Source organism: Oceanobacillus aidingensis, assembly GCF_042654105.1.
Classification (GTDB): Bacteria; Bacillota; Bacilli; order Bacillales; family Amphibacillaceae; genus Oceanobacillus; species Oceanobacillus oncorhynchi.
This window is the reverse complement of the sequence record NZ_JBHSFT010000011.1, coordinates 1-57,671: the sequence shown is the minus strand read 5'-3', so window position 1 is coordinate 57,671 and position 57,671 is coordinate 1. Positions and strand designations below refer to the sequence as shown.

General features: G+C 41.6%; 46 protein-coding genes and 1 pseudogene. 14 read left to right on the top strand and 33 right to left on the bottom strand.

Features of this window, described 5'->3' with window-relative positions:
• Positions 1-15: 15 nt before the first annotated feature.
• From yhbH to ACFO3P_RS08205, 3 genes are all read right to left on the bottom strand, one after another.
• Positions 16-1,182, bottom strand: a complete 1,167-nt coding sequence (yhbH, locus tag ACFO3P_RS08215) for a sporulation protein YhbH (protein WP_139089015.1) — start codon at positions 1,180-1,182, stop codon at positions 16-18.
• A 239-nt stretch (positions 1,183-1,421) separates the two neighbouring features.
• Entirely contained in the window at positions 1,422-3,317 is a 1,896-nt protein-coding gene (locus ACFO3P_RS08210; protein ID WP_042529987.1) for a PrkA family serine protein kinase, read from the bottom strand.
• Between the two features lie 153 nt (positions 3,318-3,470).
• A complete protein-coding gene (locus tag ACFO3P_RS08205; RefSeq protein WP_042529985.1) occupies positions 3,471-3,911 on the bottom strand; it encodes a hypothetical protein in 441 nt (146 codons plus the stop codon).
• A gap of 556 nt (positions 3,912-4,467) precedes the next feature.
• On the opposite strand from ACFO3P_RS08205, the gene ACFO3P_RS08200 reads away from it, so the two are divergent.
• Positions 4,468-5,268, top strand: a complete 801-nt coding sequence (locus ACFO3P_RS08200) for a Cof-type HAD-IIB family hydrolase (protein ID WP_042529983.1) — start codon at positions 4,468-4,470, stop codon at positions 5,266-5,268.
• A 419-nt stretch (positions 5,269-5,687) separates the two neighbouring features.
• Positions 5,688-7,739 (top strand): catalase, encoded by a 2,052-nt coding sequence (locus tag ACFO3P_RS08195; protein ID WP_042529981.1) that lies wholly within the window; start codon positions 5,688-5,690, stop codon positions 7,737-7,739.
• Positions 7,740-7,813: 74 nt separating this feature from the next.
• On the opposite strand, the gene ACFO3P_RS08190 is transcribed toward ACFO3P_RS08195, so the two are convergent.
• The 16 genes and pseudogenes from ACFO3P_RS08190 to ACFO3P_RS08115 all read right to left on the bottom strand — a co-directional run bounded on the left by ACFO3P_RS08190 (position 7,814) and on the right by ACFO3P_RS08115 (position 23,981).
• Complete coding sequence (locus ACFO3P_RS08190) at positions 7,814-8,644, bottom strand: aldo/keto reductase (RefSeq protein WP_042529979.1); 831 nt, start codon at positions 8,642-8,644, stop codon at positions 7,814-7,816.
• Positions 8,645-8,760: 116 nt separating this feature from the next.
• A complete protein-coding gene (locus ACFO3P_RS08185; RefSeq protein WP_042529977.1) occupies positions 8,761-9,705 on the bottom strand; it encodes an MBL fold metallo-hydrolase in 945 nt (314 codons plus the stop codon).
• 30 nt (positions 9,706-9,735) lie between these two features.
• Positions 9,736-10,512, bottom strand: coding sequence for an enoyl-CoA hydratase/isomerase family protein (locus tag ACFO3P_RS08180; RefSeq protein ID WP_042529975.1), 777 nt, complete (start codon positions 10,510-10,512; stop codon positions 9,736-9,738).
• 21 nt (positions 10,513-10,533) lie between these two features.
• Positions 10,534-11,490 (bottom strand): NAD(P)H-dependent flavin oxidoreductase, encoded by a 957-nt coding sequence (locus tag ACFO3P_RS08175; protein WP_042529973.1) that lies wholly within the window; start codon positions 11,488-11,490, stop codon positions 10,534-10,536.
• Between the two features lie 70 nt (positions 11,491-11,560).
• Positions 11,561-13,183, bottom strand: a complete 1,623-nt coding sequence (locus ACFO3P_RS08170) for a long-chain fatty acid--CoA ligase (RefSeq protein WP_289585275.1) — start codon at positions 13,181-13,183, stop codon at positions 11,561-11,563.
• 14 nt (positions 13,184-13,197) lie between these two features.
• On the bottom strand, positions 13,198-14,355 hold the full coding sequence (locus ACFO3P_RS08165) for a thiolase family protein (RefSeq protein WP_042529969.1): 1,158 nt from the start codon (positions 14,353-14,355) through the stop codon (positions 13,198-13,200).
• A 241-nt stretch (positions 14,356-14,596) separates the two neighbouring features.
• Positions 14,597-16,015 (bottom strand): hypothetical protein, encoded by a 1,419-nt coding sequence (locus tag ACFO3P_RS08160; RefSeq protein WP_256705033.1) that lies wholly within the window; start codon positions 16,013-16,015, stop codon positions 14,597-14,599.
• 82 nt (positions 16,016-16,097) lie between these two features.
• The gene (locus ACFO3P_RS08155; protein ID WP_042529965.1) at positions 16,098-17,057 is read right to left on the bottom strand and encodes a 5-oxoprolinase subunit C family protein; all 960 of its coding nucleotides are present in this window, start codon (positions 17,055-17,057) and stop codon (positions 16,098-16,100) included.
• Positions 17,054-17,203: a hypothetical protein gene (locus ACFO3P_RS08150; protein ID WP_175297004.1), complete on the bottom strand. Its 150-nt coding sequence runs from the start codon at positions 17,201-17,203 to the stop codon at positions 17,054-17,056. The genes ACFO3P_RS08155 and ACFO3P_RS08150 overlap by 4 nt, the downstream gene beginning before the upstream one ends.
• A complete protein-coding gene (gene pxpB, locus ACFO3P_RS08145; protein ID WP_289585276.1) occupies positions 17,200-17,931 on the bottom strand; it encodes a 5-oxoprolinase subunit PxpB in 732 nt (243 codons plus the stop codon). Before pxpB ends, ACFO3P_RS08150 begins: the two co-directional genes overlap by 4 nt.
• Before the next feature lie 166 nt (positions 17,932-18,097).
• A pseudogene (locus ACFO3P_RS08140) lies at positions 18,098-18,988 on the bottom strand (family 1 glycosylhydrolase); the annotation flags it as partial.
• Positions 18,948-19,097, bottom strand: coding sequence for a family 1 glycosylhydrolase (locus ACFO3P_RS08135; RefSeq protein ID WP_379542355.1), 150 nt, complete (start codon positions 19,095-19,097; stop codon positions 18,948-18,950). The pseudogene ACFO3P_RS08140 and the gene ACFO3P_RS08135, both read right to left, overlap by 41 nt.
• A gap of 36 nt (positions 19,098-19,133) precedes the next feature.
• Positions 19,134-19,934, bottom strand: a complete 801-nt coding sequence (locus tag ACFO3P_RS08130) for a histidine phosphatase family protein (protein WP_379542359.1) — start codon at positions 19,932-19,934, stop codon at positions 19,134-19,136.
• Between the two features lie 1,174 nt (positions 19,935-21,108).
• Positions 21,109-21,927: a purine-nucleoside phosphorylase gene (locus ACFO3P_RS08125; protein ID WP_289585277.1), complete on the bottom strand. Its 819-nt coding sequence runs from the start codon at positions 21,925-21,927 to the stop codon at positions 21,109-21,111.
• Positions 21,928-22,181: 254 nt separating this feature from the next.
• Complete coding sequence (locus ACFO3P_RS08120; protein ID WP_289585278.1) at positions 22,182-23,345, bottom strand: toxic anion resistance protein; 1,164 nt, start codon at positions 23,343-23,345, stop codon at positions 22,182-22,184.
• Positions 23,346-23,357: 12 nt separating this feature from the next.
• Entirely contained in the window at positions 23,358-23,981 is a 624-nt protein-coding gene (locus tag ACFO3P_RS08115; protein WP_193065495.1) for a 5-bromo-4-chloroindolyl phosphate hydrolysis family protein, read from the bottom strand.
• 307 nt (positions 23,982-24,288) lie between these two features.
• Between ACFO3P_RS08115 and coaW the strand changes: the two genes are divergently transcribed.
• The 3 genes from coaW to ACFO3P_RS08100 are packed head-to-tail and all read left to right on the top strand — an operon-like array spanning position 24,289 to position 26,531.
• Entirely contained in the window at positions 24,289-25,080 is a 792-nt protein-coding gene (gene coaW, locus ACFO3P_RS08110; protein ID WP_193065494.1) for a type II pantothenate kinase, read from the top strand.
• A 30-nt stretch (positions 25,081-25,110) separates the two neighbouring features.
• The gene (locus tag ACFO3P_RS08105; protein ID WP_289585279.1) at positions 25,111-26,250 is read left to right on the top strand and encodes an MBL fold metallo-hydrolase; all 1,140 of its coding nucleotides are present in this window, start codon (positions 25,111-25,113) and stop codon (positions 26,248-26,250) included.
• Between the two features lie 14 nt (positions 26,251-26,264).
• The gene (locus ACFO3P_RS08100; protein ID WP_289585280.1) at positions 26,265-26,531 is read left to right on the top strand and encodes a DUF3006 domain-containing protein; all 267 of its coding nucleotides are present in this window, start codon (positions 26,265-26,267) and stop codon (positions 26,529-26,531) included.
• Positions 26,532-26,740: 209 nt separating this feature from the next.
• Here ACFO3P_RS08100 and pdxT read toward each other — a convergent pair whose 3' ends face one another.
• Both pdxT and pdxS read right to left on the bottom strand, forming a co-directional pair.
• Positions 26,741-27,343 carry a pyridoxal 5'-phosphate synthase glutaminase subunit PdxT gene (gene pdxT, locus ACFO3P_RS08095; RefSeq protein ID WP_042529944.1) on the bottom strand — a complete coding sequence of 201 codons (603 nt, stop codon included), beginning with the start codon at positions 27,341-27,343 and terminating at the stop codon, positions 26,741-26,743.
• A 22-nt stretch (positions 27,344-27,365) separates the two neighbouring features.
• Positions 27,366-28,256 carry a pyridoxal 5'-phosphate synthase lyase subunit PdxS gene (gene pdxS / locus ACFO3P_RS08090; RefSeq protein WP_193065493.1) on the bottom strand — a complete coding sequence of 297 codons (891 nt, stop codon included), beginning with the start codon at positions 28,254-28,256 and terminating at the stop codon, positions 27,366-27,368.
• A gap of 116 nt (positions 28,257-28,372) precedes the next feature.
• Here pdxS and pdxR point away from each other — a divergent pair, with 116 nt between their 5' ends.
• Positions 28,373-29,770, top strand: coding sequence for a MocR-like pyridoxine biosynthesis transcription factor PdxR (gene pdxR, locus ACFO3P_RS08085; protein WP_289585281.1), 1,398 nt, complete (start codon positions 28,373-28,375; stop codon positions 29,768-29,770).
• Between the two features lie 385 nt (positions 29,771-30,155).
• Positions 30,156-31,571, top strand: a complete 1,416-nt coding sequence (locus ACFO3P_RS08080) for an alanine/glycine:cation symporter family protein (protein WP_193065491.1) — start codon at positions 30,156-30,158, stop codon at positions 31,569-31,571.
• A gap of 1,318 nt (positions 31,572-32,889) precedes the next feature.
• On the opposite strand, the gene purU is transcribed toward ACFO3P_RS08080, so the two are convergent.
• Positions 32,890-33,789 carry a formyltetrahydrofolate deformylase gene (gene purU, locus ACFO3P_RS08075; RefSeq protein WP_374705730.1) on the bottom strand — a complete coding sequence of 300 codons (900 nt, stop codon included), beginning with the start codon at positions 33,787-33,789 and terminating at the stop codon, positions 32,890-32,892.
• Positions 33,790-33,906: 117 nt separating this feature from the next.
• Positions 33,907-35,802 (bottom strand): TcaA NTF2-like domain-containing protein, encoded by a 1,896-nt coding sequence (locus ACFO3P_RS08070; protein WP_042529934.1) that lies wholly within the window; start codon positions 35,800-35,802, stop codon positions 33,907-33,909.
• Positions 35,803-36,191: 389 nt separating this feature from the next.
• Between ACFO3P_RS08070 and ACFO3P_RS08065 the strand changes: the two genes are divergently transcribed.
• A complete protein-coding gene (locus ACFO3P_RS08065; protein ID WP_175297003.1) occupies positions 36,192-36,563 on the top strand; it encodes an Hsp20/alpha crystallin family protein in 372 nt (123 codons plus the stop codon).
• Positions 36,564-36,733: 170 nt separating this feature from the next.
• Here the strand turns inward: ACFO3P_RS08065 and ACFO3P_RS08060 are convergent, their stop codons facing one another.
• Positions 36,734-37,696, bottom strand: coding sequence for a Gfo/Idh/MocA family protein (locus ACFO3P_RS08060; protein ID WP_042529929.1), 963 nt, complete (start codon positions 37,694-37,696; stop codon positions 36,734-36,736).
• Positions 37,697-38,145: 449 nt separating this feature from the next.
• Positions 38,146-38,430: a hypothetical protein gene (locus ACFO3P_RS08055; protein ID WP_042529927.1), complete on the bottom strand. Its 285-nt coding sequence runs from the start codon at positions 38,428-38,430 to the stop codon at positions 38,146-38,148.
• 174 nt (positions 38,431-38,604) lie between these two features.
• Between ACFO3P_RS08055 and ppx the strand changes: the two genes are divergently transcribed.
• From ppx to ACFO3P_RS08035, 4 genes are all read left to right on the top strand, one after another.
• Positions 38,605-40,131, top strand: a complete 1,527-nt coding sequence (gene ppx, locus ACFO3P_RS08050; RefSeq protein WP_042529924.1) for an exopolyphosphatase — start codon at positions 38,605-38,607, stop codon at positions 40,129-40,131.
• A gap of 230 nt (positions 40,132-40,361) precedes the next feature.
• The gene (locus tag ACFO3P_RS08045) at positions 40,362-42,437 is read left to right on the top strand and encodes an RNA degradosome polyphosphate kinase (RefSeq protein ID WP_042529922.1); all 2,076 of its coding nucleotides are present in this window, start codon (positions 40,362-40,364) and stop codon (positions 42,435-42,437) included.
• A gap of 200 nt (positions 42,438-42,637) precedes the next feature.
• Positions 42,638-43,744: an o-succinylbenzoate synthase gene (gene menC / locus ACFO3P_RS08040; protein WP_289585282.1), complete on the top strand. Its 1,107-nt coding sequence runs from the start codon at positions 42,638-42,640 to the stop codon at positions 43,742-43,744.
• A gap of 961 nt (positions 43,745-44,705) precedes the next feature.
• Positions 44,706-46,100 (top strand): L-cystine transporter, encoded by a 1,395-nt coding sequence (locus tag ACFO3P_RS08035; RefSeq protein ID WP_193064853.1) that lies wholly within the window; start codon positions 44,706-44,708, stop codon positions 46,098-46,100.
• 59 nt (positions 46,101-46,159) lie between these two features.
• Here ACFO3P_RS08035 and ACFO3P_RS08030 read toward each other — a convergent pair whose 3' ends face one another.
• From ACFO3P_RS08030 to ACFO3P_RS08015, 4 genes are all read right to left on the bottom strand, one after another.
• Positions 46,160-46,285, bottom strand: coding sequence for an SDR family oxidoreductase (locus ACFO3P_RS08030; protein WP_289585286.1), 126 nt, complete (start codon positions 46,283-46,285; stop codon positions 46,160-46,162).
• 8 nt (positions 46,286-46,293) lie between these two features.
• Entirely contained in the window at positions 46,294-46,923 is a 630-nt protein-coding gene (locus ACFO3P_RS08025) for an SDR family NAD(P)-dependent oxidoreductase (protein WP_379542352.1), read from the bottom strand.
• A 98-nt stretch (positions 46,924-47,021) separates the two neighbouring features.
• Positions 47,022-47,384, bottom strand: a complete 363-nt coding sequence (locus ACFO3P_RS08020) for a fluoride efflux transporter FluC (RefSeq protein ID WP_042529914.1) — start codon at positions 47,382-47,384, stop codon at positions 47,022-47,024.
• A 24-nt stretch (positions 47,385-47,408) separates the two neighbouring features.
• Positions 47,409-47,780 (bottom strand): fluoride efflux transporter FluC, encoded by a 372-nt coding sequence (locus ACFO3P_RS08015; protein WP_042529911.1) that lies wholly within the window; start codon positions 47,778-47,780, stop codon positions 47,409-47,411.
• A gap of 189 nt (positions 47,781-47,969) precedes the next feature.
• On the opposite strand from ACFO3P_RS08015, the gene ACFO3P_RS08010 reads away from it, so the two are divergent.
• A complete protein-coding gene (locus ACFO3P_RS08010) occupies positions 47,970-48,698 on the top strand; it encodes a DUF3784 domain-containing protein (RefSeq protein ID WP_042529909.1) in 729 nt (242 codons plus the stop codon).
• A gap of 40 nt (positions 48,699-48,738) precedes the next feature.
• On the opposite strand, the gene ACFO3P_RS08005 is transcribed toward ACFO3P_RS08010, so the two are convergent.
• The 3 genes from ACFO3P_RS08005 to ACFO3P_RS07995 form a co-directional block, all read right to left on the bottom strand.
• Positions 48,739-49,632: a 3-hydroxyacyl-CoA dehydrogenase gene (locus tag ACFO3P_RS08005; protein WP_042529907.1), complete on the bottom strand. Its 894-nt coding sequence runs from the start codon at positions 49,630-49,632 to the stop codon at positions 48,739-48,741.
• Between the two features lie 178 nt (positions 49,633-49,810).
• Positions 49,811-53,353, bottom strand: coding sequence for a cell envelope integrity protein TolA (locus ACFO3P_RS08000; RefSeq protein WP_379542351.1), 3,543 nt, complete (start codon positions 53,351-53,353; stop codon positions 49,811-49,813).
• Positions 53,354-53,621: 268 nt separating this feature from the next.
• Positions 53,622-53,798: a YjfB family protein gene (locus ACFO3P_RS07995; protein WP_077601790.1), complete on the bottom strand. Its 177-nt coding sequence runs from the start codon at positions 53,796-53,798 to the stop codon at positions 53,622-53,624.
• A 444-nt stretch (positions 53,799-54,242) separates the two neighbouring features.
• On the opposite strand from ACFO3P_RS07995, the gene ACFO3P_RS07990 reads away from it, so the two are divergent.
• A complete protein-coding gene (locus tag ACFO3P_RS07990) occupies positions 54,243-55,388 on the top strand; it encodes a diguanylate cyclase (protein WP_052484905.1) in 1,146 nt (381 codons plus the stop codon).
• Between the two features lie 47 nt (positions 55,389-55,435).
• On the opposite strand, the gene ACFO3P_RS07985 is transcribed toward ACFO3P_RS07990, so the two are convergent.
• Positions 55,436-57,451: a putative bifunctional diguanylate cyclase/phosphodiesterase gene (locus ACFO3P_RS07985; RefSeq protein WP_289585285.1), complete on the bottom strand. Its 2,016-nt coding sequence runs from the start codon at positions 57,449-57,451 to the stop codon at positions 55,436-55,438.
• Positions 57,452-57,671: the final 220 nt, after the last annotated feature.

Here is a 57,671-nt window from a genome sequence, read left to right as displayed (position 1 = left end):
TGTTCGTTTTATTTTCTATATGCGTGCTGCTGTCTTTTGAAAAAAGCTTTTCATCGCATGATAGACATCCGCTTTTTCTTTTAATACATAGTGCTTAAACTTCGGATGGTCAATCGTTTTATAAGCATTCATCAACGTAGAATAGCGGTTATAGCCATTGACTTCTCCGTAACCAAACATATTCGATTTCTCCATCAGCTGATGGACTAACTCAATGCATGTCTTGTTATCTGAGCTAATATTCTCTCCGTCTGAAAAATGAAAAGGATAAATATTATAGCGGGACGGGGGATATTTTTCTTCAATGACCTCCAGCGCTTTATAATACGCAGATGAACAAATCGTTCCGCCGCTCTCTCCTTTAGAGAAAAAAGCCTCTTCTGTCACCACTTTCGCCTCTGTATGGTGAGCAATAAATTCAAATTCAACACTTTCATATTTTGTTTTCAAAAAACGGTTCATCCAGAAAAAGAAGCTGCGGGCTATATACTTCTCAAATGCGCCCATCGAAGCACTTGTATCCATCATCGCCAGGACAACCGCTTTGGAATCGTGCCGGATGACTTCATTCCAGGTCTTAAAACGCAGATCATCGTTATAAATTGGCGTGATTTGTGCCTTTCCATCCCGCGCATTCCGCTTTAATGCGGTTAATATCGTTCGTTTCTTATCTACATTTCCCATTAACCCTTTTTTACGCACATCATTAAATTCGACTTTTTCCGTAATAATCTCTGATTTTTCTTTTTCCTGCAGATTAGGAAGCTCTAATTCTCGGAATAATGCGTCTTCTATCTCTGCAATGGATACTTCCGATTCATAATAATCCTGTCCCGGCTTATCCCCGGCTTTCTTGCCATTGCCGGCTCCCGCCTGCTGCCCGTCTCCAGGCGCGCGTGCGACGACATCTCCAACCTCTGAATCTCCATTTCCTTGCCCTACATGCTTTGATTTTTCATAGTTATATCTGATTTTATATTCATCCAGCGAACGAATCGGGATTTTCACTACATCCTTGCCATTGGACATAATGATATTTTCTTCACTGACCAGGTCAGGCAGGTTTTTCTTGATGGCATCTTTTATTTTCTCATTATGGCGCTGCTGATCCTGATAACCCTTTCGATGGAGAGACCAGTTTTCTTGGGAGACGACGAAATTATGCTCTTGCTCATTGGACACTCGAATCCTCTCCTTATATTTGAATTGTTTCCAATCATCAGTTTATGGTACAAACAGTTTTAGAAACATGCTTTATCTATTGTATGCAAGAGGGGATAAGTTATTGCAGACGGATTAAAAGAATTTGAGGTTTTTAGAAAAGCTTATTTCCTTTTATCAGGTAAGTTAAAAAGTGGTATCCATGTTCATCTGGATACCACTTTTCATTTTTCTAAGATGAAATAAATATAAACACTGCTTTATCGATTCAGTAAACTTCCTACATAACGCAGCAGTTCATTCGCAGACACCGAATTATACCCATGCTCATCAATCAGACGGGCAATCACTTCATTAATCTTTTTCAGCTGCGATTCATTCGGTGTTTTCGATGAGGTTGTAATTTTCACAACGTCTTTCAAATCAGCAAATAATTTCTTTTGAATCGCTTCACGCAAACGCTCATGCGATTGATAATCAAATCGCTTTCCTTTACGCGCATAAGCAGATAAACGGATTAAGATTTCTTCCCGGAAGCCTTTTTTTGCATTTTCCGAGATGCCAATCTGCTCCTCAATCGAACGCATCAGCTTTTCATCTGGATTCATTTCTTCTCCAGTGAGCGGATCACGTAATTTATTCTGGTTACAATATGCCTCAACATTATCCAGATAGTTATCCATTAAGGTCTTCGCTGATTCTTCATACGAATAAACGAATGCTTTCTGTACTTCTTTTTTCGCAATCTCATCATATTCTTTCCGGGCAATCGAAATATAGTTTAAATATTTATCCAGATCATCCTTGGAAATAGACGGATGCTGGTTTAATCCCTCCTTCAGCGAACGTAATACATCCAGTGCGTTGATAGAAGGGATTTCTTTACGGATAATCGTGGAGGAAATACGGTTGATGACATAGCGCGGATCGATCCCAGCCATTCCCTCATCCGTATACTCATTTGAAAGTTCCTCTATATCAATCTGATTATATCCTTCCACACTTTCCCCGTCATAGAGCCGCATCTTCTTTACGACATCGACACCCTGCTTTTTCGATTCCTTTAATCGGGTCAAAATGGAGAATATCGCCGCAGCCCGTAAAGCATGGGGAGCTACATGAACATCCGCAATATCACTTTCCTGAATCATTTTCTTATAGATTCGTTCTTCTTCACTGACCTTTAAATTATATGGAATCGGCATCACAATCATTCTGGAATGAAGTGCCTCATTCTTTTTATTGGAAATAAATGATTTATATTCTGATTCGTTCGTATGCGCTATAATCAGCTCATCTGCGGATATCAAAGCAAATCTCCCGGCTTTAAAATTTCCTTCCTGCGTCAGTGAAAGCAAGTGCCACAAGAATTTTTCATCACTTTTTAAAATCTCCTGAAACTCCATCATTCCGCGGTTGGCTTTATTTAACTCTCCATCGAACCGGTAAGCACGCGGATCAGATTCAGATCCAAACTCAGCAATCGTGGAAAAATCAATGCTGCCGGTTAAATCGGCAATATCCTGTGATTTCGGATCAGACGGGCTGAATGTCCCGATTCCTACCCTTTTATCCTCTGAGAAAAAGATTCGCTGTACCTTAACATCTTCAATCCTGCCGCCGTATTCCTTTTCTAAACGCATGGTATTCAATGGAGATAGGCTGCCTTCCACTCGTATACCATATTCTTCATGGAAATCTTCCCGCAAATGCTGTGGGATTAAGTGAAGAGGATCTTCATGCATTGGACAGTTTTTAATGGCATATACAGCCCCTTCATCGGTACGTGAATACTGCTCCAAGCCACGCTTCAGCAAACTGACAATAGTCGATTTTCCACCGCTGACCGGTCCCATTAACAGCAAAATTCGTTTTCTGACGTCCAGCCTTCTTGCTGCCGGATGAAAATACTCTTCTACTAAGCTTTCAATTGCTGATTCCAGACCAAAAATAGCTGATCCAAAAAACTCATACATTTTATGGTTATCTCTCTCCGTGACCCCTGCACTCTTGATCATATTATACACCCGGGAATGTGCAGTCTGTGCGATTGTCGGGTTTTCTTTCACCAGCTCTAAGTATTCCGCAAACGTGCCTTCCCATACCAGCTGTTTTTCTGCTTCTCTATCGTTTTTTACTTTATTTAAAATATCCATCGCAGGCTCCCTCCATCTTACAACGATTTCTATATCCTATGCAGTGGAAGTGTAAAACATGCTCTATGGAAATATTTTAGAAAAACATTCAGAGTTCATTTTTAAACGGATGTTTAAAAGTCCAATAACAAAACACGGCGGGGTGCCGTGTTTTTACTCAAGAACATTTTCATTATATGTATCAAAGTCATACCTTTCCCCTTGAATTATCGTATACCGGGTACTCCCCCGCTCCACTGTCCAGACTACTACCTCCCGTTCATCTGTCTGTGCGGTAACCACTGATAAATCCGGATTATCAGCTAATCCGGTCGATTCGATGTAATCGTCCTGCAGCTCTTTCTCGCGGATAAGCGTAATATTCATCATATTGACCCCGTACATGGTCCGGGCATCTTCTGCTAATTCATTCGTTAATTCATCAATTGGATGCTCTTCTAAATACTCCTCTGAAAAGTAGGAAGCTACATTTTCTTCTTCCTCCATAATCGCAGCTTGATACATATCATTGACTACCCGGGCACTATTCGGACTTAAACAGCCTGCCAGGAACAAAGGAATACATATCATCATTAGTAATACCAGGCGTTTCATATGAATTAACTCCTTATTTTTGTCTCTAACAAAATTTTTTATAATTGAAACATTATAACAAGTTACTTTTTTTGATGGGACTTCTAATCGCAGCAACGGTTTTAATAGACCGAGTAATCGCAGGTCTCCATGTTATCAGGTTAATATAATGAATTAAAAATTAGTATGGGTGGTGATAACACTATCTAGCGAAGGAAAAACACGGAGACTCCTGGTCGGCTAAGAACGGTCACGTCCTGTGACCAACGACCGACACTAGGACGTCCTGTCCGTCGTGGGAAAGCGCAGTGGGAAGACCCCGCAGGGAAAAAGGGCTCTTCTTTTTACCGAGGAGGCTGAGCTCAAGCCCACGGAAAGCGGAGTGTTTTTCCGCAGCGACTGCTAGAAAGTAAAATATTGATTTCAACTCACTCACCTTGATTGTAAGCGATTCACATATATTTGTGAAGAATAATCTTAAGCGATAATTTTAATTATTATAATAGTCAACAGTTGAATCTATACAGCAGTTCCATCATAATAGAAAGCGTATAATGAAGGTGAAATGAGGGATAAAATGGTACCAGATAAAAGTATTCTGTTTTTTGATATTGATGGGACATTATTGACAGAAGAGGAAAGAACCCTGCCTGAATCAACGAAGAAAGCCATTTTCAAGCTGAAGGAACTTGGTCATGAGGTTGCCATCGCAACAGGCCGGGCCAAATTCTTATTTGATGATTTACGAGACGAATTAGGTATTGACACTTACATAAGCTATAACGGGCAATATGTGGTGTGCCGCGGGGAAGTTGTCTATGCGAACACAATCAATCCAGAGACGTTAGAGGAATTAACCGCATTTGCTTTAAAAAATAACCATCCTGTTGTCTATATGAATGATAAAAAAATGACAACTAATGTGCCGAATGACCATCCATATATAGAAGAAAGCATTGCAACATTAAAGGTAGATGCTTATCCAGAACAGGAAGAGCATAATACGGCCCGGCAGAGTGACATTTATCAGAGCCTCCTTTTCAACACAGAAGGCGAAGAAAAGATTTATCAGGATACATTCACAAACTTAGATTTTGTCCGGTGGCATCCAAAATCGCTAGATGTCCTTCCAAAAGGCGGATCAAAAGCATTAGGTATTAAAAAACTGCTTGAGTATCTCGATTTTCCGTCAGAAAGACAATACGCCTTCGGAGACGGTTTAAATGATATAGAAATGCTGCAGCTCGTTCCTAACAGTGTCGCCATGGGAAATGCCCTGCCGGAAGTAAAGGAAGCAGCTGCATTTGTTACGAAGGATGTAAGTGATGATGGCATTTCATACGCATTACAGCACCATGGACTGCTTCCGAAAGACTAAGATTCAGCCAAACATCATCATTCCCTTTACAACGGAGTAAAGAGCCTATCCCCCCGGGACGGCTCTTTTTTATCTGTTATCAGGCAAGACAATGTTAACACAGATAAATCTTTAAATATTAAGATTTTTTATTTTTTTTGATTCGCCCTCCAGCCATTTAGCTCGGGAAATCAGTCCCCACAACCCCAACACTGCCAATATAATAAACATAACGAGATTCATCCAGCCCATATGCCTTCCCCTCTCTCATGTCTGTCTTATTCTAATAATATTATATAACGCTAAACAATCAAACAAATTTTTTAAAAGATAATATGAACTCAGAAAACCTCCATTCTTCTCCTCTGGTCATATTTACCACTTCCAGCGAATATCCTTTTATTACTGTGAAAAAAATTCATTTAAAAGGAGGATAAGACATGACAGACCACAAGAATCGGGAGCCGGAAGAAAATAAAAAAATCAGACAGCTGGAGAAATTTTATAGAGATAATGAAGGGAAACCAATGACGACGGATGAAGCGGTTAAAATTTCGGATGATGAAAATACGCTAAGCGCCGGAGACCGCGGACCGCAGCTATTAGAGGATTTTATATATCGGGAAAAACTCTCCCACTTTGATAGAGAACGAATCCCAGAACGAAATGTTCACGCACGCGGATATGGAGCGCATGGCGTGTTTGAATGCTATGCATCACAATCTGATTTAACAGAGGCACATTTCTTACAAGATGCGGGCAGAAAAACACCTGTGTTTGTCCGTTTTTCACAGGTTGCCGGTTCCAGAGGTGCTAATGAAACACTCCGGGATGTGCGCGGCTTTGCCACCAAATTTTATACGGAGGAAGGAAACTTTGATTTAGTCGGCAATAATATCCCAATCTTTTTTATTCAGGATGGCATTAAATTTCCCGATTTGATTCATGCGCTAAAACCAGAACCAAATAATGAAATCCCTCAAGGCCAGACAGCACATGATACATTTTGGGATTTTATCGGAAGTAATGAAGAATCTGCCGCCATGATGATGTGGATTATGTCTGACCGCACCATCCCCCGCAGTTTTCGAACCATGCAGGGCTTTGGTGTGCATACATTCCGACTCGTAAATAAAGAAGGTGTATCGCATTTTTGTAAATTCCATTGGCAGCCAGTTCTAGGCGTTCATTCTCTGATTTGGGATGAAGCACAGAAAATCGGCGGTGCTGATCCGGATTTTCACCGGCGGGACTTATGGGAGAATATCGAGAAAGGTAATTTCCCCGAATACGAGCTTGGCATTCAAGTGATTCGAGAGGATCAGGAGTTTGATTTTGACTTCGATATTCTAGATTCTACCAAGCTGTGGCCGGAGGAGCTTATTCCCCTGAAGAAAATCGGGAAAATGACTTTAAACAAAAATGTCGAGAATGTATTTGCAGAGACAGAACAGGTTGCGCTTCATCCGGGAAATATTGTTCGCGGAATTGACTTTACAAATGATCCGCTGCTGCAAGGCAGACTGTTCTCCTATGCAGATACACAATTTTACCGTGTGGGCACTAATTTCAAACAAATTCCAATCAATCGCCCTATTCACACAGCACATAATAACCATCGTGATGGTGCAGCACGTTATGTGATTGATAAAGGACAGGTTGCCTACCATCAAAATTATCTGGCGAATAATACACCTTATCCTGTGCCGGGCGATAAAGGCGGATTTGTCACCTACCCTTCTCTGGTCGAAGGAAAAAAGGTACGTCAGACAGCACCCAGTTTTGAGGATCATTTTTCTCAAGGACGACTTTTTTGGAACAGCATGAGTGATGTGGAAAAAAGCCATATCCTGCAGGCATTCAGTTTCGAGCTTGGAAAAGTGAAGAATCCGGAAGTACGGGAGCGCGCGGTTCGTCTGATTGCCCATATCAGCAGACCGCTGGCTGTTTCGGTTGCCGAGGAGGTTGGCGTGCCAGCTCCGCCGGAAGCTATTCCAGAATCCGATGTGACCGCTTCCTCGCCGGCTTTAAGTATGCAAAATACAGTGTTTCGTACGGATACCTTAAAGGTCGGGGTGATTATTGATGAACAATATGACAGTAATGCTTTAAAAAACGCGATGGCGTCGTGGGAAAAAGCAGGATTAGAGCCTGTTTTTGTAAGCAGAAGGCTCGGAACATTGGAAGGAACAAACGGGGATAGCCTTTCCGTTGATGAAACATTTTTAACCGGATCGCCGCTTCTGTATGATGGTTTATTTGTTATTGGCGGCCCATATGCTACCAGGGATTTTCATTTTATGACAAATCAATTTATTGTGGATCAGTTTAACCATTATAAGCCTATTGGCGGTATTGACGAAGGAGCAAAGTGGATAGAAGAAATTCATCTTCAAAATCGCCCCGGCGTCTTGACAAGCAGAGCCCCGACCGACGGCTTCTATAAAGCCTTTGTCAATGCAATGGCGAAACAGCGTTTTTGGGATCGATAAGAAAAAATGCGCCGCGCAGAATGTTTTTCAGCGCAGCGCATTTTTTACAGTTCTCTCTGACGGAAGCCCGAGAGTTATTTATCATATTCGTCTGGATTGGAACCAGAACGGCTATTTTCATTCAACGCATCGATCTGTTTCATTTCCTCATCCGTTAATTCAAAATCAAAAATATCCGCATTGGAAATGATGCGTTCCGGGGTAATTGATTTTGGAATGGTAACAACTTGATGCTGGACATCCCATCTTAAGATGATTTGCGCCGCATTCTTCCCGTATTTCTCTCCAATCGTAACAAGCGCTGGATGATTTAGCAGCTCTCCCCGTTTCAGCGGAGACCAGGCTTCCAGCTGGATGCCATGTCTTTCACAAAAAGCGCGCAAGCCTTCCTGCGTTAGATGCGGATGAAATTCCACTTGATCAACTGCCGGAACAACTTCTGCTTCTGCTAAAAGCCGCTCTAAATGCTGGATATGAAAATTACTCACACCAATGGCACGAACGCGTCCATCATGATAAAGCTTTTCCATTGCCTTCCACGTATCTATAAACGTTTCTTTTACAGGCCAATGAATCAGATATAAATCCAAATAATCGGTATCTAATTTTTCAAGACTTCTTTCAAATGCTTCTAATGTAGACGCATAGCCCTGCTCATCATTCCAGACTTTTGATGTCAGAAAAATATCCTTTCTCAGTATACCAGACTCCTTGATACCCTGCCCGACACTGGCTTCATTCTGGTAAAAAGAAGCGGTATCAATACTGCGATAACCATGCTCCAGCGCAGTTTTCACTGCGGCCACTGCTGTCTGTCCTTCTTCTACTTTATAGACTCCCAGTCCAAACGCAGGCATATCTACGCCATTATTTAATGTGACTGTACCCTGAAGGTGATTACTCATATCAGACATCCATCCTTTCTTATCTTTTCTATCATCTTATAACAATCAATCACGTAAAAGAAAGAAAAAGGAACTAGCAGATAATGCCGCCACTCTAAAATGGGCGGCATTGTCTGCTAGTTCGTTACATGATACATATACACACCATCTGTCAACTCGCGCGTACACTCCCCAGCCAGACGCAAATATTCTAAATGGGCGACCGTTTCACCTACTGCAAACCGCGTATCGTGAACAGCCAGCTTTTTCGGAAACAGCTTTTCCATTGTTTCATAAACCGTTAAGCCGGTTTTCAGCATTTCCTTTAGGCTGTTCAATCTTTCTTTATGATGGGTCTCTATTTCCTGAATTCGCTTGGATGCATTTTGGAACGGGTCGCCATGGGATGGAATAACCCATTCGACGTCCAGTTTCTTAATTTTCTCCAAGGAATTCAAATAATTTTCTAATGGGTTTGGGTCCCCGTGAAACCAATAGGAAATATTCGGAGTAATCCTCGGAAGAACATGATCCGTTGACAGCAGCACATTCTTTTCCTGATTATAAAAGGTGACTAAACCGTCTGAATGACCTGGTGTATGTATAATCTCATAGACATATTTCCCAAATTGAATCGTTTCCCCTTCCTTTAAAATGTTTTCCACCTTTGGATAAGGGGTTACTAATGGTGCAAATGCAGCAGTATTCTGCGTCAAAGCCCTGCTTTTCTCCTCGGGAATGCCCGCCCGATAATAATTCTCCCATAACTTTTCTAAAAAGGGCTGCTCCCAGGCCTGCAGCGCCGCCTGTAAATCAATTTCAGACATCCAAATGCGCGCATTGGTTCGTTCCTGCAGTTTCCCTGCATAACCAAAATGGTCTGGATGGTAATGAGAAACAATAATGTCCGTAATTTGTTTCCCTTCTATTTCCTTTTCCCATATTTTCTCCGTAGTTGTATTATGCAGACCTGCATCTAAAATCTTATAGCCGTCCGCTTCCTCAGCAATAAAACAATGGACATGATTTAAGCGGAACGGCAATGCTAAAGTAATCCGCTTTATCCCTAATTTATCTAACATCGGCGTCACTTCTTTCTAAACAATCCGCTTTTATTTTCCTTTAAAACTCGGTTTTCTTTTGTCAAAAAATGATTGAATCCCTTCTTTATTATCCTCTGTCTGCAGCAATAAGGTCTGGATAGCCGTTTCCTGCAGATCATTTGTACCGCTGCTCCATTCATCTGCATAGTTGACCATATGCTTTACAAATTTATTAGCAAGCGGCGGCCCGTTAACAATAAAGCCGGCATAATCAATGGCTGCTTCCACAACCTCGTCCTCTGTTACGCGATTAACAATGCCGCGCCGATATGCTTCTTCTGCTGAAACAGGTCTTCCTGAAGAAATCCATTCCTTCGCTACGGCACTTGGCAGGTTATCTGTCAGTTTTTTTACTAAGCCTAAATCCGGTATAATGCCTACATCGGTAAAACTGCATAGAAAGGCTGCATCCTTTTTAGCTACGACAAAATCTGCTGCAACGGCAATACTGAAGCCTGCTCCTGCGGCAAAGCCATGGACTGCGCTGATAACATATTTATCAAGATCCCGTATCGTCTGAATAATCTCTAATGCCTGCTTCATATATTCCATTATTTTCGCGCTGTTATCCAATGTATGAAGCACTTCCAAATCGCCGCCGGCTGAAAATATTTTTCCCTCTCCGCTGATGATGACAGCTTTGATATCCGAATCTTTTTCTGCGTCCGTCAGCGCTTCCACCAAGCCTCTCGCCATTACAATCGACAGGGCATTGCGTTTCTCCGGCCGGTTCATCTTTATCAAAGCAATCGCATCTTTCTTTTCGTATTTCACTGCATCTGTCATTGCCTTCTCTCCCTTTTTAAATCAAGTCAGCTGGTGTTGTTTTTTTGCTTGTGTATATGCTGTTTTTAATTCATCTACAGCTCCCTGCAGCGTCTGTATTTTCGTTGTTCCGCCAACTCCCTGGCCAGCGCCCCAAATATCCTTCCACGCTTTAACTGAGGAGTCCGACAGCTTTTTAAAATCAAGCCCGGCCTTTTCCGGTAAATTCTTTGGATCCAATCCAGCTTTGACAATACTGGGGATCAAGTAATTAGCAGGTATCCCGCTAAACGCAGGCGTATAGATAATATCCGCAGCCGCAGATTGAATAATCGATTCCTGGTAATCCGCACTTGCTCCGCTTTCCGCTGTCGCAATAAAATGGGTGCCAATATAGGCAAAATCAGCTCCTAGAAGCTCTGCGGCCAATATTTGCTCTCCTTTTGTAATGGTGCCCGCTAAAGCAACGGGGCCATTAAAAAAGCTGCGTACTTCCTCGATAAATGCAAAAGGATTTAGCGTTCCAGCATGTCCGCCAGCCCCGCTTGCTACTAAGATCAGCCCGTCACTGCCCTTTTCCAATGCCTTTTCAGCAAATTTCACATCCACCACATCGGATAAAACAAGACCTCCATAGCTATGAACAATCTTTACAACCGGAGATGGATCTCCTAACGATGTAATAACGATTGGCGGCTGATGCTTCTCGATCAGCTCCAAATCCTCGTAAAATCGTTTGTTGGAGGAGTGACTGATGAAGTTGACGCCCCAGGGTGCCATCGCTGCCTCTGGATTTGCTGCTTCTTTTTCCTGTAATCTCTCATTGATTTCAGCCATCCAGCTGTCTAAAACATCCTTCGTGCGGGCATTCAGAGCCGGAAATGTTCCAATGATTCCTGCTTCACATGCCCCGACAACCATGTTTGGGTTAGAAATTAAAAACATCGGAGCCATGATAACCGGCAGCTCCATTTTTTTCTTTATATCAGTCAATTGCATTTAACCAGCTCCTTTTCCATTAGAAAACACGGAAGCGCCGCTCCGCGCTTCCTGTTGAAAAAATTTGATATTATGAAGATGAATCAGATAAGGAAAGCATTTCTTCCACTTGATCCCGCAATGCCCGTTTCAAGAATTTCCCTACCGATGTTTTTGGGATTTCTTCCATAAATAGAACGCGGTCAGGAATCCAGTACTTTGCAAATTGTGGTGTTAAAAATTCTTTCACTTCTTCTTCCGTTAATGTTTTCTTCTCTTTTAATACCACGCATGCTACCGGACGCTCCTGCCACTTTGGATCCGGAACAGCAATCACCGAGGCTTCAAATACCGCTTCATGCGCCATTAATGCATTTTCGATATCGACCGAGGAAATCCACTCCCCGCCGCTTTTGATCATATCCTTGGTACGGTCCACGATTTTCACGGAGCCCTCTTCATCGATATTGACCACATCGCCTGTGTGAAGCCAGCCGTCCCGGAAGGATTCCTCACTGCGGTCATTTTTATAATATGCATCGGCAATCCACGGCCCTCTGACAAGCAATTCGCCTATTGTGTTTCCATCATGCGGGATATCGCCATGTTCATTGATTCCTCTAATTTCAATTCCCGGCACGACCATGCCTTGACGGGAGCGTAATTCCAGACGCTCCTCTTCATCCAGCTCCTGCTGATAGCTTTTTAAACGGGCCAGTGTCACAATCGGAGAGGTTTCTGTCATTCCATATGCATGAACAAAAGGAATATGATAGGTTGATTCAAATGTGCGGATCATCCCTTTTGGAGCAGCTGAGCCGCCGCAAAGAATACAGCGCAGACTGCTTGTATCGTAATTTCCCTGCTCCAGCGCCTGCAGAAAGCCCATCCAAATCGTCGGTACACCGGCTGCCATCGTCACTTTATAATCCTCAACCAGTTCTGCTAAAATCTGCGGTGTCGGCATCGGTCCCGGCAGCACCTGGGTTGTTCCAAACCATAATGCAGCAAATGGCATCCCCCACGCATTTACATGAAACATTGGAACAATAGGCATCGCAATATCTTCCTCTGATAAGCCTACGGTGTCCTTTAATCCCAGAGCCAGGCTATGTAAATAAATCCCGCGGTGAGAATAAGCAACACCCTTTGGCCTGCCCGTTGTTCCAGAGGTATAACATAAACCGGCAATTGTATTTTCATCAATAGCATCATCAAGCTCTGTGTCCGGGTCTGCTTCTTCAAGCAATGATTCATAGGATGCTATATTTGTTAGGCTTGTTTCAGGCAGCTCCTCCTTATCCGTCATCACAATAATTTTTTCTACATCCGTAATTTGGTCTTTCACGCGCTCGATCAATGGAAATAAATCCTCATCCACCAATAAGACTTTATCCTCTGCATGATTGATAATATAGGCTAAATCGTCTGGTGAAACACGGATATTGATTGTATGCAGTACGGCTCCCATCGTCGGAATCGCAAAGTAAGCCTCCAGATGACGGTGATGGTTCCAGGCTATTGTGCCGACTCTGTCCCCTTTTCCCACGCCTAAGCTTTTTAAAGCACCTGCCAGCCGGTGAATCCGTTCGGTTATTTTACTGTACGGAATGGTATGAACTCCGCTCAGCGTACGCGAAATAACTGTTTTATCAGCAAAGTATTTCTCCGCATGCTTCACCATAGTCGTTAAATTTAATTGGGTTTGCATCATTTTAAAATTCCTCCCTATTCCCCTGTCCATCGTTCCAAAATTGTCGCATTAGCCATTCCCAGCCCTTCACACATCGTCTGCAGACCAAAACGCGCTTCGAGCCGCTCCATGGTATGCATCATCGTTACCATCAATCTGGCTCCGCTTGCGCCTAAAGGATGCCCTAAGGCAATAGCTCCCCCGTCAATATTGACTTTTTCTTCATCTGCCCCTAATTCCTTCATCCACATTAAAGGAATGGATGCAAAGGCTTCATTCACTTCAAAAACATCGATATCTTCCATCGATAAACCAGCTTTTTTAAGAACCTTTTTAGTAGCTTCGATTGGACCTGTCAACATCTCTGTCGGATCAGAACCAATCACACTGCGGGTAAGAATACGAAAACGCGGAGTAAAGCCAAGCTCTTTGGCTTTATCAGCAGACATGATTAAAAGTGCTGCTGCACCGTCACTCATCTGACTGGCATTTCCCGCTGTGATTCCGCTCTCCTCTGTAAATAAATCAGGCAATGCATTCAGTTTCTCCATCGAGGTATCTCTTCTCGGCCCTTCATCTTGACAAAATTGAGCAGTGGTTCCATCCGCGCGCTTGACGGAAATAGGCATCATTTGTTGTCGAAAAAAGCCTTTTCCCTGCGCTTGTATCGCACGCTGATGACTCTTGAATGAATAATCATTCATTTTTTGGCGAGAAATCCCCCATTTTTCAGCAATATGAGCGGCTGCGACTCCTTGATGCACCATATCATAGTTATCTAGTAAAGCACGATTCCACTTTACACCCTGCTGGTTGGTTCCCATTGGCACACGTGACATACTTTCCACCCCGGCTGCTACCACAATATCCATATCCCCGCTCAAGATGGCCTGTGCAGCAAAATGTATGGCCTGCTGACCCGATCCGCATTGACGGTCAATCGTTGTTCCAGGAACACTGACCGGATAGCCGGCAATAAGCGCTGCCTGCCTGGCCACATCCACTGCCTGTTCTCCTGTCTGCGTGACGCATCCCATAATAACATCGTCAATGGCTGCTGCATCCAGATTGGTTCGTCTAACTAATTCCTTTAAAGGCGCTGCAGCTAATTCTTCTGCCCTTATCTCACTCAAAAAACCATTTCGTTTACCAATAGGTGTACGTACTGCCTCTACAATCACCGCATCCCGCATCGATACTCCTCCTTTTTCATTTGGAAAGGATATGAATCTATTATCATTTACAGCAAATCGATTTCCGGTGAACCCTATCAATATCCCTTATCAGTTATTAAATAAAAATGTAAAACAACCAAATAAAGTAAACGCTTTCAACATTCATTTTATGTTGTTCAAAAATGAATGTCAAGAGGGAAACAAGCAGGGTATGGCCTCCTAAGCCCATTTCCCCCAATCATTCCCTGCTCTATAAACATTATCCGGCCATATATGCCATTAGTTGAATATATGTCATCACCAAAGCATATAGCACCACAGCAAACACACCGTTAAACTGAAAACCATTTTTAAAGCCGCTCAAACCATTGGAGCCGCTTAAGACAATGATTGGCATAATCACCGGTGATAATAAAATTGATATTGAGCTTCCCAGCGTCACTGAAAGCACAATCAGCTCTGGAGGATACGGCAGGTGGATAGTCTGCAAAATACCAGCTACCAATACCATTACTGTCAACGGACCGAGACCGGCAAAGCCTAAGATAATTACCATAAACGGCAGCAGGTATAATAGATTGATAAATGGAGCGACTGCTTCTAAGGCATAGAGACTGTCGACAACCCAGCCGGCAAAGCCTGTTTTAGTCAATCCTGCAATCAGCATTCCTGCCCCAACCATCACGCATAGCTGATACGACTTGCCCGCCATCTCTTCTTTTACATAAAGTGCTGCAATATGTGTTAATTTATATAAACGCTTCTTCACTAGATAATAGCTAAGTATCCATACGAGGATGGTTAAAGGGATCAGGACAAGCAATTCCATGTTCACCCAAGCGCTCAGGATAAAGATGGAACCGAAAAGAGAGAGAAAGAGAATCATAAATTCACGGACGATCCGCTTTGTCTCCCGTTTATTTCTCGTATGCTGCATAATCTCATCAATTTCATGCTGGAGGCCTCTTGTAAAGTTAACATGATACTTTTTATTCTCCAGCGGGAAGAACAAAATCGCAACGATGGTTCCTAATGCAGCTACCCCCAGCCCTTGCAGAATTGATTTCCATAAGGAAGCCTCCATTGCTTCCACCACATAGGCAAAGCTCGGAATACTGACTACCCACAGAACCGATAACGCAAACCCGCGCAGTATCGCTGTTCCTTTATATCTCTCCCACGCCTCACCCTTTTCGTCCTTTAAGATCATCGATACAAATTGATACAGCATAGGAATCGCGCCAAATAAGAGAAAATATGCGATTACTTGTGTAAAGGAAACCATTCCAAAATAAAATTTCTTACTCGTATCCACAAAATCATGCGCATAGCTGATGGCAGATTCTAAAAATGCTTCTTCCCGCAATACCCAGCTGACCATAGGGATGATAACTAATAATCCGACCATATTCCGCATCTGCAAAAGCCCTTCCCGCATTCCCGAAAGAAAAGAGGTGTCTACAGATAGAAAGATGATTACTCCAGTTAAAAACAAGCCTAATGGCATTTTCAAATGCAGCGGCCCGTAAAATAATGTTCCAAAGAAAATAATTCCAAACCCAAACCATACTAACAGTGTTAACAGCAGATGAACCTGCAAAAAATACGTGACAAAATGGATCATCGTAAAACCAATGATACAAATGACTAACGCCGGACTGACGAATTGTTTACTCATTATTGACTAGCTCCTATACGTTCGTGTTCTCTTTACTTTACCATGGAATCACCTTGTGTTAAAGCTCCCTTCAAATCAGCAATCACTCCTCTGACCGGACAGCTGTCCGGAGTATTTTAAAATAACGCTGCTGCGCCAGATAATCTGCGTGGGCTCTTTCTAAAGGAACCGATAAAAACCGCACCTCTGCCCCAATCTTCTTTTGCACCAGCTGAGGAATATCTGCGGCGATGACCGTAGCAATACGTGCGTATCCTCCTGTTGTCTGCCGGTCCGCTAAAAGCACGATCGGCTGACCATTTGCCGGCACCTGAATGGTACCGGGAAGCACAGCATCCGAAATAATGTCCGCTTTATCCACATGAGACAAAGCCTTCCCTTCTAAACGATAACCCATGCGATTGGACTGTTCAGTAATACGATAGCTTTCCTGAAGAAATTGCTGATAGATTGTGTCTGAAAAAGCAGATATATCCGGCCCGGTAATGACTCTGATTGGACGGTGCTGTTCATAATTTGGTATATCTGTCTTTTTTAAATACCTGCCTGCCCGGATGGATTTCAGATTTTTATCCTCTGCAGATAGGCGGTCTCCTTTTTGCAAGATTCTTCCCTCTATCCCGCCAAGATTGGCTTGCGCATAGGTAGACTTGCTCCCCATTACTGTTTCGGCATAAAATCCGCCGCTTACTGCCAGATAAGCATAGGTTCCATGAACCGGCTTGCCAAATGACAGAATCTGCCCTGTATAAACGCGGAAGGATTTCCATGGACAGACAGGCTCTCCGTCAACAGCTGCTGACAAATCTGCGCCGCCGACAGCAATGACCGCATCCTGTAAAAACTTCAATCGGGGGCCCATCAACATGATTTCCAACGTTGCTGCTTCCTCCGGATTACCGACGAGCAGATTTGCAATGCGATGGGCAAAGGTGTCCATTGCTCCTGCCGTCGGAATACCGTATTTTTGATAGCCAATCCTTCCAGTGTCTTGGATACTGGTCGATAATCCAGGTTTCATGACTTCCAAGATTTCTTTCAACGTGAATCACCTGCCGTAACTACCTTCGAATACAGAGCACCATGCGATTTCACATGTCTGCACTGACTCCTGCAGCGTGCCGCAAATTCATTCATTGCGCCAAAGCTCTTTTTTGGATTCCCATTCAAAACGATATGCAAATTCATGATTGCTCCTCCTTTTCTTGGTTTATCTGAGGCCGGTAGCTTCCGTTTTCTACTGCTTCTTCTATTTTATAATAGGTTTGCAGATCAATTGCTTCAAACTGGAGCAGATCTCCGGATTCGATAAGGATTTTTTTCTCCCCCTTCGCATCATAAAGATGTACAGGAGTTTTGCCGATAATTCTCCAGCCTCCAGGGGATTCCAGCGGGTAAATCCCTGTCTGTTTATCCGCAATACCTACTGCCCCCTGCTCCACCATTTTTCTTGGATTATCCAGCCTTGGTACGGCAAGCTTTTCAGATAAACCGCCTAAATAAGGAAAGCCAGGCATAAAGCCCATCATATACACATAATAAAGCGGCTCCGTATGCAGACGAATCACTTCTTGAATGGAAAGTTTAGAGCGGGCAGCAACATCTTCCATATCTAAGGCAACCTCCTTGTCATAGCATACTGGAATCGTAATCTTTCTGGCTGCAGGAGGAGCTGTTTCCTCCATTATTTTTTGTAAATGGATAAGCTTTTTTTCAAGCTCTCTATAAGTGATTTCACTCGGATTATAATAAATCGTGATGGCAGTATATGCAGGAATCCATTCCGATACTCCCTGTATTGGATATTTTTCTAAGAGAGCGCCAAAGCGATGCACTGCGTTATTTACTTGTCTGTCAATGGCATTGCCAAAGGGAATTCGTACACCGCGGTCTCCGTATAGTTGAATAGGATACATGATTTATCACCTGCCTTTTTTGTTCTGAACTTTCTGTATTCATATTGTACACCTATTTTTTAGCAGAAACGAATGATTTGAACACGCAAAATCCAAAAAAGCGGCTCTACATTCAAACAATGAAAGTAAAGCCGCTTTTCCTATGTTAGTTTTAAATTATTTCTTTTTACTGGTTTGCTAAGTTTGCACCATTAGCAGCGATGGTATCTTTATACCAGTAAAATGATTTTTTGCGTTTTCGTTCCAGTGTGCCGCTGCCGTCATCATGCTTGTCCACATAGATAAAACCATAGCGTTTCGACATCTCCCCGGTGGAGGCACTTACTAGATCAATGCATCCCCAGCTCGTATATCCCATTAAATCCACACCATCTTCTACAGCTTCAAGCATTTGTTTCATATGCTCCCGCAGGTAGTCGATACGATAATCATCTTGAATCGAACCGTCCTCTTCCACTTTGTCATAGGCACCTAAACCATTTTCTACAATAAATAATGGCATCTGATACCTGCTGTATAGCCGGTTGAGGGAAATGCGTAAACCAACCGGGTCAATTTCCCAGCCCCAATCACTAGCTTTCAAAAATGGATTTTTAACGCCGCCAAGCAGAATATTTCCATCTGCTTGCCCGCCATTCACATCCACTTTCTTTTCTGTCTTGGACATGTAATAACTGAAGCTGATGTAATCCACTGTTCCTTCCTTGATAATATCCAAGTCGCCATCCTCTATCTCCAATTCAATGTTATGCTCCCGGAAATACCGCTGGATATAAGCTGGATATTCTCCTCTTACTTGTACATCTGTACAAAAATAATTAAAGCGTTCATCCTTCTCCAATGCATCCATGACATTTTCCGGGTTGCTGTCATAGACATAGAATGGAGCGTAAATAATCATACATCCAATCTGGGCTTCCGGCATGATTTCATGGCATCGTTTCACTGCTTTCGCGCTCGCAACAAATTGATGATGGAATGCCTGGAATGTCGGTTGATAACGATCTTCCTCTTTTTTAATCGCAAACCCTAATCCCATGATTGGCATCATTAATCCGCACATCGGCTATATTTAATCCTTTATTTCCTTCGTGAAATCCGCCTTCTAATTGGTTGGCTGCTGTTGCGCCGCCCCATAAAAATCCTTCTGGAAAAGCTTTTGCCATGTTACTCTCCTCCTTGAGTCATTATTATTCTTCCTCTTACTTCTTTCCTTCTTCAACATAACTCATATCATTGACAGAATCTAGCTGAAACTCTCCGTTCTGATACGTTATAACGGATACACTTGCATTATCAAGACCGCCTTCTGGCACCTCATAATCATCAAAATACGTATCCAGCAAAGCAGATATACTTAACCCGTGAGAGACAGGTAAAACATTTCCTGACCCCTCTTGCCCTTGTTCTGCTTCTACTAACTCATCCAGGCCCTCTGTCAGCCGTGCTGTAATGGTATCATAATCCTCTGCAGGCCAATTAAGTCCCTCTTCATCTCTTCCTTCGTCAAGCTCTGCTACACTGTTTGAAAACGTTTCTGGTTCGAGATTTTCTAAAAATTCCTCCAGTGTAATTCCTTGCAAATCTGCAATATCCTGCCACATTGTCTCGTTTAGATCTCCTTCATATGTTCCGAAGTTAAATTCACGAAAACGTTCATCTGTATTTAAATCAAGTTCCGAAGATGTTTCGTTTTCTTCCATAATGATTTCTGCTGTTTGAATAGCCCTTCCGCTGTCACTGCTGTAGGCATTTTGGAAATCAATATCTTTTAAACCGATTCCTGCTTGTGTGACGACCTCTTCACCTGCCGGAGTCAATACAGCATCAGACCAGCCCTGCACACGATCGGTTGTATTTAACATTGTTTTCCCGTGACGGACAATGTAGATAGTTAATTCATCATTTGATTCTGCTTCTACGACTTCCTTTTCACTCCCCTCTGTATCTCTGTCATTATTTTCCTCTGCTTCGGAACTGCTGCAAGCTGCCAGTACGAATATTCTCCTCCTTTCAGCTTTTTTAGAAATAAAAAACCTGAATTATTTTGAACACACTTCACGTGCATTCAAAACAATCCAGGTTATGCCCAATAAGGTAACATTCCATTTTGCCAATATTCAATCTATATTTAGGTTAGAATAAAAAATAAATTATGTCAACGGTTCCATTTCCCTAATTATGAGGACCCTCTATACCAAAAGAAATGTCATGAGGCCGGTTTTTTTCAAACGCCAGCTATGCTTATTCTTCTTTCAAAAAAGAAAACCTGAGCAAATTAAACAGATAGAGCGCACTCTATGCCATTTAACTCATTCAGGTTTTGCCTGCCTCACAGTAACAATCCTTTATCACCTTCATTATATATAAGAACGCTTTCAAAATCAATAGCTAAGAAAAATCAAGAATACCGCTTGGTCTTTAAAACCTCAGTGTTCTCGCCGAAGAGATGTCCGCTGCGACGGTTTTCGATGGGGCGAGTAATCGCAGTCCCAGGAAGTCGCTTTCCGCGGGCAACGCTTCAGTCTCCTCGGAAGAAAACCGCTTCCTGCTCAGGTCTACCTGTTGCTTTTCCCGCAGGAGTCGACTTCCCTCCGCTCCCATCTAAGAAGAATTATGTTTTATTTACTTTTTTACAAAGAAATAACACAAATTCTAGCGACGCTTTTGGATAGGACAAGCAATGTTGTCAGGTTAATGAATTTTCTTAAATATTATACAGATAGTAATAAAACCTATCTAGCGGAGGAAAAACACGGAGACTCCTATGGGAAAGCGCAATGGTCTTCGATGGGGCGAGTAATCGCAGTCCCAGGCCCAGGGTGAAGACCCCGCAGAAAAAAAGCGAACTTCTTTTTTTCTACCCGCGGGGCATAAGTGCGACTATGCTTCTGTCTGCGCCTGTCGGCTTGCCAATCAGCAAGTCTTCTTTAAAGGAGATGAGCTCGGGGCCCATGGAAAGCGTAGTGTTTTTCTGGGGTTGCGATTACTCACCCCACCATAACCCGTCGCAGCGGTCGCATTAACCTGACAACATTGAAGATTACTCCCTTAATGAAACTCATTGTAGCGGCTATATTCAACATTTTTTATATACTTTCTTATTCTTTAAAAAGAAACTTCATCCTGCATCTTGGTGCTGAATGAAGTCTCCGTTATGCCATATAACTGCTGTGCTTACATCTGATGAATGACTTCTTTAACGAGTTTCACAAATTTACTGCGCGATTGTGCAGCAACCTCAATCACTTCATCATGACTCAGCGGCTGATCTAATATACCGCTTGCCATATTGGTTAAGCAGGAAATACCTAATACCTTCATTCCGCCATGGACGGCAACAAGCGCTTCAGGAACGGTGGACATGCCGGCTGCATCTCCTCCAAGCACGCGAATCATGCGAATTTCTGCCGGTGTTTCATAAGCTGGTCCGCTCCACCAGGTATATACACCCTCCTGCAAATTAATCTGATGTTCTTTGGCAATATTTTTAGCCAAATCGCGAAGTTCACGGTTATATATTTGGGAAGAATCCGGAAAACGAGTTCCCAGGTCATCATTATTTGAGCCAATTAATGGGTTCGTTCCAACTAAGTTAATATGATCTGTAATCAGCATTAAATCACCAGGGTTAAAACCTTTATTTACTGCTCCGCTTGCGTTGGTAACAATCAGTTTATCCGCACCAAGCGCCTGTATAACACGTACTGGAAAAGTCACTTCATCCAAGGAATAGCCTTCATAATAATGGTAACGCCCTTTCATCGCTACGATACGCTTGCCATGCAATGTACCGATAACAAGCTGATTGGCATGTCCAACAGCTGCGGATTTAGTGAAATGCGGGATTTCTTCATACGGAACGACAACTGCGTCTTCTAATTCATCTGCCAAGCCGCCTAATCCGGAACCAAGAATAATACCGATTTCTGGGGTCATATCTGTTTTACTTTGAATAAACTCTCTTGCTTCTTTTATTTGCTGTGTCTGATGCATTTATGATTTCCTCCTTAAAGTAGCTTTATTTTTTAGCTTCCCGATGACAGTCTGTTAAAAACGCCAGCGTCTTTAAACGGTGTACACTTCTATCTTATCTTACAGTTCGATATAAAATCAATTTGTCAGTGCAGTAATCTATGTTAAGCGATTCGAAATAGGGTGTCAATTGGAAACCAAAAGGTTCCGCAGCATACGTAATCTTTTTCTGCCATCCAAATAAAAAACCAGGCGCTTCACCTGGTTTTCTGTCTTTATTCTTTAAATTCCAGCATTTTATTTTTTAATTCCTCTTCCATGCCGATTAATTCTTTTTCTGCCTCATTACGCTTTTTACGTCCATCTGATTGAATTTGTAGTGTTTCTTCAATGGTAGACATTAATTTTTCCTGCGTCTGCTTCAATGTATCAATATCGACAAGGCCTCGTTCATTTTCCTTGGCTGTCTCCACCGTATTCTCTTTCAGCATATCCGCATTTTTTAATAATAAATCGTTTGTTGTTTGCGATACCTGTTTCTGTGCTTCCATCGCATGACGCTGTCTTAATAGGGTCAAGGCAATGGCCACCTGATTTTTCCATAGTGGAATCGCAGTTAAAACAGAGGATTGTATTTTTTCGACAAGTGCCTGATTCGTATTTTGGATAAGACGGATCTGCGGAGCACTTTGCATTGTAATTTGACGGCTTAACCGGAGATCATGCGTCCGTTTTTCCAGCCGGTCCACAAATTGAAGCATATCATTTACTTCCTGAACATCCATCTGACTTCCGCTTGTTTCTGCTTTTTGGCGAAGCTGCGGGATAATCTCATTATTGATTTCCTCCACCTTTAATTCGCCGGCAGCAATATAAATATTTAAAGCATCGTAATAATCCCGGTTGGTAGAAAATAATTTATCAAGCATTTCATTGTCCGACAAGAGTAAATCTTTATTTCGGTCCAGACGCACACTGATACGATCAATCTGGGAGCTTGTCTTTTGATAACGGGATAATACCTCATTCACAGATTTCGACAGTTTTCCAAACAAACGTGATAAGAAGCCTGTTTTCTCCTCCTGCAGTTCAGAAGGGTCAATATCCTCCAGCTTTTTCATCAGCTCATTTAGAATCGAACCAATTTGGCTGACATCCTGCTTTTGAACATGCTCCAGCATCTCATGTGAAAATTGATGTAATTTTGCTTGTGCCTCTACACCATATTTCACTAAAGACTGTTGGTTGGTTGTATCGATTTGCTGCTTTAACTGCTCTGCTTTTTTACGATGCTCGACGGGAAGTCTGTCAACCAGTCTTGGCGCCTCCGAGCTTTCCATATTTTGTTCGGAAATATCCGTTGAAACCTCTGTTCGTTCTCCAAACGGGTCATTTAATAAATCATTTATCGAATCATTAGTTTGGTCTTTTGCAGTCATGTAGAATCCTCCTTATTTTTTAGATCGGCGCAGCGTCTTTTTGGCTACATCCAGCTCAAAATCCAATGTTTCTAAATCATCCCTCAGCATCACTTGCAGATCCTTTTTAATCGTGGGGCTAAAGGCGGTAAGCGTCTGCCTGGTTTCCTTTAATGATTTTTGCATCTCGATAGATGGAGAAGGCTGGCTGGAAAGATACGCATAACGCTCTGATAATTCGACAAGCGAGTCTAAATGATTATAGAAGAAACGCTCTGCCTGGTAAAATCGTACCGGTTCTTTTCTTGCGTTGTTATATATTTTTTGAGCCGTTCTTACAATCGTTAAATTCTCCCGCGCATGCTGGAAAGACCTTACTTTGAATAAAGCTTTCTGCATACGTGTGATTTTTCCTCTTGCCTCTTTTAAATTGGCATCAATAAATTTATATTCTTTTTTAGTCAATCCCTGACTTTTAACAAATCGATAATCCATAATCTGTTTTGTGGCTGCATAGGTCAATACGCCCCCAATTGCAGCAAAAAGACTGGTCAACAGGACAGTCTGTCCATATATAAAAAAGCTAACAAGCCATATAGCTGTCAGGCTGACAGCACCAACAAAGCTCTGCATTAAAAATTGCATAATTGCTCGCATATGCTCACTCCTACGTGATTAATCATTCTATCCTAAGTATAATCGTCTATACTCTTACTCTTATTATACTATTACGAACGAGGCTTTTAAAAGTTTCAATTTCTTTTTATTTAAAACCCGTTACATAAATTATTTTCTCATATCTCACCTGCAGTAAGAAATCTTTAACAGCAGCTTTCTCTTCTTCCTCTTAAAGAGACCCCTGTTTAATTTATCTTTATATTAAAAAATATGATAATATAAGAATAAATGTTCTTATATTTGCCGAACCGAAATTAGCAGACTTACATTCATGGAGGGATTTTTAATGAAACGAATTGGTATTGATGCAGGCGGATCTTTAATAAAAATTGCCTATGAAGAGAGAGGCAGGCTTCGATTAAAAACTTTTCCTGCCAAGCAAACCCATGAGGTCATTTCCTGGTTGAAGTTGACTGCACCGGAAGCAGCGCTTCAGGTGACAGGCGGAAGAGCTGAACAGATTAAAGCCGACAACCAATCTATTTCTATTTTTAAGGAATTCACATGTGTAATAGAGGGAACAAAGTACTTATTATCGGAAGAAAAAAAGCTTCCGGATACGGATTATCTTTTAGTGAATATCGGCACAGGAACTTCTTTTTTCCACAAACAAAAACGCTTATCGGGAACAGGAGTCGGCGGCGGGTTGTTTACAGGCCTCGGAGCAATTATTGCGGGTACTTCTGATTATCATTCACTGGTAGATCTGGCCTCTAAAGGAGACAGGACCTGCAGTGATTTGATGGTCTCAGATATTTATCAATCCAGCTATTCGCCTGTCGAGGCTTCTTTGACCGCTGCTAATTTTGGAAAAGATCAGCTGGATCAATCCGTTTCAGCTGAGGACCAGCTGGCCGCATTAACCCAGCTTATTGGCGAGACGATTGTACTGCTTTCCAGCTTAACGGCAAACTCATTAGCTACAAAAGAAATCGTCATGATCGGCGGTGCATTGACCGGAAATCCGCTTTTAAAGCAAGTGATAGGCTCTTTTGAAAGTATGTTTGATTACAATTTAACCTTTTTAGAAAAAGGAGGCCATGCCGGTGCTGTCGGTGCATTATATTACGATGAATAAAAAGAATGACAGGAACAAGGAGAATTCATTTTGAAAAACATTATTTATTTCAGCTTTATAATTATCTTTGCATTGGCAGGCTGTAACGCAGACACAGATACAGCTGCACAATCAAACAGCGTGGACGGAGATTTTCAAGCACATTTTATCGATGTCGGGCAAGGCGATTCCACCTTATTCACTTTCGACGACGGAGAGGAGGAAACGGCAATCCTGTTTGATACGGGGGACTGGCAGGGTAATGAAGTGGTTCCTTACTTAGAGGCACAGGGAATCTCAGCAATTGATCTTGTCATTATCAGCCATCCGGATGCAGATCATATCGGTCAGCTTTCCAAAGTCCTGGATCATTTTGCTGTCGATGAAGTTTGGATGTCCGGAAATGAAAACACCTCCAATACATACCAGACTGCGATGGAAAAAATCCTATCTCAGGATATCAATTATCATGAACCGCGGACCGGCGAGAAGTATGAACTTGGCCCGATTGACTTGGAAGTGCTGTACCCTGAGGACATTTCCGGAAAAGCGAATGAAGAGTCGGTCAGTATTCGTTTAGCCTATGATCAGGTTTCCTTTGTTTTGACTGGAGATGCCGGAGTGAAGGAAGAAAAGGAAATGATAGAAGCTTCTTCGCTTAACAGCACCTTCTTACATTTAGGGCACCATGGCTCCAATACATCCACTGATCCCGCCTTTTTAGATGCTGTCGATCCACAGGCTGCCATTTATAGCGCTGGAGAAGATAATTCATACGGGCATCCAAGTACAGAGGTTATTGATTTATTAGATGAAGAAAACATTGACTGGTACGGAACCGATGTTGATGGAAACATTGTTGTTACGACAGATGGATCATCCTATTCGATTGAAACCGAGATGGGCGAGGATATTACTGTTTCCAAACCAGATGCAGCCGATGAGAAGAATCAGGATGCTTCCGAAGACGCTTCTGCTTCAAATGAAGAAAACGAGGATGGCAGCTGTATTAATATCAATAACGCATCCCAAGAGGAATTAACCGGGATTATTCATATCGGTGACGAACGTGCCAATCAAATAATAAATAAACGCCCGTTCGATACGTTCGAGGAGCTGGAGGAAATTGACGGAATCGGTCCGAGCAGAATCGCAGATATGGAAGCCGAGGGTCTAATTTGTGACTTTTAAAGGAGGGATATAGCATGAAAGGAATTATCGACCGGTTTGAAGGCAAATCGGCTGTTATTTTAGTGGAAGCGGAGAATCGGGAATTACTTGTTCCAAAGAAAGAGCTCCCGAGTGACTGTAAAGTGAAATCAGCGGTAATTGTAGAAGAATCCGCAGGAAAGCAAAACCCAGTAATTCAGCTTGATCCGGAAACAGATCAGAAGAAAAAACAAGTGTCCAGTAACCTGCGGGAAGCTCTATTAAATCGAAAAAAGAATAGTAAACTGAAAAAAAAGAAATAGTTTACCTCCTTTCTTCTTTCCAGCCAAGAGAAACCTCATTAAGGATAAGAAAAACTTGCTGCATCATTCCCTTTAAAACGCGAAAAAGAGCTGGTTCACGTATCAGCTCTTTTTCTATGTTTCACCATAAGAACATGCAAAACTCGTATACACTTACCTGATTAGTCAATGCTAGTTTCTTGCTGCTATTCTAATTGTAAAACTTTTTGCTATACCGTTAATACCGGCTTCTCCTCCACCAGCGAAAGAAATAATTCCAGAAAGCGATTATCATCGGTCAGCTCCGGATGAAAAGCCGCTACAATTAAATTTTCTTCTTTTGCAGCCACAATTTTATCATCATAGGCAGCTAAAACTTCCACACGCTCTCCTGCCGATTCAATATATGGGGCACGTATAAACACGGCTGGATACGGCTCCTTCATTCCGTTCACATCCAGATTTGCTTCAAAACTGTCCCGCTGTCTTCCAAAACCATTCCGTTTAACTTGTACATCCATCAGACCTAAATGCACACTCTGCTCTGCATCCACCTGACCCTTGCCAAGCAAAACGAGACCGGCACAGGTTCCAAAAATCGGCTTCTTGGATTGGGCAAATTGTTTTACAGCATCCACAAGATTATTTTTCTTCATCAAGCGCCAAATTGCTGTGCTTTCCCCTCCCGGAATAATTAAAGCATCCACCGTTTCAAGCAGCTCCCTATTTTTAATCAGAATCGGCTCATGTCCTGCTTGTTGCAAATGACTCGCATGCTCTTCTGTCGCTCCCTGCATGCCAAGAATTCCGATTCGATATTTTTGTTCACTCATCGTATCCGCTCCTTTCAGCGACTTAGAAACTCCGATCCTGCATTCTATCCTCTGCTCTTAACGTTTTCATATCGATACCCTTCATTGCTTCTCCCAAGTCTTTAGAAAGCTCGCCAATTTTTTGGTAGTCTTGATAATACGTTGTTGCTTCAACAATAGAACGTGCAAATTTTTCCGGATTTTTTGATTTAAAGATACCAGATCCGACAAAGACCCCGTCTGCTCCAAGCTCCATCATCAATGCAGCATCTGCCGGAGTTGCCACCCCGCCTGCAGCAAAGTTTACCACTGGCAGCCTGCCTGTTTCCTTCACCTGCAGCAGCACTTCAAATGGTGCTCCAAGATTTTTAGCTTCTGTCATCAGCTCATCCGCGTTCATATGTACAATTCTTCTTACCTGTGATTGCACTTCGCGTAAATGGCGTACTGCTTCCACGATATTTCCTGTTCCAGGCTCTCCTTTTGTCCGAAGCATCGACGCGCCTTCTCCAATCCGGCGGGCTGCTTCTCCTAAATCACGGCATCCGCATACAAATGGGACAGTGAACGGCTTTTTATCCAAATGGAATAAATCATCCGCTGGTGTCAGTACTTCACTCTCATCAATATAATCCACACCCAGGGATTCTAAAACACGTGCTTCGACAATATGACCGATACGCACCTTTGCCATAACTGGAATGGATACGGCTTCCATCACTTCTTCTACAATACTGACATCTGCCATTCTCGCTACCCCGCCTGCAGCACGAATATCAGACGGGACTTTCTCCAAGGCCATGACAGCAACAGCGCCCGCTTCTTCCGCTATTTTTGCCTGTTCTTTATTAACAACATCCATAATGACGCCGCCTTTTTGCATTTGCGCCATTCCTCTTTTTACACGCTCTGTACCTGTTACTCTATCTGCCATTTTATTTCCTCCTAGATTTTTGATTGATTTTTTATTATTATAAAAATAATATGATATGAATGAAAGTGCCAATTTTGCATCATTTAATGAGGTCAGTTTTTCAAAGGAGAGAGAAAATGGATTTATTATCTGTTCATTTAGAAAAAACAAACAATACCCCTTTATACGAACAGCTTTACGAGTTTATTAAACAGGAAATTGTACAGGAGCGGCTTCCCTATGGTCAAAAACTGCCTTCTAAACGAAAGCTCGCTAATCATTTGGAAGTAAGCCAGAATACAGTGGAAACTGCTTTTGAACAGCTTGTTGCGGAAGGTTATATCGCATCACAGCCCAGAAAGGGATTCTATGTACTGGCACATGGCGATTTAGAATTTGTAGAGCATTCAGGTAAAAAGGAGATTGCTGATGCGGAGAAAGAACCATCCGTTTTATTTGATTTTTCTCCCAATAAAATTGATACGGAGGCATTTCCCTTTTCGGCATGGAGAAAGCTAAACCGGCACGTCATTGATGAATCCCATCATGATTTACTGCTGCTTGGTGATGCCCAAGGCGATAAAGAGCTGCGCGAAGCTATTGCCCACTATGTCTATCACGCACGGGGAATTGACTGTGACCCGGACATGATTGTCGTCGGAGCAGGAATTGAAGTTTTAATGCAGCAGCTGCTTTCCCTGCTCCCCGGATCTACCATATTCGGCATTGAAGACCCCGGCTATCAGTTAATGGTGAAGTTAATAACACACTTTGGCTTTTTAGGACGAGCCTTAGATATGAACGAAGAAGGCGTGTCCATTGAAGCAGTTCGCCTCTTAGAGCCTGATTACATCTATGTCACTCCGTCCAACCATTTTCCATATGGAACAGTGACCTCCATCAACCGGCGCAATCAGTTGTTACAGTGGGCAAATGAAACAGCGGACCGGTATATTATAGAAGATGATTATGACAGTGAGTTTCGTTATACAGGGAAAACGATCCCTCCTATGAAAAAAATGGATTTCAATGACCGGGTTATCTACCTTGGTTCGTTTTCCAAATCATTGATTCCTTCCCTGCGAATCAGCTATATGATCCTGCCCAAAGCATTACTGGAGCAGTATCGGAACAGGCTTACTTTTCACCATTCTACAGTTTCGCGAATGGATCAGCATGTGCTGGCGCATTTTATTCAGGAGGGTTATTTTGAAAAGCATTTGAATCGAATGCGGAAAATATATAGAAAGAAATTTGAACTGGTCCATCAATTATTTGAACCGTATAAACCATCTATACAGCTTCTTGGAGAACAATCAGGACTCCATGTCGTCTGTGAGGTGCGAAATGGTCTGACAGAAGAAGAGATACTTCGAAGAGCGGAGCAGAAAGGTATCAAAATCTATCCGATTTCCTATTACGCTTCAAAAAATGCCGTTTTCCCTTATCCGCAATTTGTGATCGGCTTCGCAGGTATCGCAGAGGAAAAGCTCAAAGAAGCAGTACAATCGATTATCGATATTTGTCAGAAGTGAGTTTATCTCAAGCTGACTTGCTGCAGGATGGCATAGGGATTGTAAAACGCCCGCTGAATAAAGTTCCACTTTATGCTATAATAAATTATTCTCTGCAAAATGACGCAGCCTTCCAATAAAGGATTTTTATGGTTTCTGACCGTAATGGGATGCTGCCTGCTAATTTGGTTTGCTCGGCAATGACACAGGGTATTTATCATTACACCCAATTTATCAGCAGAGTATCGTTTCATCTGTAATCCAGTAAATGATTGCTTTTAACAGCAAGTGCTATTCATCAGGTCTGGTTTAAGCTTCGTTTTTATTTTATTCATCGCTTCTTGGATTTACTGGCATTTTAAAGCAGCAAAGGAATATATTTATTTTAATAAAAAGGAGGATTTTTATGGGTATTTTGGAATCGATTATCGGCCATATCAATGATTTTCTTTGGTCGTATATTTTAATTATTGTCTTAATAGGTTTAGGTCTTTATTTTACAATTCGGACCGGATTCGTCCAGTTTCGCCTGCTTCCGGAAATGTTCCGTGCTGTAGCAGATAAACAATCCTATGATGCATCTGGCAAGAAAGGGACCAGCTCCTTCCAGGCATTTGCAATCAGTGCCGCTTCCCGCGTCGGTACAGGAAATATGGCCGGCGTTGCATCAGCAGTTGCGCTTGGCGGACCGGGCGCATTATTCTGGATGTGGCTGATTGCGCTACTTGGCGCCGCCTCCGGATTTGTTGAAAGTACTCTAGCACAGCTCTATAAAGAGAAAGATAGCAATCAGTATCGCGGCGGTCCCGCTTATTATATTGAAAAGGGAATGAAAAAACGCTGGCTTGGTATTGTATTTGCCATCATGATTACTTTTACTTACGGATTGGTCTTTAACTCCGTTCAATCCAATACCATCAGCATTGCGTTCAGTTCACAGTTTGATATAAACCCTGTCTGGATTGCGGCTGTTTTGACTATTTTTGTAGCCATCGTTATCTTTGGCGGTTTGAAAAGTATTGCGAATGTTTCTCAAATTATTGTTCCTTTTATGGCAATTATTTATATCGGCTTAGCGCTTGTTGTCTTAGCTATGAATATTACCGTTATTCCAGATATGTTTGTACTTATTTTTGAAAATGCATTTGGAATCCGCGAGGTTGCTGGCGGCGGCTTTGGCGCAGCCATTATGCTGGGAATCAAACGCGGACTATTTTCTAACGAAGCAGGAATGGGTGCTGCCCCCAATGCAGCAGCAACTGCAGAAGTAAGCCACCCGGTCAAGCAGGGGCTCGTTCAGGCCTTAGGTGTTTTCTTTGATACCATCTTAGTTTGTTCGGCTACCGGATTGATTATTTTATCCGCCGGCGGCTTTGCAGGCAGTGAAGAAGACGGGATTGCGCTGACACAGACAGCCTTCACCCAAATGCTGGGAGATTGGGCAGGCGTGTTTATCGCCATCGCTATTTTTCTATTTGCCTTCAGCTCGATTCTTGGAAATTATTATTATGGCGAGAACAACCTGGCTTATATTAAAGACTCTAAGACCATCCTGTTTATTTATCGCATAGCAGCGCTTGTAATGGTTGTATTCGGTACATTGGCTTCCTTCGGCTTAGTCTGGTCTTTAGCTGATGTCACCATGGCCTTGCTTGCACTGATTAACCTTTATGCTATTTCTGTCTTATTTAAGAAAGCCAATATTTTATTAAAGGATTATATGAGGCAGCGGAAAGAAGGAAAAGACCCTGTCTTCTATAAAGATACTCTGGACGATCAGACCGGCATCGAGTGCTGGGAACGGGAAACCGAGAAACAATAATCATTTCCAAAGAAAAAGAAACCATAGCTGCTTTTGCCGGCTATGGTTTTTCTATGGATATAAGCAGAAATCAACATAACTTCAGAAGCGATTTTGCTTAAGCAAAGTTACCTCGTGTTTATAGCTTTCGTCTCCCGGGAAAATGGATAATATATAAATTGAAGTAAGAAATTACACTTTATTTTTCTTATAAAAATGACGAAATAATGATTGAAAACAGTAACTAGCGACGGTTTTTGATGGGGCGAGTAATCGCAGTCCCGGAAGAAAAACACGGAGGCTCCTGGTCGGCTAAGAACGGTCACGTCCTGTGACCAACGACCGACACTAGGACGTCCTGTCCGTCGTGGGAAAGCGCGGAGGGAAGACCCCGCAGAAAAATAAGCGAACTTCTTTTTTTCGAGGAGGCTGAGCTCAAGCCCACGGAAAGCGTAGTGTTTTTCTGTAGCGGTAGCTATTAATTTCAATTTATATAGCTATTATTTTTTTGTGATTAGGGCATATGTTGGATACAAGAAATCCCGGATTAATGAAGATTCAATCTATGGAATGCTTCATTTGATTGGACGTTTCCATATTTAGAAACCATCCGAAATACGAGGGGGGGGATTGTGAATAATAAAAACAGAAGATTTTTAATTATTTCTTTATGCATCAATACGATCCTGACAATCACAGCATTAGCGGGATTGGTTTACCTTCTTTTCATACGTAATCAAGCTGCTGATACAAGCTCGTCTTCTCTCTTGTTTATCTCATTTTTCATCATCCTGTTAGGTTTTGGTATCAGATTAATATTTAATATCATTTCGCTTTCAAAAATAAAAAATCAGAAAAATCATTGACTAATAAACTCAACTTTCACACATTAAAAAGTAACTTCATTTCCATGCTGCCTGGATTGGTTGTTCAGGCGAAAGCTGCTATTTCGTCCAACTCATCAAAATGTTATTCCTTTCATTCGTTGCAGAATCCTATCAGAGCGCAGGCCGACCACGTAGACTCCTATGGGAACAGGGCGAGCTGAAGATCCACTTGAAAAGCGGTTTTCTTTTCAAGTTAGCTGAAGCCGTCCCCATGGCAGACTAAGACCGCAACGTCCTGGGGTTGCGATTACTCACCCCATCGAAAAGAGTTGTTGCAACGTCTGCACTAGTACGTCCTGGGACTGCGATTACTCGTCCCATCGAAAATATTTGTACGTCGGAAAGCGGAGTGGTTGGCCGGAGCGGAGCTATGCACCATCACCTATTCGAAAAAGGGAGTATAATAAAAAAGGGAGCGCCGCAAAAACAATCTGCAGCATTCCCTTTTCTCTTTATTCAAATACAATGGTTTTATTTCCGTGCACAATAATTCGATCTTCTAAATGCCATTTAACAGCCTGCGCCAATACCCTGCGCTCAATGGATTGTCCAATCTTTTTTAAGTCCTCCACATTATGCTCATGGCTGACTGGCTCTGTTCCTTGTTCAATAATTGGTCCTTCATCTAAATCGTTGGTTACATAATGCGAAGTTGCACCAATCATTTTCACTCCCCGTTCAAAGGCACGTTCATACGGTTTGGCTCCGATAAATGCCGGCAGGAAAGAGTGATGGATATTAATGATTCGATCTTTAAATACTTCCACAAATGTCGGGGAAAGAATTTGCATGTAGCGCGCCAATACAATCAAATCAATATCGTAGTCCTCTAAGATTTCCTTTTGCTTCGCTTCTATCTCCGGTTTGGTTTCTTTCGTAACGGGCAGATGGTAAAAATCAATCCCTAATGCTTCTACCATTTTACGGGAATTTTCATGATTGCTGATAACCACTGGAATATTTGCCATTAAATCGCCACTTTGCCATTCCCATAACAGCTCTAGTAAACAATGCGGCTCTTTCGAAACAAAAATCGCGATATTTTTCAACTCGTGAACCAGGCTCAGGCGCCAGTCCATTTGAAAACGATCGGCAATCTCCTGAAATTCCTGCTTCAGTTTTTCCACGTCTGTCCCGGTCTGGTATTCAAAATCAAGGCGCATAAAGAATTCGCCGCCTTTTGGATCTTGGGTATATTGATTAGATGTGACGATATTTGCCTGCTGGTTCCATAAAAATGTAGAGATTGCAGACACAATTCCCGGCTGATCTGGACATTTAATCATTAATCTTGCTCTATTTTCGTAACGGTCTTTATAAAAATCTGTCCGTTTATCTGTATACATATTCACTGTCTAATTTCCTCACTTTATTTATATTCGTAAACTATAGATTATCGGAAAAGGACACATCTGGTCAAGTGTTTTATCAGAAAAATACAGCCAAAGGTTCCCCTCTGGCTGTAACGGTTATTCTAAATTCGTCAGCTGATACCCGTCATCTGTCAGCTCCACCGTGTAAGTCCACTGATAATCTTCTGTTTCTGACTCGCCGCTGGCGTATATTAATTCAATCGTTTCACTTGTTGTTACTTCCCATGTTTCGGAGTCTACTTCTTCCACATCTTCCACGGAAACAGACTGTACCTCCTGCCTCATTTCGCTGTCCGATAAACGCTCTACCAAATCACGCTGCATCGTTTCTAAGCTGCTTCCAGAAGCAATGTATTCAGCAACCAGATCATAATCACCTGTGTTAATCGCATCTACTAAACTGTAAACATAATAGTCGACGGCTAATTCAACATCTGCAATTTCTGCTTCGCCGGAGCTGCTGTCTTGGTTATCCTCGCTGTCAGCATCATCTTCATCCTCCAGCACAACACCTTCATACTCCTCACCGGATGCTGCAAAAAATTCATAATCAACATTCCCCGGAGCAAAATTATCCGAAAAATAATGCATATCCCATTCGCCGCTGTCTGCAAGATATTGAACAATAAAAACAGCTTCCAGCTCTATTTCTTCGTACTCTGAATCAGGGTCATAGGTACCTGTCATATTCAGCTGCGCAGGAATTTGGAAGGCAGGGTTATCTGTTGCATAATATTCTGCATCTGCCAAAGCAATCCCGATTTCATCTAATCTGCCGCTGAATCCATTATCATAATACGTAAAAAGTTCATCCTCTAATACTTCACTTAATTCATCTGAAACATTTTCAATCACAGATGCATCCAGCTTGGCTGTTGCTTCTACATAATTTTCACTAAAGTTTTTGATGACTTCTTTGATTTCTTCTTCAGCTTCTTCATTGAAGTAATCCGTAATATACACATCATGTTCCCTGTCTGTAATCGCGATCGGTTCAATTTCAAGATCTCCCCAATCTGCTTTGACAACCCCTGTCAACTCCATTGAACCATCCAGCAACAGCGGCCCGGCTGATACATAACCGCTATCCATATTCGTTTCAAGGGGTTCTTCATTAATCAATAATTCCATCGAATTGTACGGCAAATCACCAGCAAACATTTCATAGAAAGTCACTTCGCCTACTTCTAATTCCGAATCATAGCTGTTATACGTATCCATTAACCGGACGTTCTGGCTCTTCGAAGCTTCTCCGTAATCTGTTTCAAAACTGCTTGCCGCTTCATAAATCCCGGGAGCTAATGGACCATATTCAATATAATCCGAAGACGCATCAGCCTCTTCAAACCCGCCGCCATTAAATGTTGTTGTCACCCCTTCTACATTAGAATAGACAGTAACATACTGCGGCTCGGCTGCTACATCATATTGCGTGAAAAACAAGAATGCTTTTTCATTGGATTCTTCCATATCAAAAACAGGAAGTTCTTCAAATAGCACTTCGGAATCCCCGTCACTGATAAAAGCGAATTCCTCCTCTTCCCTCATCGCAGCCACAGCATTGGCCTCCTCAGCAGAAAGCTCCTTGCCGTCCACTGTCATCACCTTTTGAATCGTTTCAGTATCTCCCTCAGCCATCGCACTTGCAAAACGATTTGCCGTGTTTTCCTCGGAATAATACATATTTCCCCAAATACCTAAACCAATGACACATAATGCAATAACGCCAAGTATTCCTGTCAATATCTTTTTCTTTTTTGTCATTGGCTTCTTTTCTTTATTCACCTGCCGCGTCTGCTGCTCGCTTCGTGTCTGATTTTCTTCCTTGCCAGCTTGCTCTACCGGTGCTTTTTTCTCTGCAGCTTCTTTTTCCGTTTCTGGCGCTATGGCTTTATGCTTCGGCACCTCGCTGTTTACCTTTGTTCCGCAATGCTTACAAAATTGCGCTCCGTCCCCAATTGGCTTTCCACATTCTTTACAAAATTTAGTCAATCTTTTCTCTCCCTCTTTTTCGTAGCATGCACGCCCATTGCTTTTCCTTATATATAATGGAAAAACAAACGCTTCCTCTCGTTTTTTAACAATGCCTATGTACAGTACAGGAAACAGAAAATTACAACATTATTTTCTGCACTCTTTTCTTATATGTCATATGCGCACAGCTTCTGCACTGCCTGCATACAATATTCTTATCACGTCACAACCATAGGCTGATTCCATAATAGATACAGCTCCCGCCTCGTGTAAGAAATAACCAAAAGTTATCGTTAGGAGGTTTTTTGATGGATCCCGATAAGCATGATTCTCGTTCTGATAAGAAAAAAGTTTTCCCTGAAAATTGGAATATTGATTTTACCCCCTTCCAAGAGTTCGTCGATCGAATGGATAATTTATTTTCCCGTTCTTTTAAATCATTCCAGGGCCAGATACTTAATGATTTTCCCGCAGAAATAATAGAGGAAAAAAATCACGTTTATGTAAAAGCAGAAGTTCCTGGATACCGCCGGCAGGATATTCAAATTGAAATCATAGGAAATCAAATAAAAATAATATTAAATAAGGACGAAAGCCTATCCGTACAGACAGAAAAAGAAAACGTAAATAAAAAATCCACCGAGCGGAAAGAACGCATTATTACACTCCCTTTTAATATACCAAAAAAAAGCATCACGGCAACCCTTGAGAATGGAATTTTAATCATAAAAATCCCAAATCAATCCATATCTCCCCATATAATAGATATTGAAGACTAATAAGCAGCTGATAAAGCTATACAACGGCCTGCAGGCAAATTCGCAGCAAGCCTGAATTCTGCGAATTAATTCTCCAATAAAAATCGCCGTATGACAGTTTTCATACAGCGATTTTTTTATTCTTTTATCATGAAAAAAAGCAAAAAACTCCCATTAAATGAAGTTCCGTTTTATAATCCGACCTGACTCCGTGCATCCTCTAACACTTCAGCGGCTGCAATCGTATGATCGATTAATTCCTCAAATACTTTCTCATCATGATTTTTGATAATTTTATTGATATGAATAAATTCATAGGAAAGTCTTGCCCGGTCCTGTTTTACAGAGATGTCCTTTGTTTTTCCATCAATCGTGATTTTGACATTTCTTGCACCATTTGCGCCAGGCTTGATATACATATAGCCTTCTTCTCCCTGAATCGAGACAAAATTTTCACCAGTGGTGTCCTTCGATCCAACACAGCTTGCTTGAAAACCTGGATAGGAAAGTAAAGCGATACCGGAAGTATCTATGCCATTTTCATACAAATTCGCTTTATAAGTAACCTCTTCCGGCTTGCCAAATAAACGCAATACAAAATGGAGATTATAGATATTGATATCCGCCAATGCACCGCCTGCAAATGCAGGATTAAACATATTGGTCACCTCTCCAGCTTTTAATTGATCATAGCGGCTGGAGTATTGGCTGTAATTACATTGAATCAGCCGGATAGGTCCTAATCGTTCAATATGCTTGGACAGCTCTAGAAAGTTAGGTAAAAACAAAGTAGGAATCGCTTCAAAAACAAACACTTGATTTTGTATCGCTGCCTCCTTCAGTTCCTTCGCTTCCTTGGCCGTCGGGGTGAACGGCTTTTCACAAATAACATGCTTTTTATTTTCTATCGCTTGAAGCGCCTGCTGTTTATGCAGTTGATTAGGGGAAGCAATATATACGGTATCCATCTCTTCATCAGCAAAAAATTCTTCCAAAGATGTATAAGTTTTCGGGATTTGAAACTCGTCGGCTAATCCATCCGCTGTTTCTTGTTTTCTGGAATATGCAGCAACACAGTTTACTTCTTCAACCGGTTCTATTGCCCGCAGCATCTCCTGAACAATCTTACCTGATCCAATTGTGCCTAATTTCATACTAACCAACCTTTCTTATTTATGATATTAACTAATTGATAAAACGAAACTTCATTCTGCGGGAGTTTTCGATGGGGCGAGTAGTCGCAGTCCCAGGACGTCGCGAACTTAGTCTGTTTCCTTCATCCTCCCACAGAGTTAGCCTAAGTGATTCAGGGAGTTAGTGTCCGTTATCTCTCGCTTATATAAATAGTTTTCCTACTTTATTTCAAAGCGGGAGTTTTACGGACGGTTATCCGTGGTAGAGTTACTAAATGTATCCTTTTATACAATTAATACAAAACACTTACTCTTATCATAACACAGGATGCATTCATTTTCAGAAAAATTACTGGATGGTCAGTGGGGAAGCATTTACCGGGCAATGGATGACGTACATTGATTTTATCCTTTTCCTCATACTAAAAAGGCAAGCTGATGCATTTCCAGCTTACCTTTCATTCCTTTTATCAATATCCATAAGGATAATACCCATACGGCGGATATGGATAGTATGGAGGATAAGGATAATATGGCGGCGGTCCTCCTATGTCATCTAGCAGTAACCCTGTCGCCAATCCTCCTAAAAATGGCACGCCAAATCCAAATACAGGATTTCCATAAAATGGTCTTGGATGGTGATATGGCCTTCTGACTTCTTGATAATTGAATTGGTTATTTAATCCGGCAGGGTTATAAAAGTTATATGGATACATTCCCTGCTGATTTTCTGCAGGTACATTGAATTCATTCATTCCATTGCCCTCCTTCCATTGCTTCCTACCAAGATATGCATCTACCCAGGGAAGTGATAATTGAAGGCTTTTTCTTATTTTTGTTCCTGCCGCAGCGCAGCAATGCCAGCTTATTTCTCTGCAAATGTGTTAAACTAAAAGAAAAATCAGACAAAACAACAGGAGGCGAAAGAAATGAAGAAGCAACATTATGCAATCATCGATATTGGCTCCAATACCATGCGTTTAGTCATTTATGAAAAAACAAAGGGGAACCGGCTGAAAGAAATAGAAAACGTGAAAGCCTCCTCCAGGCTGCGTACCTTTTTAGAAGAGGATAATACCTTAAACCAGGCCGGGATTGACCGTTTAATTGATACATTGAAAAGCTTTCAGGAAGTGCTGGATACCTATACCTTACAGGACACCATCTGTGCGGCTACAGCAGCTGTCCGGCAAGCGGAGAATAAAAAAGAAATTGAAACCCAAATCGTCGAACGTACAGGATTAAATATCCGCATTGTAAGTGAACAGGAAGAAGCCTACTATGGCTATTTAGCAGTTATCCATTCTACCTCTCTCACAGAAGGAGTTACCGTAGATATCGGCGGCGGAAGTACAGAGGTTACTTATTTTGAGGGCCGGGAACTCAAGGAGTCACACAGTTTTCCTTTTGGTGCGCTTACCTTAAAGGATTTCTTCCACAAGTCCATTCCGACAACCGAAGAGCTCTCCAAGCTGCGCCACTATCTAAAGGATCAATTCGCAACACTTCCATGGCTTGCAGATAAAGAGGTCAAATTGGTTGCCATCGGCGGAAGTGCGCGTAACCTGGCTCAGGTCCATCAAAATCTGGAGTCTTATCCGCTAGCAGGTCTGCATGAGTATCAAATGTTCCAAAAGGATATTATGGAAGTAAGCAATCATTTAACTTCTCTGAAACCGGCTAAATTAGCAAAAGTAGAAGGACTTTCTAAAGACAGGGCGGACATTATTATTCCTGCGATTGAAGTTTTTCACTGCCTCTATCAGACTGTTCAGGCAGAGAGCTTGATCCTAAGCCGGAAAGGACTTCGGGATGGCGTATTGTATGAACATTTAGCAAAGCAATTCGATTCCTCCCTCTTTCCAAATGTATTAGAGGAAAGCATCCAGGAGCTCGTTAATGATTATGATCTGGATCGTAAACATATCAGCCATGTCCAAAACCTGACCGAGCAAATATTTGATTTTTGCAAAGAAAATGGACTGATCCATCTGGACAAGCAGGACCGGCAGCTGTTGAAAATGGCGAGCTTTTTATTTAATCTCGGAGAATATATTGATTCCGAGTCAAGCCCGCAGCATACCTTCTACCTTCTGGCTAACCGTACCATTGATGGATTAGAGCACCGGGAACGTCTGAAGCTTGCACTGGTTGCTTCGTTTAAAAATAAGACCGTCTTCAAGCAATTTATTCAGCCCTATAAATCATGGTTCCTAAAGGAAGAGCGCCAGAAATTATTAGATTTGGGATCTTTATTAAAATTCACTTATTGCTTAGATGCGACCAAAAGGCAGATTGTCGAAAAAATAGAGTTTACATCAAAGAAAAAGACCCTCATTATTCGTATATATACGAAAGGCAATGCCATGCCGGAAGAATACCAGGCGGAAAAACAGAAAAAGCATCTGGAAAAAGCAATTGGAAAAGAAGTAGATCTGGAATTTATTGATTTGTAAAGACAAAAATAAGCGTGCAGGAGAAAGCTGTTACGACCCCTCCTGCCAAACAAATTATTCACACAAACTTTACACCTCTTTAACATACTTTATGCGGAAAAGGATTATGATATATATAGGACGCTATAACGAGTGTTCAAAAAGGATTCAAACCAGAAGCAAAAAAGCCCGATTCGCAGCTTATCATTTGGGAACTTTTTGAATATCTTCTTAAAAAGGGATGGTGTGATATGGACAAACAAATAAAAAACGTCAATTCATCAGCCTCCTACAATAACAGGGAGCTGAGCTGGCTCTCATTTAATAAACGTGTATTAGAAGAAGCAGACGATGTAAGCAACCCGTTGCTCGAACGGCTGCGGTTCTTATCCATCTTTTCATCCAACTTAGATGAATTCTTTATGGTCCGGGTAGCCGGATTAAAGGATCAGGTAAAAGCAGGATTTAACCGGCCGGATGACAAATCAAACCTGACTCCAAAGCAGCAGCTCTCTTCTATCGCATCCTTAAATCATGACTTGGTAGAGCAGCAGTATCACCTGTTTAAACAGGTACAGGAGGAATTAGAAACACAGCAGATTCGTCTTTTTCAAATGTCGGAATTATCTGCAGAAGCATTATATATACTGGAGCAATATTTCGATGAACAAATTTATCCGATTCTTACACCGATGGCCATCGATGCCTATCGCGCTTTTCCAATGCTGTTAAATAAATCGTTAAATCTTGCTATTCAGCTGGAAGACGAGTATGAACAAGAACAGCATCAGAAAAAAACAGCGATTGTCCAAGTACCTGCATTGTTAGACCGGTTTATCCAGATTGATGATGCGCATCACTATGTGTTGTTAGAAGATGTCATTCGGTTTTTTATCCATAAACTTTTTAAGGGATATCGGGTAATCTCAACAAGCACTTTTCGTATTACCCGCAATGCAGATATGAATATCCATGAGGACAGCGCGCATGATTTATTAAAGGAAATTGAAAAAGAGCTGAAGAAGCGCAAATTTGGAGAGGCTGTCCGTTTAGAGATGAATGCCATGGAGCAGGACCCTTCTATTACTTCTTTCCTGCTGCATGAGCTGGAAATTCATGAAAAGGATTTGTACATTGTAGATGGACCGCTCGATTTAACGTGTTTAAATGACTTTTATGATCAAGTACAGCATGACTTTGAGTATCTTATTTATGAAACATTTATCCCGCAGCCGGCACAGGATATCCATGAGGATGAAACGGTATTGGAAGCTGTCAGAAAAAGAGACCTCTTTCTTCATCATCCATATGAATCCTTTGAACCGATTGTTGATTTAATGCGTGAAGCTGCGGATGATCCGGAAGTGCTGGCAATTAAGCAGACACTCTATCGTGTCAGCGGGGATTCACCGATTATCGCCAGTTTAAAGCGTGCAGCGGAAAATGGAAAACAAGTAACCGTTCTGGTGGAATTAAAAGCACGATTCGATGAGGCGAATAATGTAGAGTGGGCAAAACAGCTGGAAATCGCCGGCTGTCATGTTATTTACGGAATGATTTCATTGAAAACCCACAGTAAAATCACGCTGATTGTCCGAAAGCATGAAAATCGGATTGAACGGGTCGTCCACCTTGGTACGGGAAATTATAATGACCAGACAGCTAAATTTTACACAGACATGTCTTTTTTAACGACCAAGCGCAAATATGGCATCGATGCCACCAATTTCTTCAATTATTTGAGCGGTTATACAGAAAAGCCTGATTTTCATCATTTATCCATGGCACCATTTGATATTCGCAATGACCTAATTCAGCTTATCGATCAGGAAATCACGTTTCACAAGGAATATAACAATGGACGGATTATTGCCAAAATGAATTCGCTGACAGATAAACCTTTAATCAAAAAGCTTTACGAAGCTTCTCAAGCCGGCGTGCAAGTGGATTTGATTGTCCGCGGTATCTGCTGTCTGCGCCCGGGCATTCCAGATGTTAGCGAGAACATTCGCGTGCTGAGCATTGTCGGGCGATTTTTGGAACATAGCCGCATCTATCTTTTCCATCATAATGGCGACATCAATATTTTTCTGTCCTCCGCAGATTTGATGACGCGAAATATGATTAAACGGGTAGAGCTGATGTTTCCAATCTTTGACCCCCGGATAAAAAATCGTATTCATGATATCCTCGACATCATGCTCCGTGACTCTAAAAAAGCACGGCAGCAGGCAAATGACGGCACTTATTCGCATGTTCCGCCGGATGATGAAGCTTTGAATAGCCAATTAAAATTATTTGAACAGGCGATGGATGTATTTGCTTAAAAGTAGAAAACAAAGGCTGGGAGCTGACAGCCTTTGTTTTTTTATCTAAAATTCATCTCCTGTCTTGCAGAAATGAAGCTTCCCTCAGCATCCATATTGCTATTGAGAACAAACTTCCATATACTAGAACATAAGAAGATGTTGAACTTTTACAATAGGTATCTTTCCTATTTACTAACAAATTACGAGGAGTCTTGGAAATGAAAATTACAGAAATAACAATGCATCGGATGAATATGCGAATGAAAAATCCGTTCACGACAAGCTTTGGTACAGAACAGGATCGTGAATTTATTATTTTAGAGGCAAAAGATGCGGATGGAACCATTGGCTGGGGAGAATGCGTTACCTCGGAGTCTCCTCTTTATATTGAAGAATTCACAAAAGCTGCCTGGGTAATGCTCGAAGAATATTTAATTCCTCTTACTCTCGGCCGTGAAATCAGCCATCCCGATGAGCTGACAGAGTTATTCGAGCCGTTTAAGCGCAATAACTTAGCAAAAGCAGCGATTGATGCAGCTGCCTGGGATATTTATGCTAAACAGCAGGGTTTTTCTCTGGCAGAGGCTATCGGCGGATGCAGAACAGAAATTGAAGTCGGGGTCAGCCTAGGCATTGAAGATGATATGGAGCGCCTGCTTACCAACATTAAAGAAAAAACAGCAGAAGGCTATAAGCGAATCAAAGTGAAAATCAAACCTGGCAAAGACGTAGAAGTTGTTAAGGAAATCCGCGAGCATTTCCCTGATATTCCGCTGATGGTTGATGCGAACTCTGCTTACACACTAGATGATGTGGAAACATTAAAGCAGCTGGATCCGTATAACCTGATGATGATTGAACAGCCGTTAACCGCCGGCGATTTAATTGATCATGCGGAGCTGCAAAAGCATATCAAAACACCGATTTGTCTGGATGAAAGCATTCATTCCTATGATGATGCGAGACAAGCTATTCAATTGGGAAGCGGTAAAATCATTAATATGAAAGTCGGCCGTGTCGGCGGGATTACAACAATGAAACGAATTCATGAGCTGTGTAAAGAAGCAAATGTGCCAATGTGGTGCGGCGGCATGCTTGAATCAGGCGTAGGCCGTGCGCATAATATCGCGATTACCTCCCTCTCGGCATTTACATTACCTGGAGATACCGCAGCTTCCTCCCGCTATTGGGAAGAAGATATCATTGACCCAGAAGTAGTTGTCAAAGACGGAATCGTACAGGTCCCTGCTTCTCCGGGAATCGGATATGAAGTTAACCGTGAGAAATTGGCAAAATACACGGTTCAGAAAGAAACATTTAAATAATCAACTCCATCTTGAGAAGAGACATTTAGACAGTATCCATTTCTGTCTGGATGCCTCTTCTCCTTTTCTTGTTTAAAATCAATTATGTTATTTCAAAGTTCGTACATACTAAGCGGAGGAATTATTTTTTATATAAAACGAAACAGACCGTTATTGTCTGTCTGATTTCCCGCTTTAAAATGACGTATTTTTTTGATTTTTTGTAATAGAAGACTTACATTACAGCCTGCCGCACAGCGCCTTTAGCGTGCATAGAATATAAAGTCCTAGGAAATCACTTGGTTTTAAATAGCTATCTTTCCTTGAAAAAATGATTTTGAGTTGGGTATTTTCTTACTCATCTCACAGTAAAATATTTTTCTCTACTCATGATAAGCACAGTGTCCTTTCAGAACAGCGGCTATCTAAGGGTTTTTTAACAGATTAAAAACATAACAAATTAGAAAAACCAAGAACACCGCTTGGTCTTTAAATCACCTGTTGCTTTTCTCGCAGGAGTCGACAACATCCGCTCCCATCTAAGTAGAATTATGTTTTATTTGCTTTTTTACAAGGAAATAACGCAAATTCTAGCGACGGTTTTGATGGGGCGAGTAATCGCAGTCCCAGTGGGAAGACCCCGCAGGAAAAAAGTGTACTTCTTTTTTTCTACCCGCGGGGCATAAGTGCGACTTTGCTTCTGTCTGCGCCTGACGGCTTGCCAATCAGCAAGTCTTCTTTAAAGGAGATGAGCTCGGGGCCCACGGAAAGCGGAGTGTATTTCTGGGGTTGCGATTACTCACCCCATGAAACCCGTTGGAGCGACTATATTCAGCATTTTTTATATACTTTCCTATTCTTCAAAATAAAAACACATCCAAAGCAACTATCTTGAAATCAAAATAGAATCGTTGTATAGTTTAATCCGTACTATTTTTGTTGGATTTCCGAAGAACATTTTATCAAAGGAGGATAATACCAAATGGATAATTGGTTTATATTATTAAATATTGTTATTTTACTTGCATTAATCGGTTTACTAATCTATATGCAGAAAAAGCATGTTTCCTTTGCCAAACGTGTATTTACAGGTATGGGGATTGGTATCGTTTTAGGAGCTCTCTTCCAGATTATCTATGGAGAAGGGTCAGATATTCTTACAGGAACGCTCGATTGGTACGGCATTGTCGGCAGCGGATATATTCGCTTCTTAATGCTGATCGTGGTTCCGCTCGTTATGGTTTCGATTATTCGTGCCATTATTAACTTGAATGAGACAAAGCAGCTTGGAAAAATGGCCGCATGGGTGATTGGCGTACTTATTTCGACAACACTTGTTGCAGCAACACTCGGTGTTGTAACCTCTCTTGTTTTTGATTTGAATGCAGAACAAATCGAAGCGGGTCATGAAGAAACAGAACGCGGCGCTTCGATGGAAGAAAATTTTGAATCCATGGAAGAGGAAACAACACCGCAGCGGATCATTAACTTTATCCCGAACAATATCTTCTTAGATATGACTGGGGAACGTTCTACATCTGTTATTGCCGTCGTTATTTTCTCTGTTCTCGTCGGAATAGCCACACTTGGGGTGAGCAGGAAACAGCCGGAACAGGCAGAACGGTTTACACGAATGGTGAATGCCGTATTTGCCATTGTCATGCGGCTTGTAACGCTTATTTTACGTTTAACTCCATTTGGGGTATTAGCACTGATGACGAATATGGTTGCCACGACAAACTTTGCAGGGATTGTTCAGCTTGGTAAATTTGTGATTGCATCCTATGTCGCGTTGATTGTTATGGTTCTTATTCACATGCTCATCATCAGCGGATTCAAATTAAATCCGATTACGTTTATGAAAAAAGTGTTCCCGGTGCTCGGATTTGCCTTTACTTCCCGTTCCAGTGCAGGAGCGATTCCGTTGAATATTACTGCACAGAAGGAAGCACTGGGCGTGGATGACGGAGCTGCGAATATGTCCGCATCCTTTGGCGCAACCATGGGGCAAAATGCTTGTGCAGGTATTTATCCTGCGATGCTGGCCGTTATGATTGCTCCAACTGTTGGTATTGATCCAACATCACTTGACTTTATTGTACAGCTTGTCTTAATTACAGCAATCAGCTCCTTTGGAGTCGCTGGAGTCGGCGGCGGAGCAACATTTGCAGCAATTATTGTTCTGTCCTCTATGGGACTGCCAATCGCACTCGCTGGTCTGCTGATTACCGTTGAGCCGCTTATTGATATGGGCCGTACCGCAGTCAATGTCAACGGCAGCATGGTTTCAGGTACTGTCACTTCCAAAGTGCTCGGCAACCTGGATGAGAAGAAATTTAATAATAAAGATGCCGTAGTAGAAAACACTGGCATTTAAGTCTTTAAAAAAGCAGTTATCTCACATACCCGAGATAACTGCTTTTTTATTAGGATAATTTAATCCGCCTGCATTCCGCCATCTACATTATACAATGCGCCATGTACAAACGACGCTTCATCCGATGCCAGGAACCGGACAATCTGGGCAACCTCATCCGGCGCGCCAAATCTTCCGACCGGAATCCCCTGTTTTAAAGCTTCTCCTGATTTCTCCGGCTGCCAGGCGTTAAATTATTTTGAATATCTTGAAGCATCTGTGTATCAATAGCAGCAGGAGCTACCGCATTCACACGAATCCCTAACGGAGCTGTTTCTAATGCTGCCGTCTTCGTTATTCCTGCAACCGCATGCTTGGAGGCTATATAACCGACCATTCCCGCTGAACCGATATAGGCAGCATTAGATGCTGTATTAATCACTCGTCCATGCCCCTGTTTTTTCATTTGTTGAAGCACATGTTTTAAGCCTAAAAACACCCCGGTAACATTAATCGACATAATCTGTTCAAAGGTATCCTTATCCAAATCAGTAATTTCCGCAACAGGACCATTAATTCCTGCATTATTAAAGAAAACATCGATGCGGCCAAATTGATCAACCGTTTCCTGAACATATTTCTTTACGTCTTCTTCCTTCGTTACATCGGCTTGAATAATGCCCACATTTTCCGGATTATCCGTGAGAGATTCCTTTGCTTTTGCTAAGGATGATTCATTAATATCAACCAAAACAACCTTTGCACCTTCGTTTAAAAACAATTTTGCAGCTGCTTGACCAATTCCGCCGGCTCCACCAGTGATTAATACCACCTTATCTCGCATATAACACCTCTCCTTTATAGTATCTTCTTTTCCTATTTTACGTAACCGCTTACAAAACTACAAATAATTGGCTTTCTATCGAGGTGGCGGTTTCTTTTTTAAGAAAAAATGAAAACACTATGTATTCCCGCCCAAGCTGCAGCAATACTTAATAAAGCAGATGTGCTAATGTACCAGAAAGCTGCCAGCCACTTGTTATCCAGCAGCAGATCAATTACTTCCTTCCCGAAAGTAGAAAAGGTCGTATATCCGCCACAAAAGCCGACTCCTAACAGCAGCCACAGCTCGAATGGCAAATCAAGCCCATATAGCACTCCCAGTAAAAGAGAGCCAGACACATTAATGATCCAGGTCGCAACTGGAAAGATAATGCCTTTTTCTGCCTTTAACGGCTTCATATATTCACTGATGATGTAACGCAATAATGCACCAACGGCACCGCCTGCCCCTACAAAAAACATAAGAATGACGCCTCCTTCTGCTTGTTATACTTTCCTGATTCGTGCATAGACAACACGCGCTGTCCAAACTCCTGCCCCGGCAAAAATGACTCCCACAACCACGCTTATCCCAATATAAAGCAGAGCCATGGGCAAGGTTAACAGCAATGCATCTAATGCAAAGGCAGAAAATGTTGTAAATGCGCCTAGAAACCCGGTGCCAAACGTCAACGCCCATATGCGGCGATCATGTCTGGAAAGCGAAACAAGCGTCAGTAAAAAGCCTAACAAGAAGCAACCAATGATATTTACCGTTATCGTTGCCATTGGAAAAGTCATATCACCAAGCCATAGACTGACCCCATAGCGGGCGATCGCTCCCCAAAAAGCCCCTATCATCACAAATAGATAATTCATCAAACCACCAGACCTTTATCCGTACATTATTAATAATGTATAATTTAATCCTATCCAGCCGATAAAGCAAGTATTTCGGGATAAAACAAGCTTGTTTATCATAGAAATTCCTGATTTTTCGTATTCGCTGAAACCTTCTCTCCCTTATTTCGTAGTTATAGTGCAGAAAGAATTTGGAGGGGAAAACGAATGGAATACAGCTACGTTATTCAAATCTTTTTAATCCTTATGTTTTTCTTTTTCAGTTACCTTATTTTAATACGCAAAAATTATTATCTAATCAGCGGATTTAATACAAGTACGCCTGAGGAGCAGCGGGAAATGATTCAAGCAGGCTATCCGCGTGCTGTCGGCAAGATGACCCTGCATATAGCCATTATTTTAAGCCTTGGCTTCCTGCTCCAGCTCTTGCATGTTCCTTATGCGATTGAAGGATCCTATGTTGTCATGCTTATCGTTTTATTTGTGGAATTCTTTTGGATGACGAAAAAGTTGAAAAAGAAATCGAAACGGATAAACAAAACGGTGTTATTGCTTTCCCTTATGTTAGTCATTGTCGTTTTCGCCATTCCTTTTATACCAAATAAACTGGAAATAAATGAGGACTCCTTCGAAATGACAGGCTTATATGGAGAAATATGGGCGTATTCGGATATAGAGGATATTTCTCTCTACGATGAACTTCCAGAAACCACGATACGCACAAACGGCATTTCCATGTTTGGAAAACACCTCGGCAATTATCGGATGGAGGGATGGGGAGCCGGCAAGCTATTTATTCGTTCCAACAACGCTCCATTTATGATTGTCCAGACAGAGGACAGCTTTATCATTATCAATGCAGGCCAGCCTAATGAAACGGAAATGTATTTTCAGCAGCTGGAGCTGGCATACCAGCAATATAATGATAACCATTAGAAAAAGCTGTCCAGTGCAGCCAGCTTTTTCTAATGGTTATTTATTTCAAGAAATCAGGATTTTTAAATGCTGGATGAGGATATTTATAAAAGCCTTCTCCCGATTCAATCCCAAATTTCCCTTTATCCAGATACGTTTCTTTTAAGAACGCAGCAACTTTTTCAGCTTTCTTATCTCCAGCTTCTGCTTTTGCCGCAGATAAGTTATACGGTGTGCGTATACCAATGACATCTAATGTTGCAAATGGACCTTTTGGAGCGCCAGTTGCAACCATCCATGTTTTATCAATGGTTTCTGCATCGGCAACATCATTGACCAATAACTCCTCTGCTGCATCTAGAAAAGGAACAAGCAAGGAATTTAAAATATATCCAGGCTGTTCTTTATATATAGGCAATGCAACCATTCCGATTTGTTTTGCAAATGCTACGACATCATCAAACACGTTCATATCTGTGCCTTCATGCTTCATGATTTCTGCGGTATTGTTTTTCCAAATTTCATTTGCAAAGTGAAGCATCAAGAATTGATTAGAGCGGCCAGTTGCTTCGGCAAATTGACTTGGAAGCATGGTGGATGAATTAGATGCAAAAACGGTTTTTTCCGGAGCGGCTTCCGCTAATTTATGATAGAAATCTAATTTAATTTTTTCATTTTCCGGAACTGCTTCAATAACTAAATCAGCATCTGCAGCAGCTTCTTTTAAATCGGTAGAGAAGTGCATGCTCTCGAACGCCTCTTTTACTTCTGCCTCCGTTGCATTTATATCTTCTTGATACCGTTGCTGCCATTTCTCCATCCGTGTTTTTGCAGCATGAACAGCCTCATCATTAATATCGTAAACTGTTACATTAAATCCTTTAAAAGAAACTTGAAAGGCAATTTGGCTTCCTAATACGCCGCTGCCTGCTATCGTTACATTCTTAAATTCCATGAGAAATCCTTCTTTCTATTTTTTCCAATGTGATTTTACATTTATAGTATACGCCTTTTTATGCCAAACATAAATAAATTTGCCTGAGAGCAATTATTTTATAGGCACACTTATTTCTTTATAAAAATAAAAGCAGTTTGGATTTGCTTTATAATTTAGCATCCCCAAACTGCTTTCATTAATTCCATTCTTTAAACCGTGCAATCATTTGCTTCAGCTTTTTCTCCAGCTTTCCTTCCCCATCACGCTGTTTCTTCCATTCATTATAGCTGGCGATGCTGATAAATAATATTCCGGCAATCAGAAGATACGCCCACCAAGGGAGATTGCCCCAATAAGGCCGTGTCTGATAAATCACATTAAACAAGAGGGTTCCGATTCCGACAAAGAAATAGGATTTTAATTGATAACGCATCCCTGCGAGTAAGGAAAGAATTGACAACACTCCGATAATCAATGCATCCATTATCGTAGCACTCTGAATCGCATCCGCAATCAGGTACACCGTAACCAGAATCAACAGCACGGTCTGAATATGCCGCATCACCGATTCGTAATCATTCCATGTTTTCTTAGACAAAATAATTGCCAAAGCAAGAACCGGCAGCGCATGAAGCTCCGCATAAAACACTTCTGAAATAGCATTAATATAATAATCAAGCACCAGATAATAAGGCGGTAAACAAACCACGCCGCCAAGGCTGATACATATTTTCTGCAGCATCTGATTCCCCACACGATCCTGCTGCAGGAAAAACCAGGAAGCGAACAAAACAAGCGGAATAACAGTCAGCCAAATCGTATCCAGCTCATTTGCCCAGTTTAATGCAAAAACGAGATAGGCAACTGCCATCAGAGAATACCAGTCTACAGCCCGCAGGCTTCCCTCAGTAGTAACATACAGTTTTGAAAATAAATATCTCCCGGCAGCTGTTAATATGCCAAATCCAATGGTATACATCAGCCATAAATGAATCGTTTCCTCAAATACCGCTTGTATTTGCCATAAATAGATGGAGAAAAATAAAGGCACCACAAGGTATAATGTCCATTTTCGCATATGCAGAAAATATACATTCACTATAATCAGTCCGGTAAAGATGAGAAGCTGCCAAAACACCTCTACTGCAGATAAAAACACGCCCATACCTAAAACCAGATTCATAAACGGAATGAGAAAATATTCTATCCGCCGCTTCCACACCGCTGATACTGCTGCCCAGATTGCAATCATAATGATTCCTGCAGCAAGCCAAGCATAAACAAATGAAATAACTGCCATCCATTCATAATGAGAGATGAAGGATACCACTGCTCCAAGCAGCATCAGTAACCCAGCATATAAAGCCGTTTTTATTTCCCATTCTTTTTCCTTTGTCAGTGCCGTATAGGTATAGATTGCCTGTGGAAGCAGCCAGACTGCCGGATAAAGGATAGGACGTGCTACACTGTCCCCTGCTATGATGAGCACAAGGAACAAGAGCACCGCGTGCGCAAAATAGAAGAAATACGGCTTTAAGCCGGCATCCCATTTTCCTAAATAACGTTCCACCGCTAAGAATACAATGGGCAGGCCAAGCATAAACCAGACAAATCCATCCAACGTATCAATTGAAAATGTGCGCAGCAACGATACATAAAATCCTAAACTTACCGCCGCAACCAGACTCCAAAACACAGGCTTTCCAGTAAAACGAACCAGCCAGTAGACGACGCCGATTCCTATCAACAGAATGACAGGTCTTACAAATATTTCATCTCCGGTAAATCCAACAAACAGCAGAAGCATAGCTAATAGATAGCTTCCCTGACCCGTATAGAACGTTGTCCGGGTCAATTCCTGCTGCTTTCTCTGCTTCCAGATAAGGCTGATTCCAAGCAGCACGACACCGGCGCCCGCCAGTTGAAAAGGAATATCCAGCTGACTGCGGTAAACATAGGATGCTTCCACAAATTCAAAATAAAGGATGTACATGGCCAACAGCCAATTAATTGGAACAGCCCAGGAAGCAACTTGCTTCTCCAACGTTTTTTTCGATACCACAGTCATATAGAAAGCAACGACGCCTAGCAAGGCAAATATAACTGCAATCTCCACGAACTCAAGCAGGATCAGCTTACCCAGGATAATGATTCCAATTACCGGCATCGACCAGAAATACATACTTTTTTGTACAGCCTGCATAAATGGAATGCGATTCCCGAAACCGACAAACAGAAATAAAATAATCATATAGAAAAACATAAAGTTAAGTGTGCTTTCCGGAAAAAACGGATGCACTGCTAACGACCAAAACTGTATCCCGACCGCAATAAAGAATGCAGGAGCAATCCAGCGAAAAACGCCCCGTTTCGTCACCTCTGCAAGATAGACATAGGTGGCAGCAATAACAATATACGCCAGCAGCATAAACCAGGAATCCCAGTCAGCACGGATAATCAAGCCTTGAAAGCTGATGTAGAGAAAAGCAAAGCCCGAAATGACGCCGCTTATATAATAAAACGCCTTATTCGCAAAGCTGTCCTTCCGCATCACATAAGCAAATCCGAGATAAGCTGCCCCCATCAATGCATAAATCAACGTATCCGCTGTATATAAAAACGAATTCTCTGTCAGCTGGTAAATGCCATAAGCAAATAAAGCGGCAAAAACAAATTGATAGCCCTTTGTCTGATAGACGAACACCATCGCCATATAGAGAAATGCAGTCAAAAGCACATTAAAACTATAAAACACAGCCTGATTATAGACAAACAGCATTAATAACGTGGAAACAATCAGATTTAACTGTGCATAGGCCGGCAGTTCATGTAAAAACACACGAAACACTTGCCCCTTCTCTTTCCGAAAATGGTGATACACGAATAACAAGACACCGTTATACAGCATCATTAGGAAAAAGAACACATCTGTCGGGACTTGCAGTGCAGCAAGGGAAAATCCGATAAAGAAGGATAGGAATATATAAAAAATCCATACAAATAATTTCGCTTTTGTCTTATAAGCATTCCAAGCGTATAACGGAAGCGGGACAATAGTACACAGCATTCCCAGCCAATAACGCCCTTCTCCTGTTAACGTTAAATAATCGCCAAACAACCCGAAAAAACCAATACCGATTATCGCAATCGGCAGTAATAAACTTCCGAGCGTCAAAAACGCAAAAGCTGTCTTTTCGATTTTAAGAAAACGGGAGGATAACCCGCTTAATGCTAAAAAGAAAATCGAAACGCCAAGCAATGTCGCAACCTTTAACAAGGCTCCCATCTGATCCCAAGAGCTGGTTGCCACAACTAAACCGCTGATTAACAGAAAAGAAACTCCTAAAATAAGCAGCCAGGTAATATTTCTTTCTCTGACCTGCTCCGCTGTTTTCGGTTCGCGGACCGGCTTCGCTTTCTTCTGCTTTGCCGCTTCCCGCTCCTCTGGAGTCAACAGCCATTCTTTTTTATCCTTATTGCCCTGGAAAAACCCGGTTGATTGTTTTTTAACAGGCTTGCTGTCTGACTGTGAAAAAGAGGCCTCTGCCTCCTCCGGCTGATCCTGTTCTGCAGCCTGATACCTCTCTTTAGAGGCTTCTTCTTCCGCATCCTCACGCGCTAACCCATCCATACTTTTATCTACCTGTTTCGCATATTCCTGATGGGCTGTTAAGATGCGTTTATAATCTTCCATGCTGATAAGATCTCTTTTTAATAATTCAATCAATTCTTCTTGCAAAATTTGGGCTCGATTTTTAGAATTCGAAATAACGTCCACGCCCCTTTTCTAAGGTGAAGGATACTTTATCATGGAGAACTGTTTGTAAAACTTCCACTGAGTGAAGTTTCATTTTATGTATCTTGTTATAAGATTACAAGAATTTTATGAGATAGTAAATAACATTTATTCCTGGCAGATATATTGCTAATATGTAAAAACCCCCGCTTCTTCACACCGAAACGGGGCAGCTTTTATCTTCCTTTTTCATTCCTACAGAGAAAAAGTGTTACGCCTTCACATCAATGGAATGCCCTAAATTCGGATGCTGCGGCTGATCCAGCATTTTAATCAGCTCCGCATTTTGCGCTTCCGCATGATCCATGACTTTTCCCATTAAGCTGAAGGACACCTGTGTCTGCAAATTAGCCTGACTCATAATCATCGACATTTTCCCAACATCCACCTATCCATTCACCTCACTCTGAAAGATTTACGAATTACCTTTATTTTAACATAGTTTTCTGTCAAATGATGCATCTTTTCTACTATAACGGGAACAGGAAAATAATTGGCTTATATGTTCAAACGATTTAAGTAATTATTGCCACAAGAAAGAATACAATATTTAAAAAACGTATCTTAAATTTTGGTAAGTACATCGATTCATGATAAAATTCTAGTATTAGAATATAGAACTATTTCTAAAGCATCAGCTGCAAGAAGAAACGATATCTATAATGGATAATCGCTTAAAAATATACATAAAAAACATACATAATGACTAGAAACAGCAGCTGACGATTCCTTTGGTAACTACCGCAGCTTCTTTAATTCGGCTACGCTCTACACAGCCGTGATTTCAAGACGTCCAAGCTGCATGATTATTGGGTAAAGGAGAGGAAAACGTTTGGCTAACGGAGACATCATGTTCTTTTTTTTAGATGATTTTTTTATTAATCTTTGCGTCATCATCACTTTAACTGTGCTATACGTACCACTCCGATCAAAATTAAAAATTGCTGACAGACCGTTTTGGCAAAAAGGAATTATCGACGGGGTTCTATGCGGGCTGAATAGTGTTATGTTAATTATATTTTCCATTGAAGTCGCAGAAGGTGCCTTGGTAGACCTTCGTTTTATACCAATTATGCTCATAATCTTGCTGGAAGGATTATTTCCTGCGATTATTGCCAGTATCGTGGTGATTGCCGGCAGATTTATCATCGGCGGAATGTCGGACTTTTCCATCTCTGCTGTCTTTTTAATGATTGCATTAGTGATTGGATTTCAATTGATACATAAGCTATACCAGACGAAAATGGAAAAAAAGATATATATAAAAGCTGTCGTGATGATTTTCTATTCCAATATCGTTTTTACCATCACGATGATGTTCCACTTTCAAAATGATTACCTCTCCCTGCTAAGCTTTTTACCGATTTATTGTTTTGTATCATTTGTCGGCGGATTGGCTTCTCTTTTTTACGTGAGATATCTCGGAAAAACAGAAATGCTTTTAGCGAAGTATAAAGAGGAGGTATCTACAGACTTTTTAACAGGCTTGCAAAACATGCGCTCCTTCGAAAAAGTGTGGGGCCAGGTAGTCAATAAAGCAGTCATAAAAGACGAAAAGCTGACTATTTTATCGCTGGACATTGACCAGTTCAAGCAGATAAATGATACATATGGGCATCCGGCAGGAAACCAAATTTTAACGCAATTTGGTGACATTTTATCCAGAAATATCCGTTCATTTGATATGGCGTTCCGAAATGGCGGAGATGAATTTTCAATTGTGCTGCCAAACTGCAGTATTGAAAATGCGCTGGAGGTAGCCGAACGCATACTGGAGGACGTGAAAGCGCACTCCTTTCAGATTTCTCAAAAGGAAAGCATTTATATCACTGTTTCGATTGGTGCAGCAACCTACCCGGATACCTGCAGCAACCCGCGTCAAATCATTCATCAGGCCGATGAAGCATTATATAAAGCAAAGCACTTAGGTAAAAACCAAGTATACCCTGCTATAACGTCATCTCCGAATAAATCATAAATCATTTTCGGAATGACGTTATTCATTTTTCACATAAGCATACCACATTATGATTTACCCAACTTCTTTGTTTTCAATACTTCCGACATTTCTTGTATCGCAAGTGGTTTGCTGTAATAATAACCTTGAATTTCATCAATATCATGATTGCGTAGAATATCGAGTTCTTCTTTGGTTTCCACTCCTTCAGCAACCACCTTCATCCCCATGCTTTTTCCCAGCTGGACAATGGTTGTTGCAATTTTTCGCTTGATAGATAAATGCGAAATGCCGCTAATGAGGGAACGGTCAATTTTCAAAATATCTAAATCAAGCTTTTGCAAATAAGCCAATGAAGAGTATCCTGTCCCAAAGTCATCCAATGCAATTTTGATTCCATTTTCCTTCATTATTTTTAAAATTTGCTGCACGTATTTTTCATTATCAATAAAGAGACTCTCCGTGATTTCAATCTGAATCCAAGCTGGATCCACCTGGTACGCATGAAGAACAGACCAGAATTTATCGACAAAATCGGCCTGCAAAAATTGGCTGGATGATAGATTAATAGATACAGGAAGTAAATCGTAACCATTGGTTTTCCATGCCTTCAGCTGCCTGCAAACATTTTCCAGCACCCAATCACCGATTTCATTAATCATACCCAATTCTTCCGCTAAAGGAATAAATTCACCCGGAGATACCTCCTGAAATTCCGGATGCTGCCAACGAATCAACGCTTCATAGCTTGTAACAATATCTTTTTTCCCTGGAGATACTTTAGGCTGATATACAAGATAAAATTGATTATTATCTAAACCTATTCGTAAATCATTTTTTATTTGAAACGCTCTTTGATTCGAGATTCGCATCTCCCTGTCAAAAAACCGGTAATCATTTTTAGACAAGCCCTTCACGCGATACATTGCCAAATCAGCATGCTTCATCATCGTAGGCGCATCTGAACCAGCCTCTGGATAGGTCGATATCCCGATACTTGCTGTCGTGCTTAATTGATAGCCTTCAATAGCAAAAGGCTCTTTAAAATTGGTAATAATAGATTCTGCATAGCGCTGCATATCTCTCGGGGAAGTGATGAAATCAATAAGGATGGCAAACTCATCACCGCTGAGCCTTGCAACAACTCCATTCTTACTGACGATTTCCTCCAGCCGGCGGGCAACGGCGATAAGCAATTCATCTCCTATGATGTGTCCAAGCGTATCATTCACATACTTGAAGCCGTCCAAATCAACAAACATGATTCCGAATCTTTCCTGATTTTCTTTAGCATATGCTATCTTTTGGATTAAATTTTCATCAAACTTACGGCGATTCTTCAGCCCTGTTAAATGATCATAGAAGGCCATCATCCGTATCTTTTCCTGATTTTCTTTTTTATCCGTGATATCGTAGCGCATCGCAATATACTGCACCGGCTTTCCTTTTTCATTCTTCACCGGTACGATAGTTGTATCCACCCAATAAAAAGAGCCGTCTTTTGCACGATTTCTGATTTCGCCTTTCCAAACTCCGCCAAATCCGATTGTCCGCCACATCTCTTTAAAAAATTCTCTGGAATGATAGCCTGAATTAATCAGCTGATGGGTATTTCCAATCAACTCGTCATGAGAATAACCGGATATTTCACTGAAGAGGTTATTTGCATGAATGATTTTCCCCTGCCGGTCTGTAATGGCTAAAATCACAGATTGGTCCAACGCATATTTAATATCTGACAGCTCTTTTAATGCCTTCATTAATTGATTATTTGCTTCCCTGTCATCAGAAATGATTCCGAACACTTCTACCCCATCCTCTGATTGAATTTGATAGCCAAAAATACTCAGCAGCACCATTTCTCCGTTTTTTCTATTAACCGTTGCATTAAAATGAATTTGCTCTTCCTCACCATCAACCAGCTTTGAAAATTCTAATGCGACATGAGGTCCGATATAATGAGAAAGTATATTATCATAATCTTCTCCAGAAATGATATCCTTTGACTCATTTAATACATCCCAAGATAACAGTTCCGTAAAATATATTTTTTTATTCCGAATCTTAAATACAGCCTGAGCCAAGTTCATTTCCTCCTCGCACCAACACAGCAATTACATCTAGTTTTAATATATCATGTAAAATAGACAAAAACACATCTATTTCGATGGATTTAAACAATTATCGATTATTTAAACCCTCAACTTTCGCACACTGAAATAGACATGTAACCCTTGATATAGTTAGGTAAACCTGCCACCCATTGCTGTACTTGATTTTTGATTAATTTTTGTATTGCTTTAT

Excerpts from the sequence above, each read along its gene's own strand:
- ACFO3P_RS08210 (WP_042529987.1), bottom strand. The coding sequence starts at position 3,317 with ATGGATATTTTAAATAAAGTAAAAAACGATAGAGAAGCAGAAAAACAG.
- ACFO3P_RS08205 (WP_042529985.1), bottom strand. The coding sequence starts at position 3,911 with ATGAAACGCCTGGTATTACTAATGATGATATGTATTCCTTTGTTCCTG.
- ACFO3P_RS08200 (WP_042529983.1), top strand. The coding sequence starts at position 4,468 with ATGGTACCAGATAAAAGTATTCTGTTTTTTGATATTGATGGGACATTA.
- ACFO3P_RS08195 (WP_042529981.1), top strand. The coding sequence starts at position 5,688 with ATGACAGACCACAAGAATCGGGAGCCGGAAGAAAATAAAAAAATCAGA.
- ACFO3P_RS08190 (WP_042529979.1), bottom strand. The coding sequence starts at position 8,644 with ATGAGTAATCACCTTCAGGGTACAGTCACATTAAATAATGGCGTAGAT.
- ACFO3P_RS08185 (WP_042529977.1), bottom strand. The coding sequence starts at position 9,705 with ATGTTAGATAAATTAGGGATAAAGCGGATTACTTTAGCATTGCCGTTC.
- ACFO3P_RS08180 (WP_042529975.1), bottom strand. The coding sequence starts at position 10,512 with ATGACAGATGCAGTGAAATACGAAAAGAAAGATGCGATTGCTTTGATA.
- ACFO3P_RS08175 (WP_042529973.1), bottom strand. The coding sequence starts at position 11,490 with ATGCAATTGACTGATATAAAGAAAAAAATGGAGCTGCCGGTTATCATG.
- ACFO3P_RS08170 (WP_289585275.1), bottom strand. The coding sequence starts at position 13,183 with ATGATGCAAACCCAATTAAATTTAACGACTATGGTGAAGCATGCGGAG.
- ACFO3P_RS08165 (WP_042529969.1), bottom strand. The coding sequence starts at position 14,355 with ATGCGGGATGCGGTGATTGTAGAGGCAGTACGTACACCTATTGGTAAA.
- ACFO3P_RS08160 (WP_256705033.1), bottom strand. The coding sequence starts at position 16,015 with ATGAGTAAACAATTCGTCAGTCCGGCGTTAGTCATTTGTATCATTGGT.
- ACFO3P_RS08150 (WP_175297004.1), bottom strand. The coding sequence starts at position 17,203 with ATGAATTTGCATATCGTTTTGAATGGGAATCCAAAAAAGAGCTTTGGC.
- pxpB (WP_289585276.1), bottom strand. The coding sequence starts at position 17,931 with ATGTATCCTATTCAACTATACGGAGACCGCGGTGTACGAATTCCCTTT.
- ACFO3P_RS08135 (WP_379542355.1), bottom strand. The coding sequence starts at position 19,097 with ATGGCAAAAGCTTTTCCAGAAGGATTTTTATGGGGCGGCGCAACAGCA.
- ACFO3P_RS08125 (WP_289585277.1), bottom strand. The coding sequence starts at position 21,927 with ATGCATCAGACACAGCAAATAAAAGAAGCAAGAGAGTTTATTCAAAGT.
- ACFO3P_RS08120 (WP_289585278.1), bottom strand. The coding sequence starts at position 23,345 with ATGACTGCAAAAGACCAAACTAATGATTCGATAAATGATTTATTAAAT.
- ACFO3P_RS08115 (WP_193065495.1), bottom strand. The coding sequence starts at position 23,981 with ATGCGAGCAATTATGCAATTTTTAATGCAGAGCTTTGTTGGTGCTGTC.
- coaW (WP_193065494.1), top strand. The coding sequence starts at position 24,289 with ATGAAACGAATTGGTATTGATGCAGGCGGATCTTTAATAAAAATTGCC.
- ACFO3P_RS08100 (WP_289585280.1), top strand. The coding sequence starts at position 26,265 with ATGAAAGGAATTATCGACCGGTTTGAAGGCAAATCGGCTGTTATTTTA.
- pdxT (WP_042529944.1), bottom strand. The coding sequence starts at position 27,343 with ATGAGTGAACAAAAATATCGAATCGGAATTCTTGGCATGCAGGGAGCG.
- pdxS (WP_193065493.1), bottom strand. The coding sequence starts at position 28,256 with ATGGCAGATAGAGTAACAGGTACAGAGCGTGTAAAAAGAGGAATGGCG.
- pdxR (WP_289585281.1), top strand. The coding sequence starts at position 28,373 with ATGGATTTATTATCTGTTCATTTAGAAAAAACAAACAATACCCCTTTA.
- ACFO3P_RS08080 (WP_193065491.1), top strand. The coding sequence starts at position 30,156 with ATGGGTATTTTGGAATCGATTATCGGCCATATCAATGATTTTCTTTGG.
- ACFO3P_RS08065 (WP_175297003.1), top strand. The coding sequence starts at position 36,192 with ATGGATAATTTATTTTCCCGTTCTTTTAAATCATTCCAGGGCCAGATA.
- ACFO3P_RS08060 (WP_042529929.1), bottom strand. The coding sequence starts at position 37,696 with ATGAAATTAGGCACAATTGGATCAGGTAAGATTGTTCAGGAGATGCTG.
- ACFO3P_RS08055 (WP_042529927.1), bottom strand. The coding sequence starts at position 38,430 with ATGAATGAATTCAATGTACCTGCAGAAAATCAGCAGGGAATGTATCCA.
- ppx (WP_042529924.1), top strand. The coding sequence starts at position 38,605 with ATGAAGAAGCAACATTATGCAATCATCGATATTGGCTCCAATACCATG.
- ACFO3P_RS08045 (WP_042529922.1), top strand. The coding sequence starts at position 40,362 with ATGGACAAACAAATAAAAAACGTCAATTCATCAGCCTCCTACAATAAC.
- menC (WP_289585282.1), top strand. The coding sequence starts at position 42,638 with ATGAAAATTACAGAAATAACAATGCATCGGATGAATATGCGAATGAAA.
- ACFO3P_RS08035 (WP_193064853.1), top strand. The coding sequence starts at position 44,706 with ATGGATAATTGGTTTATATTATTAAATATTGTTATTTTACTTGCATTA.
- ACFO3P_RS08025 (WP_379542352.1), bottom strand. The coding sequence starts at position 46,923 with ATGCGAGATAAGGTGGTATTAATCACTGGTGGAGCCGGCGGAATTGGT.
- ACFO3P_RS08020 (WP_042529914.1), bottom strand. The coding sequence starts at position 47,384 with ATGTTTTTTGTAGGGGCAGGCGGTGCCGTTGGTGCATTATTGCGTTAC.
- ACFO3P_RS08015 (WP_042529911.1), bottom strand. The coding sequence starts at position 47,780 with ATGAATTATCTATTTGTGATGATAGGGGCTTTTTGGGGAGCGATCGCC.
- ACFO3P_RS08010 (WP_042529909.1), top strand. The coding sequence starts at position 47,970 with ATGGAATACAGCTACGTTATTCAAATCTTTTTAATCCTTATGTTTTTC.
- ACFO3P_RS08005 (WP_042529907.1), bottom strand. The coding sequence starts at position 49,632 with ATGGAATTTAAGAATGTAACGATAGCAGGCAGCGGCGTATTAGGAAGC.